The 56465-nt window shown below is 58.8% G+C and carries 55 protein-coding genes and 2 tRNA genes (2 of these 57 cut by a window edge); 30 read left to right on the plus strand and 27 right to left on the minus strand.

The window, feature by feature from the left end; translation table 11 throughout:
* Positions 1-51, minus strand: the beginning of a protein-coding gene (locus O4G74_RS06705) for a uracil-DNA glycosylase family protein (RefSeq protein WP_269401870.1). Its footprint begins 474 nt before the window's first position; the window shows 51 of its 525 coding nt (coding positions 1-51); its start codon is at positions 49-51; its stop codon lies beyond the left edge, outside the window.
* 110 nt (positions 52-161) lie between these two features.
* On the opposite strand from O4G74_RS06705, the gene O4G74_RS06710 reads away from it, so the two are divergent.
* The 3 genes from O4G74_RS06710 to rlmJ all read left to right on the plus strand — a co-directional run bounded on the left by O4G74_RS06710 (position 162) and on the right by rlmJ (position 3740).
* Positions 162-1067: a pirin family protein gene (locus O4G74_RS06710; RefSeq protein ID WP_269401871.1), complete on the plus strand. Its 906-nt coding sequence runs from the start codon at positions 162-164 to the stop codon at positions 1065-1067.
* A gap of 87 nt (positions 1068-1154) precedes the next feature.
* Positions 1155-2957, plus strand: a complete 1803-nt coding sequence (locus O4G74_RS06715) for a M28 family metallopeptidase (RefSeq protein WP_269401872.1) — start codon at positions 1155-1157, stop codon at positions 2955-2957.
* 48 nt (positions 2958-3005) lie between these two features.
* On the plus strand, positions 3006-3740 hold the full coding sequence (gene rlmJ, locus O4G74_RS06720; RefSeq protein WP_269401873.1) for a 23S rRNA (adenine(2030)-N(6))-methyltransferase RlmJ: 735 nt from the start codon (positions 3006-3008) through the stop codon (positions 3738-3740).
* A gap of 11 nt (positions 3741-3751) precedes the next feature.
* Here the strand turns inward: rlmJ and O4G74_RS06725 are convergent, their stop codons facing one another.
* Positions 3752-5446 carry a sensor histidine kinase gene (locus O4G74_RS06725; RefSeq protein WP_269401874.1) on the minus strand — a complete coding sequence of 565 codons (1695 nt, stop codon included), beginning with the start codon at positions 5444-5446 and terminating at the stop codon, positions 3752-3754.
* Positions 5447-5642: 196 nt separating this feature from the next.
* Between O4G74_RS06725 and O4G74_RS06730 the strand changes: the two genes are divergently transcribed.
* Positions 5643-6902, plus strand: coding sequence for an FAD-dependent oxidoreductase (locus tag O4G74_RS06730; protein WP_269401875.1), 1260 nt, complete (start codon positions 5643-5645; stop codon positions 6900-6902).
* A gap of 20 nt (positions 6903-6922) precedes the next feature.
* The gene (locus tag O4G74_RS06735; RefSeq protein ID WP_269401876.1) at positions 6923-7474 is read left to right on the plus strand and encodes a thioesterase family protein; all 552 of its coding nucleotides are present in this window, start codon (positions 6923-6925) and stop codon (positions 7472-7474) included.
* 181 nt (positions 7475-7655) lie between these two features.
* Here the strand turns inward: O4G74_RS06735 and O4G74_RS06740 are convergent.
* From O4G74_RS06740 to O4G74_RS06765, 6 genes are all read right to left on the minus strand, one after another.
* Positions 7656-7731: transfer RNA gene (locus O4G74_RS06740), tRNA-Val, on the minus strand.
* A gap of 100 nt (positions 7732-7831) precedes the next feature.
* The gene (lon, locus tag O4G74_RS06745; protein ID WP_269401877.1) at positions 7832-10234 is read right to left on the minus strand and encodes an endopeptidase La; all 2403 of its coding nucleotides are present in this window, start codon (positions 10232-10234) and stop codon (positions 7832-7834) included.
* 163 nt (positions 10235-10397) lie between these two features.
* Positions 10398-11663: an ATP-dependent Clp protease ATP-binding subunit ClpX gene (gene clpX, locus O4G74_RS06750; RefSeq protein WP_269401878.1), complete on the minus strand. Its 1266-nt coding sequence runs from the start codon at positions 11661-11663 to the stop codon at positions 10398-10400.
* A 120-nt stretch (positions 11664-11783) separates the two neighbouring features.
* Positions 11784-12410, minus strand: coding sequence for an ATP-dependent Clp protease proteolytic subunit (locus O4G74_RS06755; protein WP_119380939.1), 627 nt, complete (start codon positions 12408-12410; stop codon positions 11784-11786).
* Between the two features lie 185 nt (positions 12411-12595).
* Positions 12596-13999, minus strand: coding sequence for a type I glutamate--ammonia ligase (glnA, locus tag O4G74_RS06760; protein WP_269401879.1), 1404 nt, complete (start codon positions 13997-13999; stop codon positions 12596-12598).
* A gap of 50 nt (positions 14000-14049) precedes the next feature.
* Complete coding sequence (locus O4G74_RS06765; protein WP_119380937.1) at positions 14050-14388, minus strand: P-II family nitrogen regulator; 339 nt, start codon at positions 14386-14388, stop codon at positions 14050-14052.
* 236 nt (positions 14389-14624) lie between these two features.
* On the opposite strand from O4G74_RS06765, the gene O4G74_RS06770 reads away from it, so the two are divergent.
* From O4G74_RS06770 to tig, 5 genes are all read left to right on the plus strand, one after another.
* Positions 14625-15395: a Coq4 family protein gene (locus O4G74_RS06770; protein ID WP_269401880.1), complete on the plus strand. Its 771-nt coding sequence runs from the start codon at positions 14625-14627 to the stop codon at positions 15393-15395.
* A 102-nt stretch (positions 15396-15497) separates the two neighbouring features.
* The gene (locus O4G74_RS06775) at positions 15498-16037 is read left to right on the plus strand and encodes a histidine phosphatase family protein (RefSeq protein ID WP_269401881.1); all 540 of its coding nucleotides are present in this window, start codon (positions 15498-15500) and stop codon (positions 16035-16037) included.
* A gap of 100 nt (positions 16038-16137) precedes the next feature.
* A complete protein-coding gene (locus O4G74_RS06780) occupies positions 16138-16983 on the plus strand; it encodes an NAD(P)H-hydrate dehydratase (protein WP_269401882.1) in 846 nt (281 codons plus the stop codon).
* A gap of 49 nt (positions 16984-17032) precedes the next feature.
* Positions 17033-17117: transfer RNA gene (locus O4G74_RS06785), tRNA-Leu, on the plus strand.
* 168 nt (positions 17118-17285) lie between these two features.
* Positions 17286-18623 carry a trigger factor gene (gene tig, locus O4G74_RS06790; protein ID WP_269401883.1) on the plus strand — a complete coding sequence of 446 codons (1338 nt, stop codon included), beginning with the start codon at positions 17286-17288 and terminating at the stop codon, positions 18621-18623.
* A gap of 8 nt (positions 18624-18631) precedes the next feature.
* Here the strand turns inward: tig and O4G74_RS06795 are convergent, their stop codons facing one another.
* Positions 18632-19369 (minus strand): hypothetical protein, encoded by a 738-nt coding sequence (locus tag O4G74_RS06795; RefSeq protein ID WP_269401884.1) that lies wholly within the window; start codon positions 19367-19369, stop codon positions 18632-18634.
* A gap of 386 nt (positions 19370-19755) precedes the next feature.
* Positions 19756-20082 carry a hypothetical protein gene (locus O4G74_RS06800; protein ID WP_269401885.1) on the minus strand — a complete coding sequence of 109 codons (327 nt, stop codon included), beginning with the start codon at positions 20080-20082 and terminating at the stop codon, positions 19756-19758.
* Positions 20083-20098: 16 nt separating this feature from the next.
* Here O4G74_RS06800 and O4G74_RS06805 point away from each other — a divergent pair, with 16 nt between their 5' ends.
* Entirely contained in the window at positions 20099-20545 is a 447-nt protein-coding gene (locus O4G74_RS06805) for a c-type cytochrome (protein ID WP_269401886.1), read from the plus strand.
* On the opposite strand, the gene O4G74_RS06810 is transcribed toward O4G74_RS06805, so the two are convergent.
* Together O4G74_RS06810 and O4G74_RS06815 are read right to left on the minus strand one after the other, a co-directional pair.
* Positions 20516-21214 (minus strand): hypothetical protein, encoded by a 699-nt coding sequence (locus O4G74_RS06810; RefSeq protein ID WP_269401887.1) that lies wholly within the window; start codon positions 21212-21214, stop codon positions 20516-20518. The two genes, O4G74_RS06805 and O4G74_RS06810, sit on opposite strands and share 30 nt — an antisense overlap.
* A gap of 44 nt (positions 21215-21258) precedes the next feature.
* A complete protein-coding gene (locus tag O4G74_RS06815) occupies positions 21259-21753 on the minus strand; it encodes a MarR family winged helix-turn-helix transcriptional regulator (protein WP_233350586.1) in 495 nt (164 codons plus the stop codon).
* Between the two features lie 266 nt (positions 21754-22019).
* On the opposite strand from O4G74_RS06815, the gene O4G74_RS06820 reads away from it, so the two are divergent.
* From O4G74_RS06820 to dacB, 4 genes are all read left to right on the plus strand, one after another.
* On the plus strand, positions 22020-22331 hold the full coding sequence (locus tag O4G74_RS06820) for a PilZ domain-containing protein (RefSeq protein ID WP_119380931.1): 312 nt from the start codon (positions 22020-22022) through the stop codon (positions 22329-22331).
* Positions 22332-22415: 84 nt separating this feature from the next.
* Positions 22416-22916 carry a GNAT family N-acetyltransferase gene (locus O4G74_RS06825; RefSeq protein WP_269401888.1) on the plus strand — a complete coding sequence of 167 codons (501 nt, stop codon included), beginning with the start codon at positions 22416-22418 and terminating at the stop codon, positions 22914-22916.
* 6 nt (positions 22917-22922) lie between these two features.
* The gene (hemB, locus tag O4G74_RS06830) at positions 22923-23927 is read left to right on the plus strand and encodes a porphobilinogen synthase (protein ID WP_269401889.1); all 1005 of its coding nucleotides are present in this window, start codon (positions 22923-22925) and stop codon (positions 23925-23927) included.
* The gene (gene dacB / locus O4G74_RS06835) at positions 23920-25398 is read left to right on the plus strand and encodes a D-alanyl-D-alanine carboxypeptidase/D-alanyl-D-alanine-endopeptidase (protein ID WP_269401890.1); all 1479 of its coding nucleotides are present in this window, start codon (positions 23920-23922) and stop codon (positions 25396-25398) included. Before hemB ends, dacB begins: the two co-directional genes overlap by 8 nt.
* Positions 25399-25426: 28 nt before the next feature.
* Here dacB and O4G74_RS06840 read toward each other — a convergent pair whose 3' ends face one another.
* From O4G74_RS06840 to O4G74_RS06850, 3 genes are read right to left on the minus strand one after another with little or no spacing between them, the layout of a single operon-like run.
* A complete protein-coding gene (locus O4G74_RS06840; protein ID WP_269401891.1) occupies positions 25427-25861 on the minus strand; it encodes a DUF1801 domain-containing protein in 435 nt (144 codons plus the stop codon).
* Positions 25862-25921: 60 nt separating this feature from the next.
* On the minus strand, positions 25922-26923 hold the full coding sequence (locus tag O4G74_RS06845) for a TIGR00341 family protein (RefSeq protein ID WP_269401892.1): 1002 nt from the start codon (positions 26921-26923) through the stop codon (positions 25922-25924).
* Between the two features lies 1 nt (position 26924).
* Positions 26925-27794 carry an NAD(P)-dependent oxidoreductase gene (locus O4G74_RS06850; protein ID WP_269401893.1) on the minus strand — a complete coding sequence of 290 codons (870 nt, stop codon included), beginning with the start codon at positions 27792-27794 and terminating at the stop codon, positions 26925-26927.
* A 208-nt stretch (positions 27795-28002) separates the two neighbouring features.
* Between O4G74_RS06850 and O4G74_RS06855 the strand changes: the two genes are divergently transcribed.
* Genes O4G74_RS06855 through O4G74_RS06880 form a run of 6 tightly spaced genes read left to right on the plus strand, consistent with a single transcriptional unit; the run spans position 28003 to position 34738 of the window.
* On the plus strand, positions 28003-28656 hold the full coding sequence (locus tag O4G74_RS06855) for an OmpA/MotB family protein (RefSeq protein ID WP_269401894.1): 654 nt from the start codon (positions 28003-28005) through the stop codon (positions 28654-28656).
* Between the two features lie 45 nt (positions 28657-28701).
* Positions 28702-30537, plus strand: coding sequence for an SLC13 family permease (locus O4G74_RS06860; protein ID WP_269401895.1), 1836 nt, complete (start codon positions 28702-28704; stop codon positions 30535-30537).
* A 12-nt stretch (positions 30538-30549) separates the two neighbouring features.
* A complete protein-coding gene (locus O4G74_RS06865; protein ID WP_269401896.1) occupies positions 30550-31314 on the plus strand; it encodes an arginyltransferase in 765 nt (254 codons plus the stop codon).
* A gap of 57 nt (positions 31315-31371) precedes the next feature.
* The gene (locus O4G74_RS06870) at positions 31372-32493 is read left to right on the plus strand and encodes a TRAP transporter substrate-binding protein (protein ID WP_269401897.1); all 1122 of its coding nucleotides are present in this window, start codon (positions 31372-31374) and stop codon (positions 32491-32493) included.
* Positions 32494-32502: 9 nt separating this feature from the next.
* Positions 32503-33168 carry a TRAP transporter small permease subunit gene (locus tag O4G74_RS06875; RefSeq protein ID WP_269401898.1) on the plus strand — a complete coding sequence of 222 codons (666 nt, stop codon included), beginning with the start codon at positions 32503-32505 and terminating at the stop codon, positions 33166-33168.
* Positions 33158-34738 carry a TRAP transporter large permease gene (locus O4G74_RS06880; protein ID WP_269401899.1) on the plus strand — a complete coding sequence of 527 codons (1581 nt, stop codon included), beginning with the start codon at positions 33158-33160 and terminating at the stop codon, positions 34736-34738. The genes O4G74_RS06875 and O4G74_RS06880 overlap by 11 nt, the downstream gene beginning before the upstream one ends.
* A gap of 81 nt (positions 34739-34819) precedes the next feature.
* Here O4G74_RS06880 and O4G74_RS06885 read toward each other — a convergent pair whose 3' ends face one another.
* Positions 34820-35380 (minus strand): LemA family protein, encoded by a 561-nt coding sequence (locus O4G74_RS06885; protein ID WP_269401900.1) that lies wholly within the window; start codon positions 35378-35380, stop codon positions 34820-34822.
* A 66-nt stretch (positions 35381-35446) separates the two neighbouring features.
* Entirely contained in the window at positions 35447-37681 is a 2235-nt protein-coding gene (parC, locus tag O4G74_RS06890; protein ID WP_269401901.1) for a DNA topoisomerase IV subunit A, read from the minus strand.
* Positions 37682-37759: 78 nt separating this feature from the next.
* Here parC and O4G74_RS06895 point away from each other — a divergent pair, with 78 nt between their 5' ends.
* Positions 37760-38458, plus strand: coding sequence for an extensin family protein (locus tag O4G74_RS06895; RefSeq protein WP_269401902.1), 699 nt, complete (start codon positions 37760-37762; stop codon positions 38456-38458).
* Here O4G74_RS06895 and recO read toward each other — a convergent pair.
* The 7 genes from recO to rpoZ are packed head-to-tail and all read right to left on the minus strand — an operon-like array spanning position 38455 to position 44503.
* Positions 38455-39192, minus strand: coding sequence for a DNA repair protein RecO (gene recO / locus O4G74_RS06900; RefSeq protein WP_269401903.1), 738 nt, complete (start codon positions 39190-39192; stop codon positions 38455-38457). The two genes, O4G74_RS06895 and recO, sit on opposite strands and share 4 nt — an antisense overlap.
* Complete coding sequence (gene era, locus O4G74_RS06905; protein WP_269401904.1) at positions 39192-40139, minus strand: GTPase Era; 948 nt, start codon at positions 40137-40139, stop codon at positions 39192-39194. The genes recO and era overlap by 1 nt, the downstream gene beginning before the upstream one ends.
* Positions 40129-40899, minus strand: coding sequence for a ribonuclease III (gene rnc, locus O4G74_RS06910; RefSeq protein WP_269401905.1), 771 nt, complete (start codon positions 40897-40899; stop codon positions 40129-40131). The genes era and rnc overlap by 11 nt, the downstream gene beginning before the upstream one ends.
* Positions 40896-41309: a holo-ACP synthase gene (gene acpS / locus O4G74_RS06915; RefSeq protein ID WP_269401906.1), complete on the minus strand. Its 414-nt coding sequence runs from the start codon at positions 41307-41309 to the stop codon at positions 40896-40898. Before acpS ends, rnc begins: the two co-directional genes overlap by 4 nt.
* Positions 41310-41323: 14 nt before the next feature.
* Positions 41324-41905 (minus strand): orotate phosphoribosyltransferase, encoded by a 582-nt coding sequence (pyrE, locus tag O4G74_RS06920; protein ID WP_269401907.1) that lies wholly within the window; start codon positions 41903-41905, stop codon positions 41324-41326.
* Positions 41902-44145 (minus strand): RelA/SpoT family protein, encoded by a 2244-nt coding sequence (locus tag O4G74_RS06925; protein ID WP_269401908.1) that lies wholly within the window; start codon positions 44143-44145, stop codon positions 41902-41904. Before O4G74_RS06925 ends, pyrE begins: the two co-directional genes overlap by 4 nt.
* A 7-nt stretch (positions 44146-44152) precedes the next feature.
* Positions 44153-44503 (minus strand): DNA-directed RNA polymerase subunit omega, encoded by a 351-nt coding sequence (gene rpoZ, locus O4G74_RS06930; RefSeq protein ID WP_269401909.1) that lies wholly within the window; start codon positions 44501-44503, stop codon positions 44153-44155.
* 130 nt (positions 44504-44633) lie between these two features.
* Here rpoZ and O4G74_RS06935 point away from each other — a divergent pair, with 130 nt between their 5' ends.
* The 6 genes from O4G74_RS06935 (at position 44634) to O4G74_RS06960 (ending at position 51759) form a co-directional block, all read left to right on the plus strand.
* Positions 44634-45206 carry an NYN domain-containing protein gene (locus O4G74_RS06935; protein WP_269401910.1) on the plus strand — a complete coding sequence of 191 codons (573 nt, stop codon included), beginning with the start codon at positions 44634-44636 and terminating at the stop codon, positions 45204-45206.
* Complete coding sequence (locus O4G74_RS06940) at positions 45199-45852, plus strand: uracil-DNA glycosylase (RefSeq protein ID WP_269401911.1); 654 nt, start codon at positions 45199-45201, stop codon at positions 45850-45852. The genes O4G74_RS06935 and O4G74_RS06940 overlap by 8 nt, the downstream gene beginning before the upstream one ends.
* Before the next feature lie 95 nt (positions 45853-45947).
* Positions 45948-47945: a DNA topoisomerase IV subunit B gene (parE, locus tag O4G74_RS06945; protein ID WP_269401912.1), complete on the plus strand. Its 1998-nt coding sequence runs from the start codon at positions 45948-45950 to the stop codon at positions 47943-47945.
* 108 nt (positions 47946-48053) lie between these two features.
* Positions 48054-48959 (plus strand): hypothetical protein, encoded by a 906-nt coding sequence (locus tag O4G74_RS06950; protein WP_269401913.1) that lies wholly within the window; start codon positions 48054-48056, stop codon positions 48957-48959.
* Between the two features lie 119 nt (positions 48960-49078).
* Entirely contained in the window at positions 49079-50497 is a 1419-nt protein-coding gene (locus O4G74_RS06955) for an amidohydrolase (protein ID WP_269401914.1), read from the plus strand.
* The gene (locus tag O4G74_RS06960) at positions 50494-51759 is read left to right on the plus strand and encodes an amidohydrolase family protein (protein WP_269401915.1); all 1266 of its coding nucleotides are present in this window, start codon (positions 50494-50496) and stop codon (positions 51757-51759) included. Before O4G74_RS06955 ends, O4G74_RS06960 begins: the two co-directional genes overlap by 4 nt.
* On the opposite strand, the gene O4G74_RS06965 is transcribed toward O4G74_RS06960, so the two are convergent.
* The gene (locus tag O4G74_RS06965) at positions 51760-52566 is read right to left on the minus strand and encodes an NUDIX hydrolase (protein WP_269401916.1); all 807 of its coding nucleotides are present in this window, start codon (positions 52564-52566) and stop codon (positions 51760-51762) included.
* A gap of 119 nt (positions 52567-52685) precedes the next feature.
* Here O4G74_RS06965 and O4G74_RS06970 point away from each other — a divergent pair, with 119 nt between their 5' ends.
* Complete coding sequence (locus tag O4G74_RS06970; RefSeq protein ID WP_269401917.1) at positions 52686-53375, plus strand: hypothetical protein; 690 nt, start codon at positions 52686-52688, stop codon at positions 53373-53375.
* Here O4G74_RS06970 and O4G74_RS06975 read toward each other — a convergent pair.
* The gene (locus O4G74_RS06975) at positions 53372-54544 is read right to left on the minus strand and encodes a DUF2336 domain-containing protein (protein WP_269401918.1); all 1173 of its coding nucleotides are present in this window, start codon (positions 54542-54544) and stop codon (positions 53372-53374) included. The two genes, O4G74_RS06970 and O4G74_RS06975, sit on opposite strands and share 4 nt — an antisense overlap.
* Before the next feature lie 115 nt (positions 54545-54659).
* Between O4G74_RS06975 and O4G74_RS06980 the strand changes: the two genes are divergently transcribed.
* Complete coding sequence (locus tag O4G74_RS06980; protein ID WP_269401919.1) at positions 54660-55880, plus strand: CaiB/BaiF CoA transferase family protein; 1221 nt, start codon at positions 54660-54662, stop codon at positions 55878-55880.
* Here O4G74_RS06980 and O4G74_RS06985 read toward each other — a convergent pair.
* Positions 55829-56465 carry the end of a M1 family metallopeptidase gene (locus tag O4G74_RS06985; RefSeq protein ID WP_269401920.1) on the minus strand. It continues 2093 nt past the right edge of the window, so only the last 637 of its 2730 coding nucleotides appear in the window; the start codon falls outside the window, past its right edge; its stop codon occupies positions 55829-55831. The genes O4G74_RS06980 and O4G74_RS06985 overlap by 52 nt on opposite strands.

A 56465-nucleotide genomic window follows, 5' to 3' on the forward strand; every position in this document is an offset into this window, starting at 1 on the left:
GATACGAGCCCCTGGCGCGGCTCGGACAATCGGGTTCGGATAACGCTGCATCTGGCCCGCGCAAATGCGGCAGGCCCTTAATTCTTCCAGATAGCTATTCAGGTCAGCGCTCACTTGGGCCAAGATGGAAACTCAACGCCCCAAGACAAGGATGAACGCGCATGATTGATCCGGTGGAGCTGGTTATCGAAGCACGGGCGCGCGACCTCGGAGGCGGCTTCAAGGTGCGCCGCGTCCTGCCCTTTCACAAGCGCCGCATGGTCGGGCCTTTTATCTTCTTCGATCATTTCGGCCCCGTGGACTATCCGCCCGGCAAGGGCTTCGACGTGCGCTCCCACCCGCATATCGGACTTGCGACGGTAACCTATCTCTTCGAAGGCGCCATCGCACACAGGGATACGGTCGGCTCTGACATCACAATCCGGCCCGGCGCGGTGAACTGGATGGTGGCTGGCCGCGGGATCGTCCATTCAGAGCGCACCCCCGATAAAGAGCGCGCCACTGGCATGCGTATGCACGGCATCCAAACTTGGGTCGCCCTGCCGAAAACGCATGAGGACTGCCCACCCTCTTTCACGCATCACCCGAAGGACTCCCTACCGGAATTCGACCTCGGTGGCGCCCGCGCCCAGCTGCTTGCAGGTGAGGCCTGGGGACATCGCTCACCTGTCGAGTTCCCTTGGGGGATCTGGTATCTCGGCCTGACCGCGTCAGACGGCGCAAGCTTCGAAATTCCAGCTGATGCTGCAGACGAACGCGCGATCTATGTTGCTGGCGGATCAGTCGCTATCGAAGGCAGAAGCTATGCCGACGGCGCCATGATCATCCTGACACCCGGGCAGACTGTTCAGGTCTCCGTTGCTCCAAGTAGCCACCTCATGCTTGCGGGCGGCCAGACAATGGATAGCCCGCGTCTCATAGACTGGAATCTTGTCGCCAGCCGGCAGGACTTGATCGACGAGGCGCGTGCTGGATGGACAGACTCCATCGCGCGTAACTGGCAAGACACGCGCTTCTCACTACCCGATGGAGAGGATGAGTTTATCCCCCTGCCCGGCGCAGACTGACACAAGCGCAGCAGCTTCCACCCCCTTTCTTGTGGGGTTCGCGCGGCTGTGTCACAACACCGCCATATACTGAATCAGGAGATTTTCATGATGCGTACATTCTGGCCCGCCGTTTCGCTTCTCGCCCTTGCGGCGTGCGCCGACCCGGCCACTCCTGCAGACGTGACAGACACCAACCAGGCTGACGCAAACGTCGAAGCGGAAGCTGAAGATATGGGGCAGTCGGCGTCTTTCGAGGACTCCGAGCTCATCCTGCCGCTTCCGGAAAGCACCTCAAGAGAGATTACCGCTGAAGATATCGGCACGCGCGTCGCGACGCTTGCTGATGACGCCTATGAGGGCCGCGGGCCTGGCAGCGAAGCCGGTGAAAACTCTGCCCTCTGGATCGCCCGCGAGATGGAACGCGTCGGACTTGAGCCCGGCGGCGAGGATGGCGGCTGGTTCCAGACTGTCGGCATGGTTGAGCAAACGATCGACGAGTCCAATTCTGGCATGACGATCAATGGCCTATCTTCGGGCGAGCCAATGGAGCTCACCCTGAAGGAGGACGCCGTTCTCTGGACGAAGCGCCAGAACGGAACCGAGTTCGCCTTTGATGATTCCGAGCTTGTCTTTGTCGGCTACGGCGTCGTCGCTCCGGAATATGACTGGAACGACTATGAAGGTCTCGATGTCGAGGGCAAGACCGTCGTGATGCTCGTCAATGATCCGGGCTTCGCACGCGGCACCGACGACCTCTTCAACGGCAAGGCGATGACCTATTATGGCCGCTGGACATACAAGTTCGAGGAAGCGGCACGCCAAGGCGCGACAGGCGCCATCGTGATCCATGAAACCGAGCCAGCGTCTTATCCATGGGAAGTTGTCCGAAACTCCTGGTCCGGCGCGCAGGCAGATCTCGTTCGCGGCGATGGCGGGGCCAGCCGCACCACCTTCGAATCCTGGATCACGCGCGACGTTGCTGAAACTCTTTTTTCCGACGCCGGTCTCGACTTTGAAGAAATGAAATCCGCCGCGAAAGAGCCAGGCTTTGAAGCCGTCGACATGGGCGACCTCTCTGTCTCTGGTAATATTGTGCAGACGGTCGCCACGATGGATTCCCGCAACGTGGTCGGCGTGTTGCCGGGCACCGAACGCCCGGATGAGTACGTCCTCTTCACGGCGCATTGGGACCATCTCGGCAAGAAAACCGAGGAACGCACCGGCGCGCCAACTGAAGACTTCTACCAGGACGACATCTTCAACGGCGCTGTCGACAATGCGACTGGCTCTGCCGCTCTTCTCGAGATCGCCGAGGCCATGGCGGCAGACGAACATCCGCGTTCCGGCCTATTCGTTGCCGTAACCCTCGAAGAATCCGGCCTGCTCGGCTCTGCCTACTATGCTGACAACCCAACCGTTCCGCTGAACAAGGTCGTCGCCGGCATCAATATGGACGGCATGCTGCCTGTGGGCCGTACCAAGGAAATGGTCGTCGTTGGCTACGGCGCATCAGAGCTTGAGGATATCCTCGAAGCGAAGCTGGAAGCCCAGGACCGCGTCGTCGAACCTGATCCGCGTCCGGAAGCAGGTTCTTTCTACCGCTCTGACCACATCTCCTTCGCCAAGAAGGGCGTGCCAATGCTCTACGCTGATGGCGGCATCGACAAGCGCGATGGCGGCGTCGCTGCTGGCCGCGCGGCTGCCGACACCTACACCGCGCAGCGCTACCACAAGCCGATGGATGAGTATTCCGAAGACTGGAACCTCAAAGGCATGGTGGAAGACGTGACCGCACTCTACGAAGTCGGGCTCGAAATCATCAACTCTGATGACTGGCCGACCTGGTATGAAGGCAATGAGTTCGAGGCTGCCCGCGAAGCCTCCCTCTCAGAAGCAGACGGCCAGTAAGCCTTGCTCTCCTATCAACATGGCTATCATGCCGGAAACAGGGCTGACGTGTTCAAGCACGCAGTCCTGTTTTCAATTCTGAACATCGCCCGGCAAGCGAACCATCCATGGCTTTACATGGAGACCCATTCGGCTGCCGGCTCTTACGATCTCTCCGACAAGCTCTCTCGCAAGACGGCAGAGGCAGATGAGGGCGTATTACGTCTTCTGGCCGACAAGAATCCACCAGCCCTTTTGAGGCCGTGGCTCGATCATGTGCGCAAAGCGACCCCGGCGGCCTATCCCGGCTCTCCCGAGATTGCGCGCCACTGCCTTGGCGAGAATGACCGAATGATCTTCTTCGAACGCCACCCGGCCGAATACGAGAAGCTTGTGAAAAGCCTTGGTGACGAGAAGCGCGCGCGAGCAATCAAGGATGACGGTTATAATGGCGCGCTGAAGCTGCAGCCGCGCAGCCATGAGCGCGCATTCGTCTTTCTCGATCCAAGTTACGAGACAGAGCGCGACATGGAGGAACTGGCAGCCTGGATACCACGCGCCATGAAGCGCTGGCCCAAGGCTGTCTTCCTCGTCTGGCTGCCACTCTTCAAGGATGAGCGCGAACTTGAGTTCGGCCAGTTCCTGTCTAGCCTGGATTTCGGCTTCGTGGCGGGCACACGCTGGCATGATGATAGCGGCAAGGATTCAGCGCTCGATGGGTCTGCCATGATCGGACTTCGGACGTCTCCGGCAATGGGCCGGCCCGCATTCGAGATTGCTGAACAGCTGGACGCCTACTGGTAGGTAGCTGACAATCAGGCGACGTCGCGCTCGATCGGGCCAATCCACTCATCATCCTCGCTTGGCGCAGCACGTGATGAGTTCTTGCCGATTGCCGATGGCGGCAGGGTCAGGATGGCCGTTGTACCAACACCAATACGGGACTTGAGCACTACATCACCGGACATCAGGCGCGCCAGGTGACGGCAAAGTGTGAGTCCCAGGCCGGTCCCCCCATGATCGCGATCAAGTTGGCTGTCGGCCTGATAGAAAGCGTCAAACACCTTCTCGAGCTTGCTTTCCGGAATACCCTGTCCGAAGTCGCGCACAGCAATGAACGGTGCGCCATCAGGGTCTACACCTGCCCTGATGACGATCTTCTTGCCCGGCTCATTAAACCGGATGGCATTCGTGACCAGGTTGATGAGGATCCGCTTCGTTGCCGTCTCGTCTGCGTGCAGCGTACTCAGCTTGGCCGAGACACTCACATCAAACTCCTCTGTCGATGCGTTGCCTTCGAAACCCGCAGCCAGCGTAATAGCTTCAGACAGCAGCGCGCGCGTATCGAGCTCGACAGAGTGAACCGGCATCCGCTCCAGACCAACCTTCGAGTAATCGATAATGTCGTTGATGAGCTTCAGCAGATGCGTGCCGCTTGCATGAATATTGTCAGCATATTCGCGCACATCTTCCGGTGAGAGCGATATCTTCGACTCCCCCTTCATGAGCTTCGAGAAGCCGAGAATGATGTTCATCGGCGTTCGCAGCTCATGGCTCATCGTGGAGAGGAATCGGCTTTTGGCTTCATCCGCCTCAACAGCCTCACGCTGCGCTTCGATCAGTTCGCGTTCGCGGGTTTTCAATGCCGTGATATCAGTATGGACGACAACCGCCCCGCCCTTACTAGTTTTGCGCGTCGAACGCATCAACCAGCGCCCACTGTCGAGAAGGACAGGAACGCTGTCCTCGCCCTCCTTCGAATAGTCTGGCGTTTCGCTGGCAAACCAATCGCGATGTCGCGCATTCGCGATCAGGAGATCGTTTTCGGCGTCGTAAAACGCAAAGGCGTCGTTCGACGACTCGATCGCATCAGCAAGTCTTTCGCGCGCACTGTTGCTCTCATGAACGGTCGACACGAGGGACTTGAGCTGTCGATAGCTATTGATGCTCCCATGCACCAGAACCGCCATGAAGATAGTCCCCAGGACTGCGATCGTGAGAGCATAATCCCCCCCGCGCACGAAATTCATTACGGTCACAGGGAATAGACAGGCGAAAACGAAACGGGACGTTATTCGTGGTGCGGGGCCGAGTATGCTCGTTAAACCCGCGGCCATGCCTGCCTGCATCATCCATACAAAGAGGAGGTGCGCATCACTCTCATTGCTTGCGAGCATGAGAGATGCCGCGCCCCAAATCGTGCCAATCGCCAAGGAAGCAAGCTCGGCCTTGCGCAGATAGCTCCCACTAACCGTTTCTGGTTTTGGCCGTTTTCTGAAGCTCAGCCAGGAAAAGACCTGAACGATCCCCATAAGCATGATTGGCAAATACCAGATCAGAATACTGCGCAATGGAGCATGCGATGCGGCACCGACCGCGACCAGAAGGCCGTTCACAATGTTGATCAGACCCATAGCAAGCTGGTTCTTGATGACCATGGCCTGCTGTTGCGCATAGATCTGCTGTTGCAGCCCCTCAGTCCCCTTTGGCAGGCGACCAATAAGTGCCATTACGGTCTCAGACGGATCTTGGGATCTGTGCATCACACAGCGGTCGTAACGGTATTTAGTTAATCGCTCCCAAAACTGTGGCAAAAATTCCGCTAAGACCTGTATCTTGAAGTGAATTTTGTAGTTCTACCCTTGCGCGCGTCCAAGACTTGCTTTCCGCTACGGGTATAGCTTCCGTAAGAGTGGGCCAGTAAGCGTGAGTAGTTTGAAGAGCGTCGGCATTATCGGAGGCGGTCCGGCAGGCCTTAGCATCGCGCGAATGCTGAAAGAGACAGGCGCATTTAAGCCCGTTGTATTCGAAGCGCTCAGTGAGCCGGGCGGCAAATCCTTTACCTATTATCACGGCCAGAACGTCGTCGAGATGGGAACTTGCTACGCCACCTTCTCGCATCGAATCACAAATCGCTGGATGAAAGAACTTCGCATGCCGATGTCTCCACTTGGAGACCAGCGGTTCGAAGGCGATGATTTCATGAAGTTCGTGAAATCCGGAGCTGGCCCCGCTCTCTCCCTGCAGGTCATGCGATACTGGCGCGACAAGCAGAAACTTGAAGCCGCTTTGAAGGCAGATGAGCCGCCGCAAGCCGCCCTTGATGAGGCTGCAATGCCCATCCAGGACTGGCTGCGCGCACGAAAGCTCGGGAAAATCGAGAATTTCATGCTGCGCTCCACCACCAATATCGCTTACGGCTTCATCGACGAAGTTCCAACCGTGCAGGCCCTGCGCTGGAACGACATGAACCTGATTTTCACGGGGCTTTTGAAACAGCTAAAGATGCCCGAAGAGGGGTGGACGGAATTTTGGCGGCGGATTGCGCGCGACCTTGATGTTCGACTGAATTCCAGGATCGGCGCTATAGACCGGTCAGGTCCCCGGCCAGCTCTCACAGTTGAAGATGGGACGACACATGATTTCGATTTGATTGTCTGTGCAATTCCACTCGATGAGTTCAGCCGCATGACGACCGCGACTGAGATCGAAACCAGAATCGCACAATCGGTCGACTGGAACGGGTACACGACAACGCTCCTTGCGGCGGAGGACTGGTTTACCGACGTTCATGTCGAGGCGTTCAAGGATTCGGTCGTGCCGGGCGCAGCGCGCGGCCAACTCCTTTCGGCGAGGCACGACGGGTTTGAGCCAGAACTCGGTGGAGACCTGTACCTCGCAGGACAGTTGACAGGCGACTATACATCTTCTGAACTTCAGGAACTGCTTCGCGCCGGTGTGGAGAAACGCGGTGCCCACGTGACGAACGTCATCCTGCAGAAAATGTGGAAGTATTTCGCCCAGTACCGGCCAGAGGCTATCTCGGGCGGCCTGCTAACAGACATGCGCGCCATCCAGGGGCAAAATTCGACGTGGTATACTGGCGCGATCTTCTCGCACGAAGCAGTCTCTCACATCGTCAATTTCAACGCAGATCTGGTTCAGAAAATGCATAGACGTCTGTAATAACTTTTACAGGTCGCGCCATGAACCTTTTCTTTCGATTGCTCTCCGTTTTTCTGCGTGCCAGTTTCGCTCGGCCGCGTGTCAGCCTGTTCGATACGACACGCCTGCGCTCACGCGTGATGCTGACCGATCAGGACATGTTCGCTCACATGACCAATAGCCGGTACTTCTCGTTCAGCGATCTCTCCGTCATCAACTATATCGTCCGGACAGGTACCTGGCCCAAGCTCAGAAAACGCGGATGGTTTCCTGTTGTCTGCGCTGAATCCGTGACATTTTCCCGGATGCTGAGCTGGCGCGACCGCTTTGAGATTGAGACACGTCTCATCGGCTGGACCGACACCTATATGTGCCTGCAGCACGACTTTATCCGTGACGGAAAACCCACCGCGACGGTGCGGATCATCGCACGCTTTGCCAGCCGTAAACGCGACCGGGTGACCATGGATGACGTTGTCGCCTATCTCGGCGTAGAGCGGACCTCGCCTGCCCTGCCAGCTGAGTTTGAAAACATGGTGGCAGACGTCGAGTCGGCGCGTCAGCGCCGGAATGGCGACAGCGCTGCTGCCTGATGGGGTGGTTGCGGCGCAATTCGCCACGGCAAAGCGCCGCTCATCGTCCTATATTGAGCCTTTGCCGCCTTGGCCCGGAGACCAGACATGCACATTCTCGCCCTCGCCGCACTCGGACTTGGCATTGCGTGCCTGATCGCAGCTTACCGCGCCTGGCGACGCCAGAAGTGACAGGGAAAAATGGTGGGCGGTAACGGGCTCGAACCGCTGACCCTCTCGGTGTAAACGAGATGCTCTACCAACTGAGCTAACCGCCCCTCTCGCGCCTTTTGCTTCACCCTTGCCGGAAATGCAAGACGGCCCCTGTAGCATCTCTGCAGGGGCCGTCTCATCAGGTACTATTCAGGGCGTTCCTGCCTAGTGGCGAACCGTAGCCTCACCGTCGCCGGGCTTGCCGGAAAGTGAAGCCTGCAGCGCCGCTTCATCGGCGTCCGACCACTCGATCTCGGCCAGGGGCTGAACGAGGGCGTGTGAGAACACCTCATTGATGTCCGTCACCGGAACGATCTCGAGGCCTTCCTTCACCACATCAGGGATCTCATCGAGGTCCTTTTCATTTTCCTGTGGTATCAGCACCTTCTTGATGCCGCCGCGCAGGGCCGCGAGAAGTTTTTCCTTGAGGCCACCAATCGGCAGGACACGTCCGCGCAGGGATACCTCACCCGTCATCGCCACATCGCGGCGCACCGGGTTGCCGGTCAGCAACGACACGATCGCCGTCGTCATCGCGATACCAGCCGAGGGACCATCCTTTGGTGTAGCGCCATCCGGAACGTGCACGTGGATGTCGGTCGTGTTGAACTGGCTCGGCTTGATACCGACCATGACCGCCCGCGAACGCACCAGCGAGCTTGCCGCCTGGATGGACTCCTTCATGACATCGCGGAGGTTACCCGTGACCTTCATGGTGCCACGCCCCGGCATCTTTACCGCTTCGATGGTGAGCAGGTCGCCGCCAGCTTCGGTCCAGGCTAGGCCCGTTACCGCACCCACCTGGTCCTCGTCATCTGCGAGTCCATAGCGGTGTTTGCGCACGCCGGAGAAGTCGTGGAGGTTTTCGGAGGTGATGGTGATCACCGTCTTGTCGCTCTGCGCGATCTGCCTCACTGCCTTGCGGGCAAGCTTGGCCAGTTCACGCTCCAGGCTGCGGACGCCAGCCTCACGCGTGTAGTAGCGAATGAGGTCGCGGATCGCGCTGTCGTCGACCTGCCACTCACTGTCTGCGAGGCCGTGATCCTTGCGGATCTTCGGGAAGAGGTGACGCTTTGCGATCTCCAGCTTCTCGTCCTCGGTGTAGCCGGCAATACGGATCACTTCCATACGATCGAGAAGTGGCTGTGGCATGTTCAGCGAGTTCGCCGTCGTCACGAACATCACATCCGAAAGATCGTAGTCGACTTCCAGATAGTGGTCGTTGAACGTCGAGTTCTGCGCCGGGTCGAGCACTTCGAGAAGCGCAGACGCCGGATCGCCGCGATGGTCCATACCCATCTTGTCGATCTCATCCAGCAGGAAGAGCGGATTGCCCGTCTTGGCTTTCTTCATCGACTGGATGATCCGGCCCGGCATGGAGCCGATATAGGTCCGGCGGTGACCGCGGATCTCGCTCTCGTCACGTACGCCGCCAAGCGACACGCGAACAAATTCGCGGCCCGTCGCCTCAGCGATCGACTTGCCGAGCGAGGTCTTACCAACACCTGGAGGGCCAACGAGGCAGAGGATCGGACCCTTGAGCTTCTTCGTCCGCTTCTGGACGGCAAGATACTCAATGATGCGTTCCTTGACCTTCTCGAGACCATAATGGTCCTCGTCGAGCTGAGTCTCGGCCTTGTCGAGATCAGTCGAGATATCCGTGCGCTTGCCCCATGGCAGTGAAACCATCCAGTCGAGATAGTTACGCACCACGGTGGACTCAGCCGACATCGGGCTCATCTGACGAAGCTTCTTCAGTTCCTGATCAACCTTGGTGCGGGCTTCCTCGCTGAGCGGGGCTTCACGCAGCTTGTCTTCGAGCTCGGAAATCTCGTCGCGCTCGCCCTCTGGAGCATCGCCAAGCTCACGCTGAATGGCCTTCATCTGCTCATTCAGGTAATACTCGCGCTGGGTCTTCTCCATCTGGCGCTTGACCCGGTTTTTGATCTTCCGCTCCATCTGCATCATGCCCATCTCGCCCTCCATGAGAGCGAAGACCTTTTCGAGGCGCTCGCGCGCATTCGAGAGTTCGAGCAGTTCCTGCTTGTCGGAGAGTTTGACCTGGAGCTGTGAGGCGACCGCATCAGCCAGCTTGCCGGCTTCGGTGATCTGGGAAACCGTCGCAACCGACTCCGGTGGGATCTTGCGGTTCAGCTTCGCATAGTTCTCGAACTGGTCAATCACGGCGCGCGACAGGGCCTGCACTTCACCCGTATCGCCCTCTTCCGGCTCAACGAGTTCAACATCAGCATCAAAATAAGTGTCGCGATCGTTGAACGACACAATGCGCGCGCGTGAAGAGCCTTCGACGAGCACTTTCACCGTGCCGTCTGGCAGCTTCAGGAGCTGCAGGATTGTCGCGACCGTACCAAGCGCGTGTACGTCATCGCCGGTCGGCTCATCGGTGGAAGGGTCTTTCTGCGCAACGAGCATGATCTCGTTCTCGCCTTCATCGACCATTTCCAGTGCGGCAACAGACTTGTCCCTGCCGACAAAAAGCGGGGCGACCATGTCTGGGAAGACCACGATATCCCGGAGCGGCAATACTGGGAGGGTTTTCTTGGGCATTTATGCCTCCTCTAAGGAAAATGGATCCTGCTCAGCAGCGATCCGGCCGGGCGTTACATATAGTTCGACGATTCCGGCCTTCTGAGAATGATGTGGCAACAAAAACGGCCTGTTCAAGCAGTGTTGAACAGGCCGTCGTGTCGCATTTCCTGTAATTCTGACGTCAGGAAGCTTCGCTTGGCTTGGCCTGCTTGGCGTGGACGTAAAGCGGCGCGGCATGTCCCTCTACGACTTCGCCATTAACGACGACCTCGTCGACACCGCGCAGCGTCGGCAGGTCGAACATCGTATCGAGCAGAATGCCCTCCATGATGGACCGCAGCCCGCGTGCGCCGGTCTTGCGGGCAATCGCCTTGCGGGCAACCGCCGTGAGGGCTTCCTCGGTAAAGGTCAGCTCGACATCTTCCATGTCGAAAAGGCGTTGATACTGCTTCAGCAGCGCGTTCTTCGGCTGGGTCAGGATCTCGATCAGCGCAGGCTCGTCCAAGTCTTCCAGTGTCGCAATGACGGGAAGACGGCCGATGAACTCAGGAATGAGGCCATAACGCTGAAGGTCCTCAGGCTCGGTATCGCGGAGCACTTCGCCCACGCCGCGCGCATCGGGATCCTTCACATCGGCGCCAAAGCCGATGCGTGTGCCTTCACCGCGCGAGGAGATGATCTTGTCGAGACCGGCAAACGCACCGCCAACAATGAACAGGATGTTCGTTGTGTCGACCTGGAGGAATTCCTGCTGCGGATGCTTGCGCCCGCCCTGCGGCGGCACAGCTGCAACCGTGCCTTCCATGATCTTCAGAAGCGCCTGCTGGACACCCTCACCCGACACGTCACGCGTGATGGACGGGTTGTCGGATTTGCGGGAAATCTTGTCGATCTCATCGATATAGACAATGCCGCGCTGCGCCCGCTCGACATTATAGTCGGCAGACTGGAGCAGCTTCAGCACGATGTTCTCGACATCCTCGCCGACATAGCCGGCTTCGGTCAGCGTTGTTGCGTCCGCCATGGTGAACGGCACATCGAGGATACGCGCCAGCGTCTGCGCCAGCAGCGTCTTGCCGCAACCCGTCGGGCCGACAAGCAGGATGTTTGATTTCGCCAGCTCCACCCCGTCAGAGGAAGATGCGTGCGAAAGACGCTTGTAATGGTTGTGTACGGCGACCGAGAGAATGCGCTTTGCGTATTTCTGGCCGATCACATAATCGTCCAGCACGTCGCAGATTTCACGCGGGCTCGGAACGCCCTCTTTCGATTTGAAGCCTGCTGCCTTGCTCTCTTCACGGATGATATCCATGCAGAGCTCCACGCATTCATCGCAGATGAAGACGGTGGGGCCAGCGATCAGTTTTTTGACTTCGTGCTGGCTCTTTCCACAGAAAGAGCAATAGAGCGTATTCTTGGAATCGCCGGAGCCGTTTTGCTTTGTCATGGCTACCTCTTAGCTTGGGAGCCTTTAACGCACGATTTATGCCGCGCGAGAAATCCCTCTAGACAATAATCTTATTTGGTGAACCCGGTTGCGCAAGTGCAGATGCACAGGCCGTCTGTCCTATGCGGTATCTTCATCCTTGCGGCGTTCATAGACCTGATCGATCAGCCCAAATTCCTTGGCTTCCTCAGCCGTCATGAACGTGTCGCGGTCCAGCTTGCGCTCGATCGTGTCATAGTCCTGGCCGGTATGTTTCACATAGATGTTGTTGAGACGCCGCTTCAGCTCGAGGATCTCCTCGGCGTGACGCTCGATGTCGGTGGCAACACCGCGATAGCCGCCGGATGGCTGATGCACCATGACGCGCGCATTTGGCAGCGCGTAACGCATGCCCTTTTCACCTGCAGCAAGCAGGAGCGAACCCATGCTGGCGGCCTGACCAATACACATGGTGGAGATCGGGCAGCGGACGTACTGCATCGTGTCATAGATCGCCAGACCCGAGGAGACGTATCCGCCCGGGCTGTTGATATACATCGAAATGTCTTTTTTCGGGCTCTCGGACTCAAGGAAGAGAAGCTGCGAGGTGATCAGCGCGGCCATGCCATCGTCGATACCGCCCGTCACGAAGATGATCCGCTCTTTCAGTAGCCTCGAGAAAATGTCGAAAGCGCGCTCGCCGCGGCTTGTCTGTTCGACAACCATGGGGACGAGGTTGAGAGCGGTGTTGTAAGGGTCGATGTTCATATATCGCGTTCCAGCCTGGCTTTAGTCTGTCGAATTATCCGGACTCTGTGGTCGCAGAGAGTCCCATATTTGTCCATTGCACTCTACACACAAGTGCTTTGCGAGACTGTAAACAGCTCGCTCGGCAGAAACGAAAATGCCGGGACATTTCTGCCCCGGCATGATCGCGTCGCTACAAGTTCTTCTTAGACCTTGTAGTACATGTCGAATTCGACCGGATGCGGGTGAAGCTGAAGGCGCTCTACATCTTCCATTTTCAGCGCGATATATGCGTCGAGCTGGTCGTCATCGAAGACGTTGCCCTTCTTCAGGAAGTCACGGTCTGCATCGAGGCATTCAAGCGCCTCACGTAGCGAACCACAGACCTGTGGAATGGATTTCGCCTCTTCAGGCGGCAGGTCGTAGAGGTCCTTGTCCATGGCATCACCCGGATGGATCTTGTTCTCAATGCCGTCGAGACCAGCCATAAGCAGGGCTGCGAAAGCGAGGTAAGGGTTCGCCGTCGGATCCGGGAAGCGGGTCTCGATGCGCTTTGCTTTCGGGTTGGAGCCGAACGGAATACGGATCGAGGCAGACCGGTTGCGGGCCGAATAGGCCAGCATCACCGGTGCTTCATAACCCGGGACCAGTCGCTTGTAGGAGTTGGTCGACGGGTTGGTCAGCGCGTTCAGCGCTTTCGCGTGCTTGATGATGCCGCCAATATAGAACAGGCAATTTTCAGACAGGCCTGCATAGCCGTCGCCCGCGAATGTCGGCTTGTCGCCGTCCCAGATGGACTGGTGCACGTGCATGCCCGAGCCATTGTCCTGGAAGTAAGGCTTCGGCATGAAGGTCGCCGACTTGCCATACTGGTGCGCCACATTGTGGATGACGTACTTATAGAGCTGCAGGCGGTCCGCCATCTGGGTCAGCGTGGAGAACTTCATGCCAAGCTCGTGCTGGGCAGGCGCCACTTCGTGGTGGTGCTTTTCCGGCTCAAGGCCGATCTCACCCATGACCGCCAGCATTTCCGAACGCATGTCCTGCTCGGAGTCGATCGGCGGTACCGGGAAGTAGCCACCCTTAGTGTGCGGGCGATGCCCCATATTGCCGGTCGGGTATTCCTTGCCGGTGTTGAAGGGCAGTTCGGTCGAATCGAAGGAATAGCCGGTCTTGTTCGGTGCCGTGTCCCAGCGAACGTCATCGAAAACGAAGAATTCTGCTTCCGGACCAAAATAGGCTGTCGTGCCGACGCCAGCCTGCTTCAGATAGGCCTCTGCCTTCTTCGCCGTGGTGCGCGGGTCACGGCCATAAGCCTGCATCGAAACCGGATCGAGAATATCACAGAAGACTGCCAGCGTTGTCTGCTGGAAGAACGGGTCGATAATCGCGGTGCTGGTGTCCGGCATAAGAAGCATGTCGGACTCGTTGATCGTCTTCCAGCCGGCAACCGACGAGCCATCGAACATCTGGCCCTCTTCAAAGAAGTCCTCGTCGACCATCCCCTTGTCGAAGGTGACGTGTTGCATTTTGCCGCGCGGATCGGTGAAACGGAGATCGACGAACTCGACGTCCTTTTCCTTCATCATTTTAACGAGATTGTCGGCCATTAAGCCCTCCTGTTGATTTGTTTGTCTTGTGCGTTGAAACGTGCGCCTGGCTAGAGAGCGCCGTCGCCTGTTTCACCCGTACGAATGCGCACTGCTTCTGTCACCTCAGAAACGAAAATCTTTCCGTCGCCGATCTTTCCCGTCTGCGCCGCCTTGGTGATCGCCTCGATGGCATTTGCGACACTGGAATCCGATACGACGAGTTCGAGCTTAAGCTTGGGAAGGAAATCGACGACGTACTCTGCGCCCCGATAAAGCTCGGTGTGTCCCCGTTGGCGTCCGAAACCCTTGGCTTCGGTAACAGTCATCCCCTGCATGCCGACACCATGGAGCGCTTCTTTTACGTCATCCAGCTTGAACGGCTTGATGATCGCTTCGATCTTTTTCATCGCCTTGCCTTATCCTTCCTGTCAGGTGGTTGCGTCACACCTATCAGCGTCGTCGCCAAGGTCGATTGCCTGTGCGCGCGCATGCGACCTCCCCGGCCATAGTTGCCCAATTCCGCGGCACAGGTGCACAGAAATTGACCTTACCCGCAATCGATAAAAGTGACGCCCGCGTCATTGTTTTTCCAGGCCGTCCATAGTATGAAGGGCTTCCATTCATTAGCGACCTATCCTGATCCATGACCACGACCAGCGTTTATATCGATCCGGCCCGCGAGGTCCCACGCCTTCAGCCCCTGAAGGCCTGGCGTCACATGAAGAAGCTCATCGCGGACAAGGAAGACACCGAACAGGTTTTCGAAATTATCGAAGCCCTGAACGGCAAGGCCACCTATCGCGACTTTAAACGATTCATGGCCACGCCTGCAGGCCAGGCCGAATTCGCCAAGCGTCTCCATCTCCCGCCGATTCTCGATAATCACGAGCCACTTCATGAGCTCCCCGAAGGAAGTGTCGGTCGCACCTATGTCGAATTCATGGAGCGCGAGGGCCTCTCGGCTGCCGGACTCGTCGCCGAGAGTGAGAAGCGCCCAGGAAAGTTGCGCGGTCATAAAGACGATCTTCTCTGGTACGGCAATCGCCTGCGCGACACGCATGATATGTATCATATCCTGACCGGCTATGGCCGTGATGCGCTTGGCGAAGCAGCACTACTGGGCTTTACCCACAGCCAGCATGGCGGGCTTGGCGTGAGCTTTATCTGCTTCATGGGTGGACGTCAGGTTGCAAAACATGCGCCGAGAGAAGCCGACATACCAAGCGTGATCAAGGAAGGTCGGCGGAACGGCAAGACCGCCAGGCGCCTGATTGAGCAGGACATCATAGCTCTCCTGCCTCGTCCGCTGGACGAGGTTCGCGAGGAGCTGAACATCAAGCCACCCGTCGCTTACCAACGCGCCCATGAAGTGATGCGCACGCACGGTCTCGACCCCTATTCCGACGGACTTTAGCCCCGCGCTCTGACTGCCCGGTTGTTCTGGAACTGATTTCATTGGATGCTTGTTGCCATAACTGGTGAACAGCCAGTCCAGACATACAGTTCGAGGCAATACATGATCTATTTCGTCAGGCACGGTGAAGCAGAAGCGGGCTGGGGCACAGCTCCGGATCCGGGTCTCTCTGCACTCGGGCTGAAGCAGGCCGAAGCGGTTGCCGCAGAACTGGGCAAGCAATCGGTCAGCCAGATCATTGCGAGCCCGATGCGCCGCTGTCAGGAAACCTCCCGTCCGTTTGCAAGCACTTCCCGACTTCACGTCGCAACCGACCCCGCTGTCAGTGAAATCCCGACGCCCGAAGGTCTCAGCGACCGGGTCGAATGGCTTCGTGGTTTCATGGCAGGCAGCTGGGACGCCGCCCCGTCCGTGGTGGCCGACTGGCGTAGCGATCTCATTTCACGGCTGGCCACGATCGAGAATGACACGGTCGTCTTTTCTCACTTCATCGCTATCAACACGATCGTCGGGCATCTCGAAGGAAGTGACCTCGTCACCAGCTTTCGTCCGGGCCATTGTTCGGTGACCGTCCTCAAGCGCGATGGCGACAAGCTAAGCGTTGAACGACGCGGAAACGAGGCGGCGACTAAGGTGCTTTGAAAAACACCGTCAGAAACACCGCCAGTACACCGTCACTGCACCATGATTTTCCGGGAAAAGCGCTGCACTTTCCGGGAGGAAAGTATCAAGAAGGGCAAAGATGACGTCCTCCACCCCTGAGACCAATCATCCAGACCTCTGGCTGCCTGACTGGCCTTGGCCAGAAGCCGATAGCCACAAGCACAAACGCGGCGCGCTTTGCGTGGTGACAGGCCCTGCGGCCTCAACCGGCGCAGCCCGTCTTGCTGCCCGTGCAGGTCTTCGCATTGGCGCTGGCCTCGCCACCCTCTTCTGCCCGCCATCGGCGACACTTGTGAACGCCGCCCACGAGACGGCTGTAATGATCAAGCCGTTCAGCACGCCAGACGCACTCGCAGAACTCGCCGAAGGCACCAGAAGCGTCCTGATCGGCCCCGCCGCCGGGGTAAATTCGGAAACCCGTGAGAATACACTTGCCGTGCTCAGACATGCAGGCTCCAGCGTCCTCGACGCTGATGCTCTGACTGTGTTCAAGGACCGGCCGGAAGATCTTTTCAACGCCATTACCCGCCCGTCAGTCCTGACGCCGCATGATGGCGAATTCGAACGGGTGTTTCCTGGCCTTCTGGACCAGTACACCCGCTCCGAAGCCGCTGTCATCGCGGCGGCCCGTTCCGGCGCTATCGTCCTTCTGAAGGGTAGTGAGACCCTGATTGCAGCGCCCGACGGCCGCCTCACCGTGAACAACCACGCCTCGCCCTTCCTTGCCACTGCAGGCAGCGGCGACGTTCTGGCCGGCATGATCGCGGGCCTCATGGCGCAAGAAATGGGGGCTTATCGCGCCGCCTGCGCGGGTGCCTGGTGCCATGGAGAAATCGCTCGCCGCATTGGCCCAGGACTTATTTCGGAAGACCTGCCTGACGCCCTACCTGCCCTGCTTAGCGAATTTTATGCAAGACGCGCTTGATAGGCCGGGAACGCGTCAGTAGGAGACCAGCTCTGGGTCAAGCCCACATGCGGATGTGGCGAAATTGGTAGACGCACCAGATTTAGGTTCTGGCGCCGCGAGGCGTGGGGGTTCAAGTCCCTCCATCCGCACCACTTCACAGCAAGCGCGAAGCCGCCTTCAGGGCAGCTTCAGCGCATGTGAGATTGCTTCAGCGCCATGCATGGACAGTCCAGACACGCTGTGACATACACCGCCGCTTCTAGGAAAAACCAACGCCAAAGCCTGAAGCCACAGGGCTAGACGGCACAAGGAATGACAAAATGGAATGCACCGAAACGTCTGATGGCCTGAGCCGCATGTACAAGGTCAAGGTGCCTGCCAGCGAGCTCAAGGCACGCCTGGAAGCGCGGATCGAGGAAATCCGCCCGCAGATGCGCCTCAAGGGCTTCCGCCCAGGCAAGGTGCCCGCCTCCCACGTGCGCAAGATGTTCGGCCAGTCCCTCATGGGCGAAGTCGTTGAAGCTGTAATGAAGGAGTCGAGCGAGAAGGCGATTACGGACGCCGAGATCCGCCCGGCCTCGCAGCCCGACATGCACATGGAAAGCGACATGGAAAAGGTGATCGAGGGCACAGAAGACCTCGCCTATCACATGCATGTCGACATCATGCCGGACTTCGAACCGGCAGACATGTCCGGCATCACCATCAAAAAGCCGGTTGCCGAAGTTGACGACGCGCAACTTGAAGAAACGCTTGGTCAGGTTGCCGAGAACAACATGAAGTATGAGCCGCGCGGCAAGACCGCGAAGGCAAAAGACGGCGACGCAGTCGTCATCGACTTCGTGGGCAAGATGGACGGCGAGCCGTTTGAAGGCGGCGCGGCTGAAGGCCATACGCTCGTTCTCGGATCGGGCAGCTTCATTCCTGGCTTCGAAGAACAGCTCGTTGGCCTGAAGACTGGCGAAGAGAAAAACGTCGAAGTCACCTTCCCTGAGCAGTATCAGGCTGAGCACCTTGCCGGCAAAGCCGCCGTCTTTGAGGTGAAGGTCAACGAAGTCCGTGCACCGAAGAAGCCGGACATTGACGAAGAGTTTGCCAAGGGCCTCGGCATCGAGTCGCTCGAAGAGCTCAAGACCATGCTGAAAACCCAGCTCCAGCAAGAGCTGGATAATGCGTCCCGCGCCAAGGCGAAGCGTCACCTTCTTGACGCCCTCGACGAGAAGCACGACTTCGAACTGCCGCCGAAAATGGTCGACATGGAGTTCGACCAGATCTGGCAGCAGCTTCAGTCGGAAATGGACGCTGGCCGCGTCAGCGACGAGGACAAGGAAAAGTCAGAAGACGAGCTGAAAGAAGAGTATCGCAAGATCGCAGAGCGCCGCGTGCGCCTCGGCCTCGTGCTCGCTGAAATCGGCCGCATTCAGGAGATCAAGATCTCCGAACAGGAAGTCCAGCAAGCCCTTATCCGCGAAGCACAGCGCTATCCGGGTCAGGAGCGTCAGGTTCTCGAATTCTTCCAGAAGAATGAGAACGCCATGGCGCAGCTGCGCGCCCCGATCTATGAAGACAAAGTGGTCGACCACCTTCTCGAGACGGTCAAGATCGACGAAGAGAAAGTCTCTCGCGACGAACTGCTGAGCGACGACGACGAGGAATAGTCCTCACTTCAATTCAAATTCTGGAAGAGCCCGGCCTTGCAAGGTCGGGCTTTTTCTTTTCGGCCGCTATCCTCGGCCTCAATACCGCCACCCGATGCGAGGCCAATGGAGACAGGCGCGGCAATTTCTGGTGGCACGGCAATGCCGATCCGGTGCCCCCAGCTTCCCTGCTCGATCTCTACGGGGACCGAAACTTCCTCCCATCCTATCAAAACAGAAAGTAGGTAGGCGCCAGGTTTTACACCCTCGAAGGCGAACTGGCCAAAGGATGCCGAGCGGTGCTCCAAACGCGGCAGGTCAGGCTGTAGAGGCGTCAGAGACACTGCCTGCCCCTCAAGACGGGTGTCACCCCTGCCCGGCTGGCCATCACCGTCGCGATCAATGAAGACGCTGCCCACGATCTGCCCGGCCTCGCTCATTACTTCGCCGGGCCCCGCGCCTTCTGGCGCGTCGGACACCGGAATGAGAGGCGCTATCATTTCGATGGCACGCACCTCTACCGCCGAAGCACTGACACGCACCAGCGCCTGGCCCTTTTGAGGCACTGCTTCTGAGGAATTGATCCCCGGCTGGCGCACAAACTTGGCGACTTCCCGGCCAACCTTTCGCGCCATCATCCCTGGCGCATTATCTCCGGGCTCCACCGCGCTCTGAGGCTGCACTGACAGCGACGCAAGCTGGAGCCTCATCGTATTCAAATCATGCGCGGGGTCGCTGCCGGAGGCCTGTTGGCGGGCTTCAGCCAAGAAACCGCTCCATGCATCGCGACTACGCCAGTCCGTGGGCTGGAGCACATTCGCCAAGCTCGCCTGACTCTTTGAACCTACCATCACGGGGCCGCCGTACCGTAGCGCAAGGTCTCCACCAAAGAGCTGAACCATCGCGGTGTCTATCAACTCGCTCTGCGAAGGCGAGACCTGGCTAACCATGGGCGTAGACAAGCCGGGTGCCTCAAGAACAATCGAAGACACGTTGCCTCGGTCTTGCTGAAATTGCGTTCGTGATTCCGGCAGCGATGGATAAGCCATGGCCGGCAGCCGCCCTGTCCAGAGGCTCAGCATCAATAGTATCAGGATACTGAATAGAAGCCGAAACTGCATGTTCACCCATGCGTCAAAGATGGCGCCCGAAGCTATTCGTGCTCACACGCACATGCCTCAATCTGTCCCATTTCACGGAAACACGGCTGCCTGTTATCTGCTTTATGATAAACCTGAAAGATTAAGGCGACGCTCCGGGAATGATGAAATTCGACAGGTTTCACCTGAACATCGAACAAAAAAGCCCTTCCGTGCTTTTGCACGATAATACCGCACCCTTCCAATGAAAAAGGCCACAACCCCATGTTTTCACGAATATTTCTGGCCGTCACTTTCTGTGTAATATTTGCATCGTGCGATCGCACGACCACGGCCGCGCCCGGCACGGCGCCTACTATCGAACAAGAGTCGGCGTCCATCGCAAACACTTCCACTATGAGCTTGCAGGCATCCTTCGACGCCCTGCCCGCGCCTTATTCGCAAGCGGACTACAATCTCGGCCGACGGACGTTCAAAAACTGCCAGTCCTGCCACACGATTACAGAGGGAGGCCGCAACCTGGTCGGCCCCAACCTGCACGGCGTATTCGGTCGCACCGTCGGCACAGCAGATGGTTTCCAATATTCAAGAGCACTGAAAGCAGAGAATTTCGAATGGACGCCGGAGCGGCTGGAGGAATGGCTTGCCAATCCCGGTGACTACCTCCCGGGCAACCGAATGACATTTGCCGGCGTGCGGCGGCCCGCCGACCGCCATGCGGTGATCGCCTATCTCATGGTCGAGAGTGGTTACAGTTCCGCACAGAATGCAGACCAAGAGGCCGAAATGAACGAGAACCCAGGCATTCCTGGCTCAGAAGCGACGGGCGAGGGAAATGAATAGCCCCACTTCTTCGAACTCACCGCCGAGTTCGACCAAAGAGCCTGCCGAAACATCATACGCACCGCGGCGCAGGACGTATTCAAACTGATGTTTGAGCGAGCGCGCATTCTCTGAGCCCTGATCGAGCCAGAACTGGTTCACGAGCCAGATATTGCGCGCAATCTCCCGCCCGTACCCCACCTCTAGCCGATAACGCTGACAACCATCTGAATGAGCGCGCACGGCGGCTTCTGCAAACCAGAAGCCATAGCGCTGAACCTTCTTGGCTTCACGAGAGAACGAATGCGCGAGACCGGCGCGCGCTTCGCCGCCAGTTGACTGGCATCCGGACGCGCCACCGATCGCCTCTCCTTCCAGGACACCCGCTTCAGCGGAGACAACCCATGCTTCCGACAACGCAAAGCTTCGGCGGAGCGTTGTGCGCCAGCCGCTCGCTTCGAATTCAGCGAAATCCTCAAAGGTGACGCGCTCATACTTGGCGGTCACCGTCCATCGATCCGTCAGGCCATATTCGGTGTAGAGATCGGTGCGCCAACCTTGCAGTCCCTCAACCTCGGTACGGTTGAGCGCCGCGCGGGCAAAGGCGGCCTTCTCAGCCTGCCCCCAAGGAGCGGCTTCGGCGTCCATCGCGAAGATGAACGCCGCAAGACAAAGCGTAGATCGAACCATTCGCGGTGAGCTATAACGCCTTCCGCCGAAGGTTGAAGCTTTTTCTAAAGACGGAAGCGGATTTGGTCGGACCAGAAGCGCTCAAGACGCGAAACCGTCTTGTTGAGCTGGGTCAGGTCCATTGGGCGCACGCTTGCCGTCGGCTCAAGAGCGTCAGCCTGCTTTGCGAAGAGACCTTCGACACGCTTGCGGACCTTGTGGCCACGCTCCGTCAGGCGCAGGTGCACCGTGCGCTTGTCAGCTTCCGAGCGCGACTGGACGAGGTATCCACCTTCCTGGAGTTTCTTGATATTGTAGGAAAGGCTCGTGCCCGCAAAGGCGCCGCGTGCACGCAGTACGGATGCCGGGGTCTCGTTCTCGCCAATCTCATAGAGAAGAAGGGCCTGAACGCCTGTCAGGTGACGCTCACCCCCCCGCTCCAGGTCGTCCTTGACGACATCGTGCAGTCGGCGATGCGCCTGCTCGAGAAGCGAAAGGGATTTCAGGAAAGATTCTGCGACCGTATCTTCACCGGCCACTGCTTGTGCAGCGTTGTTCATTGTAACCACCATCATCACTCAACTTTTGTTGTAGTTTGAATAGAGTTACGCCCTTCATCCTGATATTTCGTTAATCATGCCCTCTTGGGAGGGCCTATTCGTTAACAAAACAGGCCTATATGGTTAATGTTCGGCAATGCATGCGATCCGACATCTTCTCTCAATGATTGGTAAACTCTTATGAAGGAAGCTTTTCTCTTACCTGCGCATGGTATGCGAGGGTGAATGCAGGAGAAGTACAGAGTATAGATTGCTTTAGAGACACCATGATGCACTCGAACGTCGAAATGCCTATGTCGGAACATTCGGATAAACGCGACTTTCCACGCTTTGAGGTGAATACCTCAGGCACGCTTATTCTGCAGACGGGTTTCAAGATGAACTTTGTCGTAAAGGATATGTCGCAACGCGGCGCGAAGATCCTGCTTAACAAGACGTCCATCCTGCCGGAAGCTTTCACAGTCGAATTCGTCAGCCCTGACCGCACCAAGGTCAAACGCTGCGAAGCCAGACGCCAGTGGCAGCGAGGGCCGCTCGTGGGCATCCGTCTGTTAAGCGCAAAGACGATAAGACTTTAGACGTCGCAGCGTTTTGGGATAGAAGCTGACAACTTGATGATAGCTTCTTCTGCCCTGAATATCAGATCTGCAAACGCCGGTGACGTGGATGCCATCATTCGCGCTGATGTTGCCGCCTCGGCTCTGTTTGCCCCTACTGGCTTACTCTCGCCGGAAGCTCTCGACGATCATGTTGAGAAAGACGATCTGCTCGCCTCGATAGATGCTGACCAGCTCGACGTTGCCGAACTGCCTGTCGACGGTGTCGTTGGGTTCAATCAGTTCAGCAGGATGGGAAACGATATCTATCTTCAGCAGATTTCCGTTCATCCTGACTTTGGCAAACAGGGGATTGGTCGCAGGCTCATGGCCCGGCTCGACAGCAGGGCCGAAAACGCCGGGGCGACACAGATCACACTTTCGACATTTCACGACCTCGCCTGGAATGCACCGTTCTATGCATCTCTAGGTTTTATCGAGCTGCCGCGTAGAGAGTACGCCCCCTATATGACGGCCATTGAAACCTCGCAGGCCCCTTTCATGGACATTTCGAAACGTGTTTTCATGAGAAAACCCGTTCGCAAACACACAAAGCGCGTTAAGTAGCGCCTCATGACTTCGCCATTTCCGCAAAGCTACCCGTCCACCCGGCTCCGCAGGCTTCGTCAATCGGCCTGGGTCCGCAACCTTTCGTCTGAAAACCATCTGACGCCCGACGACCTTATCTGGTCGATGGTCGTGCATGATGGCGATGAGCCGACTATTCCTGTCGGCTCCATGCCCGGCCTGTTCCGGCTGAATGTCGCTGAAGCCGCAAAGGCAGCCAGGCGCGCAAGCGAGCTTGGAATCCCGGCGATCGCCATTTTCCCGCACATCAATCCTGAACGGAAGGACGACGCAGGCTCTGAAGCGCTTAATCCGGATGGTCTTATCCCGACCGTAATCAAAGCCATGAAAGATGCCGCCCCTGATGTTGGCATTATCTGTGATGTGGCGCTCGATCCGTTCACGGCGCACGGCCATGATGGCGTCATTGATGCGGACGGCTATGTCCTGAATGACCAGACGGTTGACCTGCTCCGCCGCCAGGCCGTCATGCAGGCAGAGGCAGGCGCTGATATCGTTGCTCCCTCTGACATGATGGATGGCCGCGTTGGCGCCATTCGTGATGCGCTGGAATCGGCGGGCAAGGTCAACACGATGATCATGTCCTATGCTGCAAAATATGCGAGCGGCTTCTACGGGCCCTATCGCGACGCCATCGGCTCAGCCTCAGCGCTCAAAGGCGACAAGAAGACTTATCAGCAGAACCCGGCCAATAGCGATGAAGCCCTGCGCGAAGTCGCCATGGACATCGATGAAGGCGCTGACCTCGTCATGGTAAAGCCTGGCCTGCCCTATCTCGATATCATCAGGCGGGTGTCGGACACGTTCGCGGTCCCAACCATCGCCTTCCAGGTGTCAGGGGAGTATGCCCAGATCAAGGCGGCGGGCGAGCGCGGCTGGATTGATGAGGAGCGCGTGATGATGGAGACGCTGCTTTGCTTCAAACGCGCTGGGGCGTGCGGCGTGATTACCTATTTCGCCGAAGCAGCGGCGCAGATCCTGAATGCATGATCGCGTCTCAAGCCTAACGACACTTGTCCGCTCAATTGCTCTGGCGGCAGGCCTACTGGCGGCGTCAGTCGCCGCTGTCCCGGCAGCTGCGCAGCAGATTGCAATTGATGAAATCGAGTTGCCGGACCTGGAAGGCGGGCGCTGGGGCGTGTCTGTTGTTTCACTCGATGGCACCGAAGTCTTTTCAGTGGCCGACGACCAGAGATTTGCGCCTGCATCTACCCTGAAACTGGTCACGTCGGCTGCCGCCTTCAGGCTGCTCGGCGACTTCGACTCTGGACGCTGGCCCGGTGGTACGTCTGCCCGGCTGGAGGCGACCGCAGACTCTGTTCACCCGAACATTGTCCTTATTGGCGCTGGCGACCCGACCCTTTCAGCGTCGTCACGGTGCTATTCGAACTGCTTGCAGGCCCTGGCAGACGCAGTCGTCGAGAGCGGCGTTACCCAGCTCAATGCGGTCGATGTCGACGACTCGCTGTTTCAGCCACCTCACTGGCCCTCTGGCTGGACGCATGAGGACTTCCGGTTCGGCTACGCAACCTCAATTTCCGCGCTGAGCGTCGATGGCGGCGTGGCGCGCGCACGGCTGACGCCCGGAAGTCGCCGGGGCCTGCCCCCGGAAGTGACGTGGAATTGGGTGCCATTCTTCCAGATCAACACCGATGAAGCGGAAACCGTGTCGACCCGCCAGTTCAGTGTCGACCTTATTCGACGTCCAGGCGCGGAGGAGGCCTATCTGCTCGGCCGCCTGCCGCTTGCCTCACCGCCCGTCCATCTTCAGTTCGGGCTCGACGACCCCTCGCTCTATGCCGGCGAGGTGCTCAAGGCCATGCTGGAGGAGCGCGGCGTGACCGTCCACGGCCCGGTCTTTCGCGGCAGGACGGTGCATGAACCAGTAGCCGACAGTGACCCGACAGGCCCCCTACCCGATTTTGTGCTGCCCGGGTCGGACCCCGTCCTGCTGATTGAGGAAGTCCTGCACGAGAGCAATAATTTCTATACAGAAGTGTTGCTTCATCATATTTCGCTGACGGCAAGAGACCGCTCGCAGGATGCAGGTCTTGAGTTGATGGGCGATATGCTTGTCGATGCGGGTGCCTCACGAAGCGAGTTCAGTCTCGCCGACGGTTCTGGCCTCTCTGTCTATAACCGCCTGACGCCATCTGCGATGACGGACCTGCTGGTCTGGGCAAGCCGCCAGAGCTGGTTCGACACCTGGTATGGGCACCTGTCACGGGCGGGCGTCGATGGTACGCTTCGCTACCGATTCACTGAGCTTGGCCGTGACGATCGTTTCCGCGCCAAAACTGGAAGCCTTACAGGAACGGGCTCTCTGGCTGGCTACTTCGAGGCACGGGATGGGACACGCTATGCCTTCGCGGTGTTCGCAAACGACTCGTCATTGCGTTCGTCGGCAACGCGCCGCCGGATCGACGAATTGCTCCAGGACGTGATTGACCGGCTCGATTGAAGCTGAGCAGCAGATAAGCTGGGCAGAGCTATTCGTCCCAGGTCTCGTATTTTCCGCGCATATACTGAAGGCCGAAGTCGATAATCTCGGCCAAGACGGCTTCGTCTACATCGGCCAGCTTGTTGATGTAGAGGCAGGACTTGCCGATCTTGTGCTTCCCAAGCCGACCGAGCTTTTCCTCGAGGTCCAGATACCCGGGCATGACATAGACGACGAGGTTCGCCTTGCGCGGCGAGAAACCCGTCATAAAGAACTCACCTTCACGCCCGCTTTCATATTTGTAGGCATAACGACCATAACCGATCAGCGATGGGCCCCACATGCGCGGCGCGAGGTTGGTTGTCGTCTCAAATATTTCGAGAAGACGTTCGGCATCCGCCCTGCGAACAGGATGCTCGACAGAGGCGACAAATTCCTGCGGCGATTGCGCGGTCTGTCTAGTCTTGTTCTCAGCCTTGGCCATCGTCCATCCCCTTCCACGTTGCTGCCAGCACACTAAAAGGGGCTATCGACACCGGCAATCTCAATCGCCTAGCGAGACGTTTTCGCCAAGATCCAGCACAACAATGAGCACCATCAGGGCAACCAGTAGCGCGCCTGAAAGCGAAACATTTATCCAGAAGGCGCGCGTTGCGTTCTGTTGATCGACCCATCCGCGGGGTTTGATGCCCTTGAGGCGGAAGACCGCCAGCGCCGAGACAAGCAGGCAGACAATATTCAGGAAAAGCAACATTCCGGACCTGGCGGCAAGCGCCCATTCCTGGGATCCCATAAACAGACCGAAGGCAGCCCCAGGCGGCAGAAGCGCCGCCGCGACCATAACGCCGACCAGCACAGCAGATTTGCCCTGAGCCATGGACAGCGCTGCAGCGCCGCCTGCAGCAAGGGCCAGCGCGACGCTGTCGAGGCGTACCTGCGTACGCGCCATCAGTTCTTCGCTTTCCAGGTTGAGCGGCAAGGCGAAGGAGATGAGGAAGGCGACGAGCAAGGCCACGCCCAGGCCCGCTGCAAGGGTGACTCCCGATTGGCGGATAAGCCCCATATTGCCGAGACCGGCACCAAGGGCGAAACCGAGTATTGGTCCCAACAAAGGCGCGATGACCATTGCGCCGATCACCGCGGCAACGCCGTCTGCATTCAGGCCAATTGCGGCGACGATGGTCGAAAGACCTGACAGGATGAGAAAGTCGCGTGAAAGCGTCGCGTCCTTGACCACATCGTCGAGAAGCTCTTCGCGCAGCACGCGAAGATTGCTCGCCGCCTCGTCCTGCTCAAGCTCACGCGGTTCCGGCAGGCTCGCCTCGACCGGGATCATGGTGACCCGCCAGTCCCGGCAATTCTCAAGTGCCTCAGACACCGCATCGATCAGGATCTGGCAACGACCGTCATGCGTGAGCACGCGGATCATCTTTCTATCAGCCTGCTCGATGTCGAACTGGATCCAGTCGATGGGTTCGAACGCCTTGATCGCGCGGACGATGATGTCGCTGTCACGCTTCTTGAGGTGAATTTCGACCTGTTTCAATTCACTGCTTTCGCGAGGTATCGAAGCGCACGACGAGGCTCGACGTATCCCAGCGCTCGCCGCCCTGCGCCTGTACGTCGCCGTAGAACTGATCGACCAACGCTGTGACCGGCAGACGCGCACCACTGTCGTCAGCCGCCCTCAGGGCAATTCGAAGATCCTTGCGCATCCAGTCTACGGCGAAACCATGATCGAATTCGCGCGCCGTCATTGTCTTCCAGCGGTTCTCCATTTGCCAGCTTTGTGCCGCACCACCAGAAATGGCTTCCATAACCCTGGCAACGTCGAGGCCATTGGTTTCAGCGAAATGAATGCCTTCTGAGAGCCCCTGAACGATACCCGCGATGCATATCTGGTTCACTGATTTTGCAAGCTGTCCTGCACCGCTCTCGCCGATATGAGTAATACGCGCACCATATGCCTCCATAACCGGCCGCGCCTTCGCCATGACGTCGTCATCGCCGCCGCACATGATGGTAAGCCGCCCGGCCTCGGCGCCAGCCTGACCGCCTGATATCGGGGCGTCGACGAAGTGAATGCCCCTTCCCTTGCAGCGCTCATAAAGATTTCGGGCGAGACCCGCGCTGGCTGTCGTGTGGTCGATTACGATTGCGCCTTTGGCGAGCGCCTCCTCGATCTGGTCGAAAACTGCTTCGACGTCGGGGTCATCTCCGAGGCAGAGACAGACATATTCTGCGTCTGCAACAGCTTCTTCCGGCGTCGCAGCTACCTTGCCATCATGTTCTGCGGCCCAGTCATTGGCCTTGGACTGCGTTCGGTTCCAGACGGTGACCTCGTGGCCTATCGACACGAGATGACCCGCCATTGGAAAACCCATGACACCCAGCCCCAGAAATGCACACTTGCTCATAACTACCTCGTCTTTGCCGCTTCGCGCCAGATAACCCGTTTGTCGCGGCCGCCAACCAGAACGGCATATGGACTCTGGCCAGATTTGATTAAAATTCAAAGGTTACGCCAAACTCCGCCCTAAGGACGTTCGTGTAGACAGAGTGTACGGATCAGAAAGATCGGACACTATGGCTAATGTTCACGCCTTGTCGCGTGCCGGAGGCAGAATGCCTCTGGCGCCGATCCGCCAGACTGGCGGATGGAAGCTCGCCTATGCGGACTTCCTGACAGCCCTTTGCGCCCTCTTTCTCGTTCTCTGGCTGGTCCATGGTGCAACGCCCGAGCAGAAAGAGAATGTGGCAGAGCAATTCGGCGCACCTGGACTGGCGACAGCGCAGGCTTTCAAGCCGCTCTCCCTGACGCCCGCACAAACCGGACCCTCGGCGCTCGCCGATACTCTACGCTATTCCGCTCTGCTAGCCGAACCTGCTGGCCACGTCGCAATCAGCGAAATCGAGAACGGCGTGCGGATTGATCTTCTCGATCCTGAGCTAGCGCCGCTATTTGAAAAAGGTGCGGCGTCGCTGAATGCACGCGGCGATGATTTGATCGCCCTGACCGCCGGGGCATTGGCACTGATCGATATGCCTTTCAGCATCGAAGGCCACACCGATAGTGACCCTATCCACCGGACAAACTATTCCAACTGGGACCTGTCCGCGGACCGGGCAAACGCGGCCCGTCGTGCTCTGTTGGCCCATGGAATAAAACCAGCACGCGTCCGCAGCGTTGCCGGTCTGGCTGACACAAGGCCGCTCGATGCCAGTTCTACCAACTTGCCTCAGAACCGCCGGTTGAGCATAGTCGTCCACCTAGACTGATTTACTGGAAGGACCTTTCGGCTCCTTTCGCGGCCGGGAGACCTCATGGCAACAGAGCTCGTTGCAAACTGGCCCATGTGGGCCAGCCTTTTCGTCATACTTTGTGCGATCATTGCCTATGTGCTGGACAGGTGGTCGATGGAAGCTGTTTCCATCGGTGTTGTCGCCGCCCTCCTATTGTTGTTCACCATCCCCGGTGCGACCGCCTTTGATGGGACATCGATAAGCTCGGCGGACCTGCTTTCAGGGTTTGGCAACCCGGCGCTTATCACGATCATGGCGCTCCTCGTTGTCGGCCAGGGTCTATTCCAGACGGGCGCCATTGAAGGACCCACGAAAGCGCTTCTACGCTCCTATGGCAGACGTCCAATCTATACGCTTTGCGTAACGTTCTTCGCTGTCTTCGCCATCAGCGCCTTCACCAACAATACGCCCGTCGTCATTATGTTTCTTCCAATCATGAGTGCGATTGCAATGCGTATGAACGCATCGCCATCGCGGCTCATGATGCCACTCAGCTTTGTGTCCATCCTGGCCGGTATGACGACTCTTATCGGCACGTCTACCAACCTGCTGGCGGCTGATGCCTATCGGCGCACCGAAGGGATCTCGCTCGACTTCTTCGAACAGACGCCAATGGGCTTGATGCTGGCCGGGGTCGGGCTCGCCTATATTGCGATCTTTTCGCGATATCTTCTGCCGAACCGGGATACGTTCGCGCAGGAGATTGTGCCGAGCGGCAAGCAGTTCGTGGCACAGATCGAAGTCACGCACGGGCATTTCCTGATTGGCCAGTCCCCGGTGGCGGGCATGTTCCCGGATCTCAAGGATATGACCGTCCGCCTTATCCAGCGCGGCGAGAAAGCTATGCTCCCCCCGTTCGAGAATGTCGAACTCCGTGCCGGGGATCTGGTCATTGTCGCGGCGACGCGGAAGGCCATCAGTGACCTCCTCGCCTCAAAACCTGGGCTGCTGCAACAGATCTGGCAGGGGAATGAGAACGAAGAGGTCGATACAAGTGTACCGCAGCTCAGCCTGATCGAGGCCGTTATCGCCCCGGGTTCGCGTATGGCGGGCCGGACCGTAGAAATGCTTGGTTTCCGCCGGCTGACCTCGGCGGTCGTGCTGGGCATTCAACGACGCTCGCGCATGATCCGGACCAAGCTTGGTGAAATCAGGCTTGAAGCGGGCGATACTCTCCTCCTCTGTGCGCCGCCGACCGTCTTCCAAGAGTTGCGAACAAGCCGGGACATCCTCCTGCTGGAGTGGTCGCAAAAGGAAATTCCGGTGACGGCGCATAGCCTCGCGGCCCGCCTGATCGCGCTCGGCATGGTCATTCTGGCAGCGACCGGCATTGTCAGCATTCTCGTGGCGTCCGTTCTTGCAGCCCTCGCCATGATCGTCACGCAATGCCTTAACACTCGGCAGGCGAGCCGGGCACTTGATCTCAGGATATTTCTGGTGATCGCCGCCGCGCTCGCCATGGGTACGGCGCTGGAGAAGACTGGCGCAGCGACCCTGATCGCAGATGGCGTTGTAACACTCGCCTCGCCCTTCGGCCCCGTCGTGATCCTCTCGACCATCTTTATCTGCGTTGCCATCCTGACAAACATTCTCAGCAATGCCGCGACGGCCGTGCTGTTTGCCCCTGTCGCCCTGGAGGCCGCGCATTCAGCTGGCGCCGACCCGCTTCCTTATATCCTTGCAGTAATTTACGCATCGAACTGCAGTTTCGCCTCGCCGATCGCCTACCAGACCAACATGTTGATTATGGCGCCCGGCCATTACCGGTTTTCAGACTTCATAAAGTTTGGTGGGCCACTTTTGGTTGTGATGTGGGTTGCATTCACCATAATGGCCCCTTGGCGTTTTGATTTATGAGTGCCTTAATCGATGACTATGAAACTGGATGAGTCGCTATTTACCGTACCGGGTGTCGGACGCGGACTACGTTTCTATGTCACCGGTGCAACGCCTTGCCCCTATCTGGACGGCCAGATGGAGCGCAAAGCCTTTACCCATCTCAACCAGTCGGCCCCCGATACGCTGCACAACCAGCTCAGCGAAGCAGGTTTTCGTCGCAGCCAGTCGGTCGCCTATCGTCCAGCCTGCCCCTCATGCAATGCGTGCCGCAGTGTGCGTGTTGATGCTTCAAGGTTCACCCCCAGCCGCAACCAGACGCGTATCCTGAAGCGCAATGCAGACCTCGTCCGACGACCTGTCGCACCCAAGGCGACACGCGAGCAGTTCCGCCTGCTGAAACGCTATCTCGTCTCGCGCCATGAAGGCGGCGGCATGTCGGATATGGGGTTTCGCGAATTTGCTGGCATGGTGAACGAGACTCCCGTTCAGACCCTGATATTCGAGTACCGCGAAGGCCCTGAAGAGGATGCGCCGCTTGTTGCCGTGTCGTTGACCGATGTGCTGCGCGACGGTTTCTCGATGGTCTACACCTTCTTCGACACGCGCCAGCCCAAGCGCAGCCTCGGCACATATATGATCATCGATCATATCCGCAGCGCGGAGGACTATGGGCTGCCGCACGTCTATCTCGGCTACTGGATCAAGCAGAGCCCGAAGATGGACTATAAACGCCGCTTCCAGCCGCTCGAAGTCCTTGACGGGGCCGTCTGGCGTCCGCTTGAAGAGAAAGACTAGAACCCGACCTGTCAGAGGGGCAAGGCCGGGCGATCCCAAGAGGATCCGGGGGAGGACATGATACGAAGACGTAACCTGCTAGGCGCAGGTCTCCTTGGCATAGGCGGTGCTGCCGCATCCTTTGGCAGTCCTGATCACGCGGCGAACCTTGCCGCACCTGCGATCAGCCGCAACCGGCGGCGTCTCAACATGGTGACCACCTGGCCCAAGGGCCTGCCCGGCCTTGGCCGCGCGGCCGAGCGCGTAGCCGAGCGCATTCTTGCCATGTCCGAAGGTCTGATCGAAGTGAAGGTCTACGCTGCGGGCGAACTGGTCCCGGCTTTTGAAAGTTTCGACGCGGTCGCGAACGGCTCTGCCGACATGTATCACGGCGCCGAATATTACTGGACGGCCAAGTCCACTGCCTACCCTTTCTTCACGGCCGTGCCGTTCGGCATGACGGCGCAGGAAATCATGGGCTGGATCGACTTTGGCGGCGGTCAGGCACTCTGGGACGAGCTGTCGGCGGGCTTCGGCATCAAGCCGCTGCAGGGCGCGAATACAGGTCACCAGATGGGCGGCTGGTTCCGACGCGAGATCAACAGTCTTGACGACCTTGTCGGCCTTCAGATGCGTATTCCGGGACAAGGCGGCGACGTGCTGCGCGCCCTTGGCGGCTCAGCAAAGTCCCTGCCAGGCGGCGAGATCTATCAGGCGCTCCAGACGGGCAATATCGACGCGACTGAGTGGGTCGGGCCATGGAATGACTACTCACTCGGCTTCTATCGCGAGGCGCCTTATTATTATGGGCCCGGTTTCCATGAACCGGGCGCGAGTCTCGCTGTCGGCATCAACCTCAAACTCTGGGAAAGCCTGACGGCAGGCGAACAGGCGCTGATCAAGGCAGCCTGCGAGTCGGTCAATCACCTCTCGCTCGGCGAATTTACCTATCAGAACTCGGTCTATCTGGACTTGCTCGTGCGCGAACATGGCGTCCAGCTTCGGTCTTTTCCAGACGAGGTAGTCGCGGCTATGGCCGAAGCAGCGCGAGATGTACGGGCCGCATCCGGACGCGATGGGCTGGAGAAGCGCATCTATGAGAGTTTTGAAGACGCCCTGAAAAAGATGGCTGGCTGGGCGGCGGTGTCAGACGGACCGTTTTATGCGGCGCGCGCCCTCGGCCGGCGCACCGGAAGCTAGGCGGCCGCCATGGACCCGCAAATCTTCCTGACGCTCGGCAGCTTCCTGAAATGGATCGGGATCGTCGCGTCTCCTCTTCTATTTTTGCCTCTTCTGATACTCGTGATCCCGCGCCCGCTTTACCGGGCCGGGCAAACGCTTGCAGACGGTCTCGACCGCTCACTGGACTGGGTCCTGCGCGCTGCCATGCTGGCCGCCATCCTTCTGTTCATGCTTCAGCTTGTCGTTGTGATCGCCAGCTACGCCCTGGCCCTGACGGCTACCTGGCTGTCGGAGTCAGTCATCTACGCCTTTGCCGCCATGTTCATGCTAGGCGCTGCGACGGCGCTTCGCGATGATGCTCATGTGCGGGTCGACATCTTGCGCCCCCGCTTTGGCGAGAATGGCCGCAACTGGATAGAAATTGCAGGCACCTATCTCCTTCTCTTCCCGATCTGCATCCGCCTCCTTATGGCTGGCGAACAGGGCCTCACGCGCAGCTGGACGCTGTTTGAAGGCTCGCGCGAGAGCGACGGACTTCCGATCCTGTTTCTGTTCAAGACGCTGGTGCCGGTCTTTGCCATTCTCCTGGTACTCGCTGGTCTGTCAGTGGCCCTGAAATCGGCGCTCAGACTGACCGGGTTCGCCGCGGAAGCCGAAGAAGTCACACCGCAGGAGCGTCATTATGGAGCTTGAACTCCTGCTCGCGCTCCTGATGTTCCTGACGGCCATCGGCGCCTTGCTTGCCGGCTACCCCGTCGCACTGACGCTCGGCGGCGTCGCCCTGCTCTTTGCGCTGGTCGGCATCACGCTCGGCGTCTTTCCTGAACCGCTGCTCCTCTCCCTGCCAAGCCGCATTCAGGGCGGGTCGATCATGCAGAATGAAACGCTGATCGCTGTTCCACTTTTCGTACTGATGGGCGTTATCCTTGAACGCTCGCGCGTGGCAGAAGACCTCTTACACATCGCTGGACGGCTTCTCGGGCGTATGCGCGGCGGTCTTGGCTATGCGGTTGTGCTTGTCGGTGCGTTGCTAGCGGCCTCAACCGGGATTGTTGGCGCAACCGTGATCACGATGACGCTGATCGCCCTGCCGACCATGCTGGCCCATAAGTATGATCCCAAACTCGCGACCGGCACCATTGCGGCATCCGGCACGCTCGGTCAGATCATTCCGCCGAGCATCGTCCTCATTCTGCTTGCGGATGCTGTCTCCAATGCTGCGAGCCAGGCCGCCAACGAAATGGGCATTGGCAGCTTTGTGGTGTCGGTAGGTGACCTCTTCGCCGGCGCGCTGATCCCAGGCCTGCTCCTGGTCGGACTTTACCTTGGCTGGATCGCCATCATGGCCATCCTGAAACCAGAGTCCTGCCCGCCCGTCATCGACGATGACAGCCCGCCGCTGACAGGCAAGGAAGTTACATTCGGCCTCGGTGCGCCGCTCTTCCTTATCATCGCCGTGCTTGGCGCCATCCTATCCGGTATCGCAACGCCAACAGAAGCTGCCTCGATCGGCGTGGCCGGTGCCTTGCTTCTTGCAGGCCTTCGACTGTCGGAAACAAAAGATGCGTTTCTAGTGAGGATCATTGCGGCGGCCTTCGTTTCCCTCATTCTGATTCTGGTTATCCGAAATGTGATGGATCTGCGGCTTGGCGTTGCAACCACTGACGCGATCACGCTTGTCGGCATCTCGGTCATCGCCATCTCAGCATTCATTCTCCTGGCTGGTACCGCTGCTGGCATGTTGATCCTGCATCGGCGTGGCTTTCTTTCGCTCGCTCTGAAAAGCGGCGTCCACATTACATCGATGGTTTTCCTGATCCTGATCGGGGCATCGCTGTTCTCGCTCGTCTTCCGGGGATTTGGCGGCGATGACATGGTCGCTGACCTTCTCGAGGCAGTGCCCGGCGGTCGGTGGGGCGCTCTGATCGGCGCCATGCTGGTCATGTTCGTGCTCGGCTTCTTTCTCGACTTCATCGAGATCGTCTTCGTGGTCGTGCCGCTGGTCACTCCGCCTCTGATCATCATGGGGTTCGACCCGGTCTGGCTGGCCATCCTGATGGCGCTGAACCTGCAGACCAGCTTCCTGACCCCGCCATTTGGGTTTGCGCTCTTCTATCTGCGCGGCGCTGCGCCAGACAGCGTTCAGACGATTGAAATCTGGCGCGGTGCCCTGCCCTTTATCGGCCTGCAACTGCTGATGATCCTTGCCGTCGCCTTCATGCCGCAGCTTGCGACGTGGTTGCCTTCCCTCCAAGCGAACTAACCGTACTTGCAGACAAAAATCCCGGCCTTTCAGTATGAAAGACCGGGACCCTGATGTTTTCTCTGAAGCGTTCAGCTTGCCTTAGAACTTCACTTCCGGCGCGTTCGACAGGGCGGTGCGGTCGCCGCCAAGGTCAAAGAATTCGCGCTCTTCGAAGTTGAACATGCCGGCCACGATGGAGTTCGGGAATTGCTCACGCGAGGTGTTATAGTCCTGAACGGCCGCATTGTAGAAACGGCGTGCGGCAGCAAGCTTGTCTTCGATCACCGACAGCTCGTCCTGCAGGTCCTTGAAGTTCTCATTGGCCTTCAGGTCTGGATAAGCTTCGGACAACGCGAACAGGCGGCCAAGCGCGCCGGTCAGCAGGCCTTCGGCCTGTGCCATTTCGCCCGGCGAATGGGCCGCTACAGCCGAGTTACGAGCCTGCACGACCGCATCAAGCGTTTCACGCTCATGGCTGGCATAGCCTTTCACCGTTTCCACAAGATTGGGGATCAGGTTCTGGCGCTGCTTCAGCTGCACATCAATATCGGCGAAAGCCTGATTGCAGCGCTGCCGCTTGGCGACGAGCGAGTTGTAGATACCGATCAGGAAAACGACCAGAATGGCCAGCGCACCGATCAGAACGTAAAGAAAAGTCATGGAGGTCCCTCCACCTCGAAGATTGTCCCGGCTGACTCAGTAGACCCGCCCCTGCGGGAAGACAAGCTAACCCTTGAATGTACCTGACTTCGGAAATCCGCGCGGTGCCGTTTTGCCAGCCTGCGCCCGTTTGCCGATCCATTCTTCCCATTCCGGGAAGGTGCGTGAGCGCCCAGCGGCATCCGTCACCGCGAAGCCTTCCTCGGCCTTGAAGGTCATGGCGTCAGCCAACTTGTCCTTGCCACGGTAGGCCTGAAGTTTAACGCCCTTGCCGCGCGCCATTTCTGGCAGTTCTTCGAGCGGGAAGATGAGGAGCTTCTTATTCGTGCCGATCACCGCAATCTGGTCACCATCGACAATTCGACTGACAAGCAGATTGCCCCCGCCTGTATTGACGACGGACTTGCCCGCCTTGCGGTTCGACTCAAGTTCACCCTCAGGCACGATGAAGCCATAGCCTGCGTCCGATGCCATGAGGCGTTTCCTGCTGCCATCCAGCCTGAACATGGCGACAATCTCGATATTGTCTTCCAGGTCGATAGACAGCCGGATCGGCTCACCATGCCCGCGGCCACCCGGCAGCTTGTCACAGGTCAACGTGAAGGCGCGGCCATCGCTGGCGAGCAGGACGATCTTGTCAGTCGTCTGGACCTCCTCGCTGAGATAAAGGCTGTCGCCATCCTTGAACTTGGTCGTTTCAAGATCGAGTCCGTGCCCTTTCATGCCGCGAATCCAGCCCATTGAAGACAGCACGACCGTTATCGGCTCTTTCGGCGAGGACGCTTCAAGTGCCGCTGAGAGGTCTATTTCTGGCGCGTCCTCGAACGTGGCGCGCCGGCGGCCAAGCTCGGTTTCCGGATCGAAAACCTTGCGTGCCTCTTTCAGCTGCTTGCCGACCCTGGTCCACTGACGGCGTGTCGAGCCGAGCAGGGATTCAATATCAGCGCGCTCTTCCTGAAGCGCGTCATTCTCCTTGCGGATCTCCATCTCTTCCAGCTTGCGAAGGGCACGCAGGCGGAGGTTGAGAACCGCTTCGGCCTGAATATCAGTCAGTTCGAACCGCTTGATCAGCTCCTGCTTGGGCTCATCTTCCTCACGGATGATGCGGATGACTTCATCGATGTTGAGGAAGGCCTTGAGGTAGCCCTCAAGCAGGTGGAGGCGCTTCTCGATCTTGTCGAGACGGAAGCGCGCGCGGCGCACCACGACCTCGCGGCGGTGGTCGAGATAAGCGATGATCACTTCGCGCAGGCTCATCACCTTTGGCGCGCCGCGATCAAGCACATTCATGTTCATGGAGAAGCGCGATTCCAGATCGCAGAGCTTGAACAGGCTCTCCATCAAGACGTCTGGATCGACCGTCTTCGCACGTGGCTCCAGCACGATGCGAATGTCTTCGGCGCTCTCATCGCGCACATCACTGAGAAGCGGCGCCTTTTTGGTTTCGATGAGCTCGGCGAGCTTTTCAATGAGGCGCGACTTCTGGACCTGGTAGGGGATCTCGGTGACGATGATCTGCCAGGTGCCGCGACCAAGATCCTCGACCGACCAACGCGCGCGGATACGGAAGCCGCCCCGACCAGTCTCATAGGCTTCGCGAATGGCACTGCGCGGCTCGACGATGACGCCGCCCGTCGGGAAGTCCGGACCCGGCATGACATTCATCAGCTCGGTGATCGGCGTGTCGCGGTCTTCGATCAGCAGGAGCGCTGCATCGATGACTTCGGCGACATTGTGCGGCGGAATGGACGTCGCCATACCCACGGCAATCCCTGTTGCGCCATTCGCCAGAAGGTTTGGATAGCCTGCCGGCAGGACGACCGGCTCGCGCTCGGTTTCGGAATAGTTGTCCTTGAAGTCGACGGCGTCCTCGTTGAGCCCGTCCAGCAGCAGCTTTGCCGCCTCCGTCATCCGTGCTTCGGTGTAGCGGTAAGCGGCCGCATTATCGCCATCGATGTTGCCAAAATTGCCCTGACCATCGACCAGCGGATAGCGGACGGAAAAATTCTGGGCGAGCCGGACAAGCGTATCGTAGATCGCGCTGTCGCCATGCGGGTGGAAGTTACCCATTACGTCGCCGACGATTTTCGCACATTTGCGGTAGCCGGACTCCGGATCGAGTTTAAGTTCCCGCATGCCGTAAAGGATGCGGCGCTGGACGGGCTTCAGGCCATCGCGCACATCCGGCAGGGCGCGGGAGGTGATGGTGGACAAGGCATAGGCAAGGTAGCGCTTGGTGAGGGCTTCACTCAGCGGCTCATTGATGATGTTGCCATCTTCGGGGTCCAGAAGGTCGGACATGGTGGCTCCTTCGGGCTCTGCCTTCTCAGGAATCGGGCTTGGCCCTAAGTCTATCAGAATGACAGGCGATTATAAGAAATGATCAGCACGCTTGAGCGGGGTATTAAACAGGTTGGTGTCGTTGCGGCACTGCTTCTAGCTGCAATTGCCTTCAATGCGTTCGTTCCAGTGCAACACAATCCGCTCCGGCCTCTCAGCCTGACCGATCCGATCGGCTTTGCGACGCCGATCAAGCTGGCGCGGCTCAAGGGTGACTTCAACCAGTGCTATGCCCTGCTCGACCGTGCAGAGGTCGGCTACACGGCCCTTCCCGAAGGCAGCGGCACGGAGCGCTGCCCGCTTGAACGACCCCTGACACTGGATCAGTCGGCATACCCCTACTCCGTCGCGCCGCTAAAAATGACCTGCGCCCAGACCGCATCACTTTTCGTCTGGGAGCGTGAGATCGTGGCACCTGCGGCTGAAAAGATCCTCGGCGAAGATATCGACCGCATTCTCTCCTATGGCTCATTTTCTTGCCGCAATATCGCTGGCTCAAGCAATTTGAGTGAGCATGGCCGTGCGAATGCCATTGATATTCGCGGGTTTCGTCTGGCCGATGGTCGCGTTATCGACGTACGCCAGCATTGGCGCGAGGATAGCGAATTCGGCGCGTTCCTGGACGAGGTGCATGGCGGGGCGTGCCAGCTGTTCTCGGTCGTGCTGGGCCCCGATTACAACGCTGCCCATGCGGACCACTTTCACTTCGACATGGGACGTTCAAGCATCTGCCGCTAGAGCAACTGAGGGCGCCCCAGCTTTGCCACCAGCCGCCGTCTCGGCTCCGGCATATCCCGGTTTATCGTATTGAACAGGCGTCGCTCAATGAAATGACCCGTCAGCTCCAGCCCATGAGCGATATCCTGATCCTTCGCCGGAGAGCGCGCATCCATAAGGAAGTTCGGCAGAACGAATAGCCGGTCGACATATTCTGCGGCTTCCGAACCTTTCACAGCCCGCCCCGTTCGCGGCGAGACATGGGTGAGACCGTCATTCGAGCCACTTACCGCACAGGCTTCGAGATCAAGCCCAAAACCGAGCGCCGCGAGGAGGCCAAGTTCCCAACGCACATAGAGGGCCGGCCAGACCTCATCGCTATCGAGTTGATCGAGCAGCATCTCAGTCGCAGCGAACAGTGCCGAACCGGCGTGATCGCCCTCATTCAGGGCGCCGCGCAGAAGCGCGCAGATCGACGCCACGGCATTCAGAGCCAATGGCAGGTCGATGAGGCGGGATGCACGCTGGCGGGAACTTTCAGCAACGTCGAACCGGCCAAGCTGTTCTTCGAGACGGCCCGACCACGACAGGTCGACCGTATTGCCAGGCTCAAATTGAGCGCGTTTCTTGCGCGAAGCGCCGCCATAGACGAGACCGGAGCGGCGCCCGCGTTCACGTGTCAGCACGTCGAGGATCAATCCGCTTTCGCCGAACTTGCGGCCGCCGAGGACAAGGCCCTCATCGCGCCACTGCATCAGCTATCGAACTCCAGTCCGAGATGGGCGTAGCTCTCGCGCTTTTCCTGCCACTTCTCGTCCACCTTCACGAAGAGGAAGAGGTGCACGCGTGTACCCAGCAGCTTGCCGAGCTCCTCGCGCGCGGCGCGGCTAACCCATTTGATCGTCTGGCCGTTCTTGCCGAGCACCATGGACTTGTGATTGTCGCGGCCCACGATGACGGCCTGCTCAATACGCACGTCACCATTCTTGAAGTCTTCCCAGGTCTCGGTCTCGACCGTCAGCTGGTAGGGCAGCTCTTCGTGAAGGCGAAGCATCAGCTTTTCGCGCGTGATTTCGGCGGCCAGCAAGCGCATCGGGATGTCCGCAGACTGATCTGGCGGGAACATGGCCGGGCCTTCCGGCATCTGTACAGCCAGATGGTCCATAAGCAGGTCCAGCCCATCCCCATTCTCTGCCGAGATCATGAAGATGTCGCTATAAGCGCCCTTCTCATTGAACTCCGCAATGAGCGGCAGGACTTCATCGTGCGGAAACAGGTCAATCTTGTTGAGCGCTAGGATGACTTTGCGGTCATTGCGCTTCAGCGTGCGGATCACATCGCGGTCGTCCTCGACGGACTTGGTCTGCGCTGGCGCGGACTTGCCCTTGCGCTCTGCGATCCAGGCAGCGGCGTCGATCAGGTGTACAACGGCATCAGCGTCCTCAGCGCCGGTCCAGGCCGATCTCACCATGGCGCGGTCGAGGCGTTTCTTGGCCCCGAAGATGCCGGGCGTGTCGACGATCACGAGCTGCGCATCACCGGTATGCGCGACACCTCGAACCGGAAAGCGGGTGGTCTGCACCTTATGGGTCACGATCGCGACCTTGGTGCCGACCATGGCATTGGTCAGCGTGGATTTGCCTGCATTCGGCGCCCCGATAATTGCGACAAAGCCTGCGCGTTTGATGTCGTCAGCCTGCATTACGGATCAGATCCCTTAAAAGTCGGTCGGCCGCAGCCATCTCAGCTTCCTGCCTCGAACGGCCCTTGTCACGCGCGGCCCCATGCCCTTCCACCTTGGCTTCGACAAGGAAAACCGGTTCGTGATCCGGGCCAGACCGCTCTATTATATCATAGGTCGCATAGGGTGCGCGATTGGCACCGCACCAGTCGCTCAGCCTTGTTTTCGGGTTCTGCTGCGAGATTTCCCGATCCACAAGCTCCATGATCCAATGGCGGCTGATAAAGGCGCGCGCCGCTTCCAGCCCGCCGTCGCGATAGATAGCCGCTACAATGGCCTCAACGGCGTCTGCGACGCTCTTGTCATAGCTGCCGCGCTTATTGTTCTCCATCGACGCATCTAGGAACAGGAAGGGACGAAGTTTCATCGCTTCGCCAACCTCTGCGCAGGCTTCGCCGCTGACAAGCTGGTGGAAAATTCGCGTGAGATAACCTTCCCGCTCAGACGGAAATTTCGCGATGAGCAGTTCGGCCATGATGAGGCCCAATACCCGGTCACCGAGGAATTCGAGGCGCTGATTGGAGAATTGCGCGTCGCCATCATAATTGTCGATGAGGCTGGGATGGGTCAGCGCGCGGTTCAGCCACTCAACCGTCCTGAACGTGTATCCCAGCCGGCCCTCGAGCTCTTGACGGTCCTCGGCAGACAGTTCGGGGCGTTTGCGCTTCACCGTCCGTCCGGAGGCGCGCAGTCTTGTACGTTTTGGACGGGCCGGTTTCATGAGCAGGCTTCTACAGGCAGCGCCTCGATAATGACAACAGCCGATGCCCATGGATGGTCATCCGTGATGGTAAGGTGGATCACTGCCTCGTGTCCCTCAGGCATCATCTCCGCCAGACGCTTGGCCGCCCCGCCGGTCAGGGCCATGGTCGGCTTTCCCGTCGGCAGGTTCACAACGCCCATATGTCTCCAGTGCACACCGCGCCGGGGCACGCCAGTGCCGAGCGCCTTTGCGCAGGCTTCCTTGGCTGCAAAACGCTTCGCATAGGTTTCAGCCGAACGGCGCCGGCGCTCCGCCAGTGCGATTTCCGTTTCCGTGAAACAGCGCTGCTTGAACCTCTCACCGAAGCGTTCGATCGACTTCTCGATCCGCTCGATGTTGCAGAGGTCATTGCCCATACCGATAATCATGAGCGGATGCTCCTTCAGGCAAGGCCCCGGCTGCCGGGTTTGACTGGCGGAAGCGCCTTAAGCTCGTCCGGCAGATCGTCCGGATCATAGTCCGGGAAGTCGACCTGCGCGAGCGAAACGAGTTTGCACCCCACATCGGCACGACCGTTCGACCGGTCGATTACACAGGAACCACCGACGACTTTACCCGGCAGTTTTCCAAGCGCGATAACGGTTTCGCGGAAAGAAAGACCCGTCGTCACGATATCTTCTGCGATCAGGATCTTCTCACCTTCGGCAATTGAAAAACCGCGCCGGAACTGAAGCTCACCATCAACGCGCTCTGCAAAGATGGAGCGGCAACCAAGCTGACGCGCAAGCTCATATCCCGGAATGATGCCGCCAACGGCTGGTCCGGCCACGACGTCGATCTTGCCGAATGTCTCGGTGACATTCTGCGCGAGCGCCTTGCAGAGACGCTCCGCCAGTTCAGGCTGGGAGAAGACGAGCGCCTTCTGCAGGAAGACGGGGCTGCGGCGTCCGGAGGAGAGAATGAAATGACCTTCGAGCAGCGCACCAGCTTCGCGAAAACAATCCAGCACGTCGTCATTCGTCAATTTGTCGTCTCCTCGATCCGCTCAACACTCTCCACGACGGCGAGCGCCCGCAATGCGGCCCTTATGTGCTCGAGATGACGCAAGTCCTCAACCTCGATATCGAAGACAAGCTGAAGAAAGTCAGCGGCGCGCTCGCCGGTCTCGACGCGCGTGATATTGCCGCCAGCCTGCGCGACAGCCGAACACTGCAGCGCCATGACGCCAGGCTTGTTCACCGCCTGAACACTGATCCGGCCAACGGCCACGACGCCCTGTTTGGCAAGCTCATTCCAGCGCAGGTCAACCCAGAGATCCGGTCTATCTTCGAAAGCAGCAACCTGGCGGCAGAAAATCGTATGGACGACGAGGCCCTTCTCGGGTTCCCTCAGACCGATAATGCGGTCCCCTGGGATCGGGTGACAGCATTCGCCGAGATGCAAGGTAACACCCGGCGTCAGATCCTCGCCTGCGATCATCTGGCTTGCGTGCTGGTCGTCTATCAAAGTGCGATCATGCGCATTCGCCTGTATCGGCTCATGACCCGGGAACGCGGCGCGAATGAAGTCACTCGTGTCATAGCGACCGCGCCCGATCGCTTCGGCAAGATCCTCGGCGGTCTCGAAATCCGCGCGCCGGGCTACACGCACCATGTCGATTTCGAGCGGTTCAATGCCGGCACGTCTGAGATCCCTGTCCATCAGTGCCCGGCCCAGACGGACAAACTCGATCTGTTCGCGCCCCCTGATCAGCCTGCGGATAGCAGACCGTGCACGCCCGGTTACCGTGAGCGCCTCCCAGCCGACCGTAGGTCGAGAGTCAGAACGCCGAAGGATTTCGACAACGTCCCCATTCTTGAGTTGCGTACGAAGCGTTCGATCGACGCCATTGATCTTCGCGCCGTCGCAAGTGTCGCCGACGGCCGTGTGAACCGCGTACGCAAAGTCGAGCGGCATCGCGCCCTTCGGCAGAATGATGAGCCGGCCCTTGGGCGTGAAGACAAACACATGCTCGCGGTACATCTCCAGCTTGGCGTGCTCGAGAAATTCATCGGGCTCTGCGCCATCGGCGAGAAGCTCACCGAATGCGCGCAGGTTTACGCTGGGGTCGAGGCCTGCAGCCTTGGACGATTCAATATCGAAGCCGTATTCGCTGTTCTTATACGTCCAGTGCGCGGCAACGCCATGCTCGGCCGTCCGGTCCATTTCCTCGGTGCGGATCTGCAACTCTACGAGGCGGTTACCAGAGGCGCGAACGGTGGTGTGGATCGATGCGTAACCGTTCGGCTTCGGAACAGAAATGAAATCCCTGAAACGATCAGGCAGACACGCCCAGACCGTGTGAAATGCGCCCAACAGCTGATAGCACTCGCCGGTTTCGCGAACGATGACGCGGAACCCGAAAATATCTGCGACGTCGCGAAATGAAATCGACTTGCGCTCCAGCTTGCGCCAGATCGAATAGGGCTGCTTGCGGCGTCCCTTCACGCGTGCTGTAAGGCCTTGCTCAGCGACGACCTGCTTGATCGCAAAGCGAATGCGTTCAAGGTCGTCGGCATTCTCCGACATCAGCTCTTCGAGCTTTGCAACGATGCTGGCGCGCGCTTCCGGATTTACGTGATGGAAGCCGAGATCTTCCAGCTCGGATGCCACCTGGTAAAGACCCACGCGGCGAGCCAGCGGCGCATAGATTTCCAGCGTTTCGCCCGCAATCCGCCGCCGTGACTCTTCCTTCGGGATAAAGTGAAGCGTCCGCATATTGTGAAGCCGGTCAGCCAGCTTCACCAGCAGGACGCGGATATCGTTCACCGTCGCCAGGATGAATTTCTGGAAGTTCTCTGCTTGCTTGGATTGTTCGGACTTGTAGTCAAGCTTCCCAAGCTTGGTGACGCCATCGACGAGCTCAGCCACATCGCTGCCGAACCGGGTCTCAATCTCGTCCAGCGACACATCGCAGTCTTCGACTGTGTCGTGGAGAAGCCCGGCCATGATCGTGCACTGGTCGAGCTGGATGCCGGCAATCAGCATCGCGACCTGCACAGGGTGTGAATAGTAGGGATCGCCGGATTTGCGCAGCTGTTCGCCGTGCTTTTCTTTGGCAAAATCATACGCCTCGCCGAGACGTCTGGAATCTACTTCAGGATAATAGGCCCGGACCGCGTCGATCAGGTCATCGCGGGTTGGAATAACGGCGCGCGCACCAGCGTCGCGCCGCTCCATATTTGGGGGCGACCGATCAATGTGAGTGGCGGCCGCGCTGCTCATTGCAGTATCAGAAACGGTCGTCGCGGCCCGACTCCAGTTCGGCCTGGTAGGCGCGCATCACGTCTTCTTCGGTGGCCGCAGGCGCCGTCTCGAGCGCTGCGCGGTCTGCCTCACGCTCTTCTTCCTCGCCAGGACGGACTTCCTGGAGGTTGGCGATAAGCCCTTCGCGAACCACATCGAGGCTGACGGAGCGGTCAGCAATCTCGCGAAGGGAAATGACCGGATCCTTGTCGTTGTCGCGCTCGACAGTAATCGGCGAACCTTCGCGGATCATGCGTGCGCGCTGCGCAGCCAGAAGGATCAGGTCAAAACGGTTCGGGACCTGCTCGATACAATCTTCGACAGTTACTCGTGCCATATGGGAAATCTCCTGATAGCCGCTCTTTATATGCGTTGCAGCACACCGATACAACCCGTCACTTGCGGTCGCTGCAGTCCGGCGCTAGCCTTGTAATTATTTCTCTATGACTTTGATTTCTGGTTTAAAAATGGCATTCTATAAAGACGAACGACTGATGTTGTTCATTGATGGCGCAAGCCTCTACACTACCTCTCGATCGCTTGAGATTGAAATCGACTTCCGCAAATTGCTGGCTGAATTCAGAAATCGCGGCAGGCTGCTGCGCGCCAATTACTACACGACCATTGTTGAGGGCGAAGACTACAGCCCGGTCAGACCGCTCGTCGACTGGCTCAGCTACAATGGCTACAACGTCATCCACAAAGCAGCGCGTGAATTCACTGACCGCGAGGGCCGTCGCCGGGTCCGTGGCAATATGAATGTCGAGATCGCTGTCGATATGATGGCGGCGGCGAGCACGGTTGACCACATCGTTCTCTTTGCAGGCGACAGCGACTTCCGCAGGCTTGTCGAAATGGTAAAGGCGCAGGGATGCCGCGTCACCGTTGTCTCATCTGCCAAGACACAACCGCAGACGATTGGAGACGAGCTTCGCCGCGAGGCCGATATATTCATCGACCTTGAAGACCTGTCAGACCTGATCGGGCGGCCTCGCTCTGGAACGTCCGAGCGCGCGGTGTCTTATTCAGACGATGACTGATCAGAACGCCTTCCCGCCTGAAGCACCGCTGAATTGCGAACTTTGCCCGCGCCTCGTGGCCTATCGGTCACAGAACCGGCTCAACCATCCCGGCTGGTTCAATGCGCCCGTTCCGTCATTCGGTGACGATAATGCAAGCCTGCTCGTTATCGGCCTCGCCCCCGGCGTGACCGGTGCCAACAAGACAGGGCGCCCATTCACCGGCGACTGGGCCGGCGACCTTCTCTACGCCACGCTCGGCAAGTTCGGCTTCAGCGAGGGTGAATACCAGGCCCGGCCCGATGATGGGCTGGTCCTGAAAGATGCAATGATCACGAATGCCGTGAGGTGTGTGCCGCCAAAGAACAAGCCGGTGGGCGCCGAGATCAACACTTGCCGTGATTATCTGACGTCGCGCATCGATGCTCTGCCGAACGCGAAGGTCTTGCTCTGCCTCGGCAAGATTTCGCACGACTCAACGCTGCGCGCTTTTGATCTGAAGCTGAAGGATCACCCGTTCGGTCATGGCAGCGAGTATCGCCTGCCTGACAATCGGATCCTGTTGTCGAGCTATCATTGCTCGCGCTACAATACGAATACCGGACGCCTGACGACGGCGATGTTTGAAGATGTCTTTGCACGGGCGAATGAGCTTCTCGGCCGCTGAGCGGTAATCCTTCAACAGCTAATCGCTGCGCAGGACTAGGAGAGCTGATGTTCGCGCTCGTATGATCGGCATGATTCGGTCTAGACGAGGTGGTCATGACAGGCTCCAATCAAGCACAACTGTTCGACGACGTTCCAGCAGACACATCCGGCTACTCAGCCAAGGATATCGAAGTCCTTGAAGGGCTCGAACCTGTCCGCAAACGTCCGGGCATGTATATCGGCGGCACGGATGAGCGCGCCTATCACCATCTCTTTGCCGAAGTTCTCGACAATTCGATGGACGAGGCCGTGGCCGGCCACGCGAATCGGATCGAGGTACGCCTCGATGCGGACGGCTTCCTGACGGTCACCGACAATGGTCGCGGCATCCCGATCGATCCGCATCCGAAATTCCCGGACAAATCGGCCCTCGAAGTCATCATGTGCACGCTCCATGCGGGCGGCAAATTCTCTGACAAGGCCTATGCGACGGCTGGCGGCCTGCACGGGGTCGGCATCTCGGTCGTGAACGCACTCTCGGAACGGGTCGAGGTCGAGGTCGCCCGTGACCGCAAGCTCTACGTTCAGGTCTTTGAGCGTGGGCAGGTTATGTCTCCGGTCGAGCTGAAAGGCGCTGCCCCGAACCGTCGTGGCACAAGTGTGCGCTTCCGTCCCGACGTCGAAATCTTCGGCGACAAGCTCCGCTTCCGCCCGTCCCGCCTTTTCCAGATGGCCCGGTCCAAGGCCTATCTGTATCGCGGTGTCGAAGTGCGCTGGTCCTGCGACCCGTCACTCCTGCCTGAGGATTCCAAGATCCCGGCAGAAGCCACCCTCACCTATCCCAATGGTCTTGCCGACCAGCTGGAGGAGGTTTTCAAGGGCAAAGCGACCATTACGAATGAAGCCTTTTCAGGCCTCGTTGAGACCGATGAAGGCAAGGTCGAATGGGCGATCGCCTGGACGGCTGCCGGCTTTGGCGAAGCCGACGGCTTCTCGCGCTCTTACTGTAATACTATTCCGACGCCCGATGGCGGCACGCATGAAGCGGGCCTTCGTTCTGCCATTACAAAAGGTCTGCGCAATTACGGCGAGCTGACAGGTCAGAAGAAGGCGACTGCGATCACCGCCGATGATGTCATGTCCTATGCTGGCATCCTGCTATCGGTCTTCATTCGCGGGCCAGAATTTGTCGGCCAGACCAAGGACAAGCTATCGACTGCGGCGGCCTTCCGACTGGTCGAGAACGCCGTGCGCGACCGGTTCGATCACTGGCTTGCGGGTAGCCCGAAAGAGGCCGACAAGCTTCTCAATTGGGCAATGGAGCGTGCCGACGAGCGCGCCAAGCGCCGCAAGGACAAGGAAGTCGCCCGCAAGTCCGCAACACGCAGGCTTCGTCTTCCTGGGAAACTTGCCGACTGTTCGGCAAATTCCGGCGATACAGAGCTCTTCATTGTCGAAGGCGACTCTGCTGGTGGCACGGCGAAGACCGCGCGCGACCGGAAGATGCAGGCCATTCTCCCGTTGCGCGGCAAGATCCTCAACGTCGCATCCGCGTCCGTCGACAAGCTCGAAAAGAACCAGGAACTCGCAGACCTGATGCTGGCGCTCGGCACGGGCCTCAAGACGCGCTTCAGTCTCGACGATCTTCGTTATGAGCGCGTCATCATCATGACTGACGCTGATGTTGACGGGGCACACATTGCATCGCTGCTCATCACCTTCTTCTATCAGATGACGCCTGGCCTGATCGAGAGCGGCCGTCTCTATATGGCGATGCCGCCGCTCTATCGTCTCAGCCACAAGGGGAAGTCGGTCTATGCGATGGACGACGCGCAGAAGGCAGAGCTCATCGCGTCGGAATTTAAGAACAGCGAAAAGGTCGAAATCGGCCGCTTCAAGGGTCTCGGTGAGATGAATGCCTCACAGCTCAAAGAAACCACGATGGATCCGAAATCACGCACACTCGCGCGTATCACCCTACCAGATTCCATGGACGAGCTGACCGAGATGAAGCCTGCCGAACTCATCGACACGCTGATGGGCCGCAAGGCCGAGCACCGCTTCAAGTTCATCCAGGACAATGCGCAATTCGCCTCTGAACTCGATATCTGAGGATTTAGGCGCCGCGCTGGCGTAAATCTTGCGGGCCAGACAAGGGTTTCTTCACCCCCCTCCGGTATAGGCCGGGCCAATGGGTGACCCTGGTTTGGACGCAGGCTAATGAGTATTCACTGGCAATATGTTCGGCACGACAAGCTGGACGCGAACCTTCTGGAGGCTGAGCACAGCCTGCATCAGTCGCCGCTATTCTGCGACGCATCACTTGCGGCGCTGCTTGACGCCTACCCGCGTGACAGGCTCGGCATCTGGACCTTTGGCGAACAGGTAGAAGGCGATGAGAAGCCTATATTCGGCACTGCGAACGATTTGAACGGTGAAGAAATCCTGGAGGCCGTGAAGAAGGGACGCATATGGCTCAACCTTCGCGCCACCAACGAGCTTGTGTCCTACTATGCCGACACGGCCCAGAATATCTTCGACAGCCTGCAATCGCGTATCGGCCAGCGAATCATCAAGCGCGATATGAGCGTTCTTATCTCGTCACCCGGAATTCATGTTCATTATCATCTGGATATTCCGCTGGTGGCGCTTCTCCAGGTGCGTGGCACGAAGACCCTTTACCTCTATCCTGAGACAGAGAGATTCGCGCCGACGGAGCGCCTTGAAGCAATTGCGCTCGGCGAAGGCGACGAAAGCCTCTACTTCGAAAACGACTTTGAACATCACGGCCAGCCATTTGAGTTAAAACCCGGGCAAGGTATCTCGTGGCCTCAGAATGCGCCGCACCGGGTCCAGAATGGCGACATGATGAATGTCTCGCTTTCGTGTGAGTTCATGACATGGCCCGCCCTGTTCCGGGCCAACGCTCTTTACGCCAATGGGCGTTTGCGACGCGCGTTCGGGGCGAAGCCGGGTCGTCCGCAGGGCGTCGTTCCGGCAACGTTCGGCAAGGTTGCACTTGCGCGCGTTTTCAAGACGTTTGAGCGTGCAGAAGCGGTGCCCGAACCACATCGCCCTGCTTTTACGCTAGATCTCAATTGCCCGGGCGCTGTCAGACCGATCTGATCAGAACGCTCTCCCTCGACGGTTGATATTTCCGGATCAATGTTTTCGCCAGCATTGAAAGAACCCGCAAACAGGTCACAATAGTCTCCAGATACGGAAATTCCGGCTGAGGGGTTGATATGAAAATTGCGATGCGTCTGGCAGTGGCTCTGTCCGCTGCGACCTTCCTCACCGCATGTAGCGGCGGAGAGAGCAGCGAGAACGACACCACTGACGATAAGGCTGAAGCGTTCGATCGCGACCCTTATCCATCGACCTATACCCCCTACCCGTCCGGTGCAGTGCTTCTTCAGAACGCGACCGTCTATGACGGGGTCGGGAACGTCTTCGAGAACTATGACGTCCTTCTGGAAGGCGGCAATATTGCTGGCTTGGGCGAGGATCTGGACGCTGGCGACGATGTTGAAGTGATCGACGCGTCGGGCAAGTTCGTCACCCCGGGCATCATCGACAACCATTCCCACCTCGGCGTCTATCCGTCGCCAGGCGTTAGCGCCCATCAGGACGGCAACGAAATATCGGGCCCTGTGACTGCAGAAGTCTGGGCCGAACATGGCGTCTGGCCTCAGGATCCTGGCTTTACCCGCGCGCTCGCAGGCGGCGTCACGTCGATGCAGATCCTGCCTGGCTCGGCCAACCTGTTTGGCGGGCGCGGCGTCACCCTGAAAAATGTGCTCTCCCGCACGGTACAAGGCATGAAATTTCCGGATGCACCTTACACGCTGAAAATGGCATGCGGCGAAAACCCTAAGCGCGTCTACGGATATGGCGGCGGGCGCTTTCCAGGCGGCGCCCCCTACTCGCGCATGGGTAATGTTGCCGGGTATCGAAACTCCTGGATCGAGGCCAAGGCCTATCGGGAAAAGTGGGATGCGTGGGAAGCAGACGGCGGCGACATGCCGACTCGCAACCTTGAGCTCGATACGCTCTCAGGCGTGCTGGACGGCGACATCCTCGTTCACATGCATTGCTACCGCGCCGACGAAATGGCGCAGGTCATCGATATGTCCGAGGAGTTTGGCTACGAAGTCACTTCCTTCCACCATGCGGTGGAAAGCTACAAGATTGCCGACCTGCTGGCCGAGAAGAACATCTGTTCATCCATGTGGGCCGACTGGTGGGGCTTCAAGATGGAAGCCTATGACGGCATCCGAGAGAACATCCCTCTCGTCCATCACGCGGGCGCTTGCGCGATCGTTCACTCTGACAGCGATATCGGCATCCAGCGCCTAAATCAGGAAGCGGCCAAGGCGCTCGCAGATGGCCGTCGCGCAGGTATCGAGATTTCTGACGCTGATGCGTGGACATGGCTCTCCGCCAATCCGGCAAAGTCGCTCGGTATCTTCGATCAGACTGGCTCTCTTGAGATTGGCAAGGATGCAGACGTCGTTCTGTGGAATGGCGACCCTTTCAGCTCCTATTCGAACGCTGAACGCGTCTATATCGACGGCGCGCTCATGTTCGACCTTGAGCAGCCAGACTTCACCCCCGTCACAGATTTCGAGCTTGGCCAGCCTGGCGAAGGAGACCTGAAATGATCTTCAAATTCGCAGCAATTGCCGCGTTTACCTCGCTCGCTGTTTCTAGCGCGCTCGCACAAAACCTCGCTATCCAGAACGCAACCCTTTTTGACGGTGAGACGGTTCGCGAGGATGCGACCCTCGTCATCCGCGACGGAACCGTGGTGGCCTGGGCCGATGCAGATCAGCTTCCTTCGGGCCTTGAGACCATCGACGCAGAGGGCGCATGGGTTACACCCGGTATCTTTTCGGCGTTTTCGCAAGTCGGAATCGTCGAAGTTGGCGCAGAAGACTCAACCAACGACACCTCAGCAGGCCAGTCAGCTTTCGGCGCTGCCCTTGATCTGAGCGACGGCTTCAATCCCCGTGCGACAAGTATCGACATCACCCGTATCGAAGGCGTCACCCGAATGGCTGTGGCTCCAAGTCTTGGCGCCTCACTCTTCGGCGGCCAGGGCTTCATCGCAACGACAACCGGAGAGCCCGGTTCAGTCATCGAGCGGCGCGCTTTCACCTTCATCAATCTTGGCGAGGGCGGGGCTAGCGTGTCTGGTGGCTCACGACCTGCCGCTTGGGCGACACTTCGCGCTGCGTTTGGTGACGCAAGAGCCTTTCCGACGCGCTACCTCGCGCACAGCGAAGGCGACGCGTTGGGCCGCATGGATGCCGAAGCCTTCACACGGGCGGCCCGCGGTGATCAACTCATGCTTATTGCTGTGAGCCGAGAGAGCGATATCCGCGAAGTCATATCGCTGAAGAAAACGATGTCGAACCTTCAGATCGTACTGGTTGGTGCTCAAGAAGGCTGGATGGCGGCAGAAGAGCTGGCTGAAGCGAACATCCCGGTTATCATTGATCCGTATGATAACCTGCCCAGCAGCTTCGCTCAGCTAGGCGCGACTCAGCAGAACGCGGCACGGCTTATCGAAGCCGGCGTCACGACAGCCTTCGCCCATCTGGACAGCAGCAGCCATCAGGCGCGCCTCGTTTTGCAAAGTGCAGGCAACGCCGTTGGTAGCGGTGTTGATCACACCGACGCTCTGCGTGCGATCACATCCGTTCCAGCTGAGATCTTCGGCATTGATGGCGCTGGTCGTCTCACGGCGGGTGGCCTGGGCGACCTCGTCATCTGGGACGGCGATCCGCTGGAAGTCGCGAGTGCGCCAGTCCGCATCTTTATCGATGGCGTGGAACAGTCGCTCGAAAGCCGCCAGACGAAGCTGCGCGACCGCTACTTGGCCGTTGATGAAAGCGAACGACCTATGGCCTACAAACGCTGATCAGCGTTTGGCGACATTCTCGACTTTTTCGAGGGGTTCAATCGTCTGCACATAGCCCGCTTCAGCCGGGATGTGCAGGCAGGGTTTGCCTTTATCATCCTGGCCAACAACTGGCAGAACCGTGACGACATTCCCGTCCCTGAACCGGCTGATGGCGGTCGGCACGCTCTGCGCTTCAGCGAGCTTTCCAAGGTTCATCTTGGTCGGGAAGATGATGGTCGCCTCGCCAGCCGCTTCCATGTCGAGGGCCAATTGCGGCGACAGCCAGACAGCGTCCGTCGTTTCACGCCCATCATGGGTGGCGAGCTGTTGCGGCGGTGTCGGCGCCAGATAGAAATGCGTGTCGAAGCGCTTTGGCATCATGTCGGGCGTAATCCAGTGACCGAAGTGGACGAGCGTATCGAGCGCCAGCACAAGGTCATGCTCCTGGACGAGTTCGACGAAGCTCTTTTCACGCCGATCGACCGCTTCCCGGAACGGGGCGAGTTTGTCAGCAACGTCGACGCCGACAAGCGCTGCACCTTCGCCCCGTGCGCTCGCCGGGCGCGCCAGGATAATCCCTGATTCTTCAAAGGCTTCTCTTAGCGCTGCGACGCGGGCGATCCGGGCCTTGCCCTCATAATTACCGTCGCTCAGCGCACCCCATTCATCCGATGCATCTTCCTCATTCGTCTTGCCACCCGGAAAGACGAGCGCACCGGCGGCGAAGTCGATCTGATAATGGCGTTTCACCATGAGGACCTGAAGTTCCGGCGCATCGCGCAGCAGGAGAACAGTGGCGGAAAGTCTTGGCGCGGCATCGGTCATAACGAATTCTCCCTCAGATCCAGCAAATTTGCTGCAAATCCACCCGTTCCAATCCGCGTGATCTCAACGAGCGTCTGTCATTGTTTTTCTATCGGTACATTCACAGACAGGAATGCGGCATGCAACAGGTTCGGACACGCACATCGGCTCAGCCATCAATTATTCCAGGCGAAGGTGAGCTGCGGCTGTCCCCTGTTATCCATCTGGTCACTGGCGATATCGTCAACCAGGTGGCCGAAACACAGTTTGCGTTTGACGACCGCGTATCCTTTGGTGCCGGCAGCCTCTTCGTGAACCGCATCAGCCCTGCACTCTGGCTTGCTCATCAGGTCGAGAGCGTTGCCCGCCTCGCCAACGAAACGCCACAAGCCACCGCGCGCCCGATCATCATCGAAGCGCCCATCGCAGCCCTGATGCATCCAGATACGCCAATCGCCTGTGAGGCTGCCGCTGCCCGTAGCCGCATCTGCCCTCAGGAAATCTGTATTGAAGTCGATGACGCGACCTTGTCCCAGTCCAAGTCCGATATCCTCAAAAGCATCGAAGCACTTCGCCGCCGCGGCTTCCGCGTTGGCGTGAATGCCACCCGTTCATGGTGCACCCCTCTCGACACGCATCTGCGCCTCCTGCTGGATTCGGTCCGCATCGACGCGTTGAAAGTCTGGAGCGAAGCAGACCTGCTGAACCGTATCGAAGCGGCCAGCGCGTGCGGCATGGCTGTCATCGCTGAGAATGCACGTTACCGTGACGGTGAGAAACTGGCGGCAGTCGGCATTGAGCTGGCCCGCGCTCCACGGGTCGACGGCTAGCCGAAACGGCGCGCTGCTTCTTCGGACGGCGGCGTTTCCATGGCGCGCGCCTGCTCTGAATAGAAATCCAGTTTTTCGAGCAGATAATCGAGGTCGCCCTTCGGGATGGCCTGGAATTGCGTCAGCACGCGTTCGATCATCCGCATCCGGAAGCGAGCCTTGTCATTCGGGCCGCCATCGACCTCGGTCTCGTGGAAGACATTCACGGCGGCCTTGAAGGCTGGCAACAGCTTGCGCGGCAGGCCGGCCCGGTCGAAGATCGCTGCCAGACCGCGCGGGCCCGCATCGTGGATCATCAGCCACGCCTTGCCATGTGTGACCCCGGCAAGCTCTGCCACCGCATGCTCGACAAATTTCATCTGCCCAAGGCAGAGCGCGCGCATGATGAGAGAGTTGGTCAGGCGGCCATTGAGGTCCAGCTGGTGCACGAAGTAGCCCATGTCCTGACTGCGGTCCGCCTGCTCCACCAGATCCACAGTCGCGCGCTCCCGGGCACCTGAGGCGAGGTCGATCGCCAGTTGGGCGGGTAGTTCGTGCCGGTTTACCAGCATATCGAACGCCTGCCCTGACACCAGCGAGACCAGCTTCTCTGCAACGTGTACCGGAATGTGCTCACGCGCGATGAGCGCAGTCTTGACGCCATCATTTTCTGCAAACCGGTCTATGGAGCGGTCAAAGGCCTTGTTCGTCCAGCTTGCGCCGCGATTGCGCGCCAGCGCGGCGACGGCGTCGGCGATGCCTTCCCCAGCAATGGTTTCGCAAAGCTCGGCATCAATCCGGTCGCGAGAGGCAATGGCGATCTGCTTGGCACCTTCTACGGCGCGGACGAGCTCGATGAGGTCCTGATCCGTCAGTGACGGCGAATATTGGAGGACAGGCAGTGCGACTGTCTCGACATCTCTTGCAAGCTTCAGTGCCACATCACGCGGCAGGCGCGGCGAGTTGCGCAGCGCCACAGCCAATGTCTTGCGCACAAGCTCTGCAGCATCCTGCGCGAGGATGGCGATAATTTCTTCTGCGTGGCGGCGTTCTGTGTCGGTCAGCGGATCAGTCGCAATGCGGCGGCAGAGCTTGTGCGCAATGCCAGCCCGTTCGTCCGGTGTCTCACCTTTCATGAGCCGCTCAATGTCCCCTTCGGACAATTGCGGCCGCATGCTTGAAATACCCATCGATAGCGCCTTCCCTCAGCCGAGGAATCAATTTGCTGAGAATTGTATTGTGCCGGTTAATGTCCGGTTTACCAATGGGTCCGGCAGCAGACCTGAAATAAATCTGGGAGTAGACATGCTCGAAGGCATTCGCGTCATCGAATACGCAACTTATATGGCCGCCCCTGGCGCAGGCAGCATTCTGAGTGACTGGGGCGCTGAAGTGATTAAGGTCGAACCGCCCGGCGGCGACCCGATCCGAAAATTCTTCGCCACCATCGGCACCGACATACAGGACAATCCGGTTTTCGACTTCGACAATCGCGGCAAGAAGTCCATCGCGCTCGACACGACGACAGATGAAGGCCGCAAGATCCTGAGGGAACTGGCAGAGGGCGCCGATGTCTTTCTCACTAATGTGCGCCCGGGTGGCCTTGCCCGCTCTGGTCTCGACTATGAGGGGCTGAAGTCAGTCAATCCGAAGCTCGTCTATTGCAGCCTGACTGGCTACGGCCTCGATGGCCCTGACGCCGACAAGCCAGGCTTCGATGTGGCAAGCTTCTGGGCACGGTCCGGCGCGGCCCGTACCACGATCCCGAAAGGCGGAGAGCCATTCCCCTGCCGGACTGCCTTTGGCGACCATACGACAAGTATCGCAGCAGCGGCCGGCATTTGCGCCGCTCTGGTAGAAGCTACGAAAACTGGCAAAGGCCGACTCGTAGAGGCATCGCTCCTTCGCACCGCCCTCTTCACGCTCGGCTCCGACTTCGCGATCCAGCTCTTTTTCGGGCGGCTTGGCTCTACCAAGCAGCGCCACGAACAGACCGTGCCGATCATGAATTTCTTCCGGACCAGCGATGACCACTGGCTCTGCATTGTCGCACGACAGGGCAATTCAGACTGGGCGCCGATCTGCCGGGTCATTGGGCGCGAAGACCTTATCGAAGATGAGCGCTTCTCTTCGCCAAAAGCGCGCCGAAAGAACAGTGTCGAATGTGTTGGTATTCTCGACGCAGGCTTCGGCGAGATGACCAAAGACGAAGCCGCAAAACGGCTTGATGAGCAGTCCATCGCCTGGGCACCGGTCCAGACAATGGCCGAAGCGGCTGCCGACCCGCAGGTTCAGGCAGCTGGCGGCATCGTCGATGTTCCATCAGCCGCAGGCGATGGCACATCGTTCAAGTCACCCGCGTCCCCGGTCCGGTTTCCGGGCGCCAATGATGGCCCGAAAGGCCCGTCACCGAAATTCGGCCAGCATAGCCGCGAAGTCCTCGCTGGCCTTGGGCGCAGCGAGGACGAAATCGCTCAGTTGCTGTCGTCAGGCGCCGTCTCGGATGGCATGAGACCCGCAAAATAGCTGCGGATTTCATCGCCCCGTTCGGCTTCAAGCGCGACGCAAAGTCCGATGCTTTCGCGCGCCTCAGCCAGGGCACGTTCGTAGCCAGGGGCCAGTTCGCCATATTCAGCGAACAGGTTCTCGAGCTCGCCCACGGCTTCCGGAGAGCAGAGGCCACCTGCAAGACGCGGGGTCGAGCGTGGGCGCTGGCCGGGGATACGAAGCACGAATTCCGGGTAGTTGGACTGTAGCCACGCCCAAGCCTGCTGCTTGGTTTCGCTCTGGCGCATCTGGCCCGACATGATGGAATAGGTTTCCCGCGTACCAAGCTGGCCGGACATGGACAAATCCATGATCACTGGCAGAAGCGCCGGGTCATTATTTTGGCCGATGGCATAGGCAACAGCCTGCTCGAAGGTCGGGTCGTCGATATCTGAAAGCGATGCAAGCATGGCATTGAGGAAAGGCTCGCCGCCTTCCTGCATGCCGATCGCAAGCGCCGTGGCAAAGTCATCGCTGGTGAGCCCGCGAACCTCCCCGCTGACGGGAAGTCCAACGTATGCATTCGCCGCTCGTGCGAATTCGTCGCGCAGTTCTGCATCATTT

This window comes from Henriciella marina, from assembly GCF_027213945.1.
Taxonomy (GTDB): Bacteria; Pseudomonadota; Alphaproteobacteria; order Caulobacterales; family Hyphomonadaceae; genus Henriciella; species Henriciella marina_A.

Excerpts from the sequence above, each read along its gene's own strand:
- O4G74_RS06925 (WP_269401908.1), bottom strand. The coding sequence starts at position 44,145 with ATGAGCAGCGCGGCCGCCACTCACATTGATCGGTCGCCCCCAAATATG.
- rnc (WP_269401905.1), bottom strand. The coding sequence starts at position 40,899 with ATGAAACCGGCCCGTCCAAAACGTACAAGACTGCGCGCCTCCGGACGG.
- O4G74_RS06800 (WP_269401885.1), bottom strand. The coding sequence starts at position 20,082 with ATGGACGCCGACTCTTGTTCGATAGTAGGCGCCGTGCCGGGCGCGGCC.
- O4G74_RS06970 (WP_269401917.1), top strand. The coding sequence starts at position 52,686 with ATGCAACAGGTTCGGACACGCACATCGGCTCAGCCATCAATTATTCCA.
- O4G74_RS06755 (WP_119380939.1), bottom strand. The coding sequence starts at position 12,410 with ATGAACATCGACCCTTACAACACCGCTCTCAACCTCGTCCCCATGGTT.
- O4G74_RS06965 (WP_269401916.1), bottom strand. The coding sequence starts at position 52,566 with ATGACCGATGCCGCGCCAAGACTTTCCGCCACTGTTCTCCTGCTGCGC.
- O4G74_RS06735 (WP_269401876.1), top strand. The coding sequence starts at position 6,923 with ATGAACCTTTTCTTTCGATTGCTCTCCGTTTTTCTGCGTGCCAGTTTC.
- O4G74_RS06935 (WP_269401910.1), top strand. The coding sequence starts at position 44,634 with ATGGCATTCTATAAAGACGAACGACTGATGTTGTTCATTGATGGCGCA.
- clpX (WP_269401878.1), bottom strand. The coding sequence starts at position 11,663 with ATGACAAAGCAAAACGGCTCCGGCGATTCCAAGAATACGCTCTATTGC.
- tig (WP_269401883.1), top strand. The coding sequence starts at position 17,286 with ATGGAATGCACCGAAACGTCTGATGGCCTGAGCCGCATGTACAAGGTC.
- O4G74_RS06950 (WP_269401913.1), top strand. The coding sequence starts at position 48,054 with ATGAGTATTCACTGGCAATATGTTCGGCACGACAAGCTGGACGCGAAC.
- O4G74_RS06805 (WP_269401886.1), top strand. The coding sequence starts at position 20,099 with ATGAGCTTGCAGGCATCCTTCGACGCCCTGCCCGCGCCTTATTCGCAA.
- O4G74_RS06815 (WP_233350586.1), bottom strand. The coding sequence starts at position 21,753 with ATGAACAACGCTGCACAAGCAGTGGCCGGTGAAGATACGGTCGCAGAA.
- dacB (WP_269401890.1), top strand. The coding sequence starts at position 23,920 with ATGCATGATCGCGTCTCAAGCCTAACGACACTTGTCCGCTCAATTGCT.
- recO (WP_269401903.1), bottom strand. The coding sequence starts at position 39,192 with ATGCAGTGGCGCGATGAGGGCCTTGTCCTCGGCGGCCGCAAGTTCGGC.
- O4G74_RS06770 (WP_269401880.1), top strand. The coding sequence starts at position 14,625 with ATGACCACGACCAGCGTTTATATCGATCCGGCCCGCGAGGTCCCACGC.
- hemB (WP_269401889.1), top strand. The coding sequence starts at position 22,923 with ATGACTTCGCCATTTCCGCAAAGCTACCCGTCCACCCGGCTCCGCAGG.
- O4G74_RS06855 (WP_269401894.1), top strand. The coding sequence starts at position 28,003 with ATGCCTCTGGCGCCGATCCGCCAGACTGGCGGATGGAAGCTCGCCTAT.
- O4G74_RS06780 (WP_269401882.1), top strand. The coding sequence starts at position 16,138 with ATGACGTCCTCCACCCCTGAGACCAATCATCCAGACCTCTGGCTGCCT.
- glnA (WP_269401879.1), bottom strand. The coding sequence starts at position 13,999 with ATGGCCGACAATCTCGTTAAAATGATGAAGGAAAAGGACGTCGAGTTC.
- O4G74_RS06775 (WP_269401881.1), top strand. The coding sequence starts at position 15,498 with ATGATCTATTTCGTCAGGCACGGTGAAGCAGAAGCGGGCTGGGGCACA.
- O4G74_RS06895 (WP_269401902.1), top strand. The coding sequence starts at position 37,760 with ATGATCAGCACGCTTGAGCGGGGTATTAAACAGGTTGGTGTCGTTGCG.
- acpS (WP_269401906.1), bottom strand. The coding sequence starts at position 41,309 with ATGATTATCGGTATGGGCAATGACCTCTGCAACATCGAGCGGATCGAG.
- O4G74_RS06940 (WP_269401911.1), top strand. The coding sequence starts at position 45,199 with ATGACTGATCAGAACGCCTTCCCGCCTGAAGCACCGCTGAATTGCGAA.
- lon (WP_269401877.1), bottom strand. The coding sequence starts at position 10,234 with ATGCCCAAGAAAACCCTCCCAGTATTGCCGCTCCGGGATATCGTGGTC.
- O4G74_RS06860 (WP_269401895.1), top strand. The coding sequence starts at position 28,702 with ATGGCAACAGAGCTCGTTGCAAACTGGCCCATGTGGGCCAGCCTTTTC.
- parE (WP_269401912.1), top strand. The coding sequence starts at position 45,948 with ATGACAGGCTCCAATCAAGCACAACTGTTCGACGACGTTCCAGCAGAC.
- O4G74_RS06875 (WP_269401898.1), top strand. The coding sequence starts at position 32,503 with ATGGACCCGCAAATCTTCCTGACGCTCGGCAGCTTCCTGAAATGGATC.
- O4G74_RS06810 (WP_269401887.1), bottom strand. The coding sequence starts at position 21,214 with ATGGTTCGATCTACGCTTTGTCTTGCGGCGTTCATCTTCGCGATGGAC.
- O4G74_RS06850 (WP_269401893.1), bottom strand. The coding sequence starts at position 27,794 with ATGAGCAAGTGTGCATTTCTGGGGCTGGGTGTCATGGGTTTTCCAATG.
- O4G74_RS06980 (WP_269401919.1), top strand. The coding sequence starts at position 54,660 with ATGCTCGAAGGCATTCGCGTCATCGAATACGCAACTTATATGGCCGCC.
- O4G74_RS06955 (WP_269401914.1), top strand. The coding sequence starts at position 49,079 with ATGAAAATTGCGATGCGTCTGGCAGTGGCTCTGTCCGCTGCGACCTTC.
- O4G74_RS06725 (WP_269401874.1), bottom strand. The coding sequence starts at position 5,446 with ATGGCACTTATTGGTCGCCTGCCAAAGGGGACTGAGGGGCTGCAACAG.
- O4G74_RS06885 (WP_269401900.1), bottom strand. The coding sequence starts at position 35,380 with ATGACTTTTCTTTACGTTCTGATCGGTGCGCTGGCCATTCTGGTCGTT.
- O4G74_RS06870 (WP_269401897.1), top strand. The coding sequence starts at position 31,372 with ATGATACGAAGACGTAACCTGCTAGGCGCAGGTCTCCTTGGCATAGGC.
- O4G74_RS06975 (WP_269401918.1), bottom strand. The coding sequence starts at position 54,544 with ATGGGTATTTCAAGCATGCGGCCGCAATTGTCCGAAGGGGACATTGAG.
- O4G74_RS06960 (WP_269401915.1), top strand. The coding sequence starts at position 50,494 with ATGATCTTCAAATTCGCAGCAATTGCCGCGTTTACCTCGCTCGCTGTT.
- era (WP_269401904.1), bottom strand. The coding sequence starts at position 40,139 with ATGCAGGCTGACGACATCAAACGCGCAGGCTTTGTCGCAATTATCGGG.
- O4G74_RS06865 (WP_269401896.1), top strand. The coding sequence starts at position 30,550 with ATGACTATGAAACTGGATGAGTCGCTATTTACCGTACCGGGTGTCGGA.
- O4G74_RS06715 (WP_269401872.1), top strand. The coding sequence starts at position 1,155 with ATGATGCGTACATTCTGGCCCGCCGTTTCGCTTCTCGCCCTTGCGGCG.
- O4G74_RS06765 (WP_119380937.1), bottom strand. The coding sequence starts at position 14,388 with ATGAAAAAGATCGAAGCGATCATCAAGCCGTTCAAGCTGGATGACGTA.
- rpoZ (WP_269401909.1), bottom strand. The coding sequence starts at position 44,503 with ATGGCACGAGTAACTGTCGAAGATTGTATCGAGCAGGTCCCGAACCGT.
- parC (WP_269401901.1), bottom strand. The coding sequence starts at position 37,681 with ATGTCCGACCTTCTGGACCCCGAAGATGGCAACATCATCAATGAGCCG.
- O4G74_RS06820 (WP_119380931.1), top strand. The coding sequence starts at position 22,020 with ATGATGCACTCGAACGTCGAAATGCCTATGTCGGAACATTCGGATAAA.
- O4G74_RS06840 (WP_269401891.1), bottom strand. The coding sequence starts at position 25,861 with ATGGCCAAGGCTGAGAACAAGACTAGACAGACCGCGCAATCGCCGCAG.
- O4G74_RS06880 (WP_269401899.1), top strand. The coding sequence starts at position 33,158 with ATGGAGCTTGAACTCCTGCTCGCGCTCCTGATGTTCCTGACGGCCATC.
- O4G74_RS06710 (WP_269401871.1), top strand. The coding sequence starts at position 162 with ATGATTGATCCGGTGGAGCTGGTTATCGAAGCACGGGCGCGCGACCTC.